Raw genomic sequence first — 57671 nt, forward strand, 5'->3', positions numbered from 1 at the left:
CCAATACCGGAATATTTATAGGAGTTTCTGCCTCTGACTATTTGATACGCCTTCGCCATGAAACCGATTTAGCGGGACAAATGCATACCACTACAGGCTCCGTACATTCCATGATGGTGAACAGGATTTCCTATTTACTGGATATCAATGGACCAAGTGAACCGGTAGATACGGCCTGTTCAAGTTCATTAATTGCCATCCACAGGGCTGTTGAAAATATCAGAAACGGTATGTGTAATATGGCCATTGCAGGAGGAGTGAATGCACTACTTTCTCCAGAGTTGACTCTTTCTTTCAGCCAATCAGGAATGTTGAGCAAAGACGGAAGATGTAAAACGTTTGACCAGAGTGCCAATGGATACGTAAGAGGAGAAGGAGTAGGAATTATTGTCCTTAAATCATTGAAACAGGCCATTGCAGATGGTGATCCTATTCATGCGGTAATCAGAAGTACCGCAGAAAACCATGGGGGAAGAGCGAACACCTTAACTTCACCTAATCCGATTGCACAAAGAGATCTTTTGCTTCATGCCTATCGCAGTGCCGGAATCGATCCGCGTGATGTGAGTTATATTGAAGCTCACGGCACCGGAACACCTCTTGGAGATCCGATAGAAGCAGAAGGACTGAAACTTGCATTTAAAGATTTATATAAAGATAAAGGACTTCAACAGCCTACAGAACCGCATTGCAGTATCGGAAGTGTAAAAACCAATATCGGACACCTGGAATCTGCAGCAGGTATTGCAAGTACTATTAAAGTACTACTGTGTATGAAACACAATACATTGCCAGGAAATCCACACTTAAAAAATCCTAATGAATACCTGAAATTAAACGGAAGTATCTTCCAGTTGCGAACAGAGACAGGTCCCTGGATCACATCCGATAACCGTCCTAAAATTGCGGGAATCAGCAGTTTCGGATTCGGAGGCGCCAATTCACATATTATCATTGAAGAATACCGACCTGATCAGACAACTCCTTATCAGGAAGACGGCCAGTCCATTATTATACTTTCTGCAAAAACTAAAGACAATCTGAAACAGCAGGTGAGTAACCTTTTAGATTTTGTTCAAAAAAATCCTGAAGCGAATCTTTTTGATATCGCCTATACCCTGCAAACGGGCAGGGATGAGATGGAAGAAAGACTGGCCTTGGTCGTAACCAATAAAATCGAATTGATGAGCAGACTGACAGATTATCTTTCAGGAAATTCAGAACATGGATTTACGGGAAATATAAAACAGGATAAAACGGGTTCGGGAAATGCCTATATCAGTATTGCCATTGACAATAAAGACCTCAATTCATTGGCAGGCTTATGGGTTAAAGGAGCATCTGTAGATTGGAACCTGCTATATATCAACGGACGTCCTTCGAAAATCAATTTACCTGTTTATCCGTTTACCAAAAACAGATACTGGATCCCTGTCAGTTCATTTCTGCTAAAAACAATGGCAAATACCAGAATTCATCCATTACTGCATATGAATGAATCGGATTTAAATGAACAAAAGTATACCAGTATTTTTACAGGTGAGGAAGTTTTCCTGAGCGATCATAAAGTAAGAAAGGAAAAGATATTGCCGGGAGTTGCTTATCTCGAACTGGCAAGAATTGCCGGAACATTGAGTACAGGCCAAAAGGTAACACAACTTAGAAATATCAGTTGGGTCAATCCGATTTCCATCGTGGATGACTATGCAAAGATTTCAACCGCGATTTATAGGGATGGTGATCAGCTTTGCTATGAGGTTTATAACGATGAAGAAGTGGTACATGGTAATGGTCAGATATCGACCGATAAGCTTATCCAGCCGGAAAAAATGGACATCAATGCTTTGAAGGCTAAAGCCGATAAGGTATTGGATGGGAAAGGAATGTACAATGAATTTTTGGCTGCAGGACTTGATCTCGGTGCTGCCTACCAGGGAGTTCAAAAGATGTATGCAGATGACCATGGTTGTTTAGCTAAAATTAATCTGACCAACCTAGAAGGCTTTATGTATACTCCTGGAATCCTTGACAGTATGCTCCATACCATTTATGGTTTCCAGCAACTCGCTGACGAAACGTATTCATTGGCACTTCCTTATTTTATGGGAGAGATGAGCTGCTACCAGACATTAGAAGGACAATCATTGTGGGCATATGCACGAAAAAATGACCAAACCAAATCAGAAGATAAGCTGGCAGCATACGATATTGATCTGATCAATGATCATGGTGTCGTTCTAGTAAGTTTCAGAAACTTTGTAGCCCTTCCGTTAGATGGTTTTAAACCCACAAAGTTAGTTAAAAAAGATACTGATACATTTATCTATCAGCCGGTTTGGGAAGAAATGGTTGCAAAAGACTCCTCCAAAGTACTTGAAACTGAGAAACAGTTCATTTGGCTTGCAGAAGGTACAGATTCATTGGCAGAAACATTAAAAGAAAGATTGGGAATTCCGGTACAGACCATTGCAATCGATCAGCCAATCGAATATTTTACTACAATACTTGAACAGCTTAAAAGCTACTTGACGAAAAATGCTTCAATGCATATCACAGTGGTTTACCCAAATCATCAGTATCCACAGGCAGGATTTATTACCGGGTTGTTAAAAACGGCAGTTCAGGAAAATCCTGGAGTTACCGGACAGACCATCGGTGTAGACAGCTTCGATCCTGATTTTCTGGCAGAATTACTGAAAAATGAAGTAAGTAAAAATGCTGAAATCCGTTATGATCAGGGTATTTTCAAAACAAAACAGTTCAGACCGGTAGTAAAAGATATTCTAGCGGTAGATCAAATGGCGATCCGTGAAAATGGAGTATACCTCATTACAGGTGGTGCCGGTGGTCTCGGACAGATTTTCGCGAAGCATATAAGCAAAACTAAAAATGTGAAAATTATCCTGACAGGTAGAAGAACTGCAGATCAGGAGATAGAAAAACTACTGTCTGAAATTCCGGGAACAGTATATTATTCATGTGATATTACAGATTATCAGGACACAGAGCGATTGCTTACAACCATCAAAGAAACCTATCAGGGATTGAATGGAATTATCCATAGTGCCGGAACGTTGAGAGATAGTTTTATTCTGAATAAAACCCAGGAACACTTGCAACAGGTGCTTCATCCTAAAATTACAGGAGCGAGGGTATTAGATGAAGTAACAAAAGACGAACCCCTTGATTTTATGATGTTCTTTTCATCCGTTGCAGCGGTGACAGGGAATGCAGGACAATCAGATTATGCGTCGGCCAACACCTATCTGGATCATTATGTGGAATACCGAAATGAAGCGGCTGCCAAAGGACAGAGGTCAGGAAAAACAATCAGTCTGAACTGGCCATTATGGAAATCCGGTGGAATGCAGGTAAGTGCAGCAGGAGAAAAATACCTTGAAAGTCAGTTTGGGATGATCCCAATGGCAACAGAAACTGGTCTTGAGATGTTCGATCTTATTCTGAAAGCTCAATCAGGACAATATGCGGTGTATTTTGGTAAAGAAGAAGGAATTTCCAGAACGACAGGTAATGCAGTTGCAAATACCACTCAAAAAAAATGTTTCAGTACTTAAAAGTACAAATGAAAACGTAGGTGGTTCAAAAACGGCAAAAGATAAGATCGTTAGAGAAGTGAGTGAAATTGTAGCAAAACTGCTTAAAATGGAGGTTTCGACGGTTGACCAGGAGACAGAATTTGGTGAATATGGTTTTGATTCCCTTTTAATGACCCAATTTACCAGTGCATTGAATAATTTCTATGATCTTAAATTAATGCCTACGGTATTTTATAACTATCCGGCTATTGGAATATTTTCAGAATTCCTGATCAAAGAATATCCAAACCTTGCAATAGAAAGTAAAAATGATTCAAGGGCTGTAACTCCAGCTCAGGATTCAACTCGATTTGATCAATTTTCCGGGCGTAAAAACAGAAAACATTCTTCACAATACAACAGCTCACCGGTAAAGGCAGCTCAAAAGCCAGCTGAAGAGGGAATTGCTATTATAGGGATCAGCGGACGTTTTCCAGGATCACCTGACATCAATACTTTCTGGGAGAGAATTAAAAATAATGAAGACCTGATCACAGAAATCCCTGAAGACCGATGGAGCTGGCAGGAATATTACGGAGATCCTCAAAAAGAAAGCCGCAAAACCAAAGCAAAATGGGGTGGATTTATCAGCGATATCGACAAATTTGATCCTTTATTTTTCAATATTTCGCCTAAAGAAGCTGCTTTAATGGATCCTCAGCAAAGAATTACCCTTGAAGCTGTATACCACGCTTTGGAAGATGCAGGAATAGCCACTTCCGCATTAAGAGGAACCAATACCGGAACCTTTATCGGAGTATCTGCGGTAGATTATTCCATGTTATTGAATAACGGAACCGATCTTACAAGTCTGGCACAGTTTTCCACAGGTGCCGCTCATTCGATATTGGTAAACAGAATTTCTTATCTATTGGATATTCATGGACCAAGTGAGCCGGTGGATACTGCGTGTTCAAGTGCATTAATTGCCATTCATCGAGGCGTAGAACACATCAGAAACGGACATTGCGATATGGCCATTGCAGGTGGAGTCAACGCCATACTGTCTCCGGAACTGACGCTTTCCTTCAGCAGTGCAGGGATGTTGAGCGAAGATGGAAGATGTAAAACTTTTGATCAGCGTGCCAATGGTTATGTCCGTGGAGAAGGAGTGGGAATTGTGATCCTCAAGTCTTTAAGCAAGGCTGTAGATGATGGTGATCATATCTACGGAGTGATCCGTGGAACGGCTGAAAACCATGGTGGAAGAGCTAATACGTTAACCTCTCCGAATCCCAATGCACAAAGAGATCTATTGGTAAAAGCATACCGAAATTCAGATATAGATCCACGTGATATCAGCTACATAGAAGCACATGGGACAGGAACAGCGCTGGGTGATCCTATAGAAATTGAAGGGCTTAAGCTTACATTCAATACATTATATGAGGATAAAGGACTTCAGCAAACGCAAAAAGCCTATTGCAGCATTGGTAGTGTAAAAACAAATGCCGGACATCTTGAGTCTGCAGCCGGAATGGCCGGATTAGCAAAAGTATTGATGGCCATGAAGCATAAAGTTTTACCTGGTAATCCGCACTTGCAAAATCCAAATGCCTATTTACAAATGGAAGATACCCCATTTCGTTTACAGAAAGAAACTACAGAATGGACGAGCGAAGGAAATAAGCCACGAATTGCCGGGATCAGCAGTTTCGGATTTGGAGGAGCCAATGCACATATCATTATTGAAGAATATCAGCCATCAAAAATGGCTCATAAAATAGAAGGCACTGCTATTATTCCATTATCAGCGAAAACGAAGGAGCAACTTCAACAACAGATCGTCAATCTTAAGAACTATCTGGAGCTGAATCCTCAGCTTGATATACATGATGTCGCTTATACTTTGCAAAATGGGCGTGAAAAGATGAAGGAAAAAGCGGTATTTATAGCAGCTAATACCAAAGATCTTATCAACCTTCTTTCTGAAAAAAGAGATCTGAATGTTCCTGTTTGCAAACCGGAAGAAAATAATAGAGCTTTAATTTCAACGGCAGAAAACTGGTTAAGCGGAGTATTAAAAGATTGGTCTGCTTGTTATCCGGGGCAGAAACCAGCTAAAATAAGTTTACCAGTGTATCCGTTTGCACGCAACCGTTATTGGATTCCGGAAGGAAAAAAGACAGTAGCCGTTTCTGCAAAAGAGCCAGATCAGGAACTATTTGAATATTCTTCAGAAAACATAACAATAGAAGAAAGAGCTGAACCTGCTGATGTAAAGACTAAAACAGCTCAGGATAACAGCTGGCTGATGGCAAAATTAATTCAGATCGCAGCAGCAACGATTGTGTTGCCTGAGGAAGATTTTGATACGACCACTCAGTTTAAAGACTATGGTTTTGATTCCATTATGGGTGTTGAACTGGTAAACAATATCAATTCCGAACTGAATATCACCATCAAGGCAACTGATTTATACAGTTATCCTAACATTAATGTAATGACGGATTATGTATTAAAAAATTTCTCTGAAGAATTGAAGGCTCCTGTTGAGGTTCATCAGTATGCTGTTGCGGATAAAATCATATTGACCGAAAAGAAAAGTCAGACAGTTGAAAATAAAACTTCAACGCATTCTGATTTCGCCGCTGAAATTGCGATTATAGGAATCAGTGGACAATTCGGAACAGCCAATGACCTGAATGAATACTGGAAAGTATTGGCTGAAGGGCAGTGTCTTATCAAAGAGATAAAGGATGAGAAATGGAGGAGAGATGATAACAATGTGGAAGGACAGAAAAGATGGGCAAGCTGTTTGGAAAATCCGGACTATTTTGATCCTTTATTCTTTAAACTTTCAGGGTCTGAAGCAGAAATGATGGATCCTATGCAGCGGTTATTCCTTGAACATAGCTGGAAAGCGATTGAAGATGCAGGAATTGACCCAGACTCTCTTTCATCTCTGAAATGCGGTGTATATGCAGGAGCAGGACACAGTGATTATATTGCTGGAACTGAAGGAACATTACCTTCGGCGCTTTGGGGAAATTCAAGTGCGATATTGGCCTCAAGAATTTCTTATTTCCTTAATTTAAAAGGACCTGCAATAGCCGTCAATACAGCTTGTTCAAGCTCTTTGGTTGCAATGGATCTTGGATTTAACAGTCTTCAAAGAGGCGATACAGATCTTGTTTTGGCGGGTGGTATCAATATTATCAATTCTGCCCATTCACATGATATGGCGGTAAGAGCGGGTATGCTGTCTGCAGATGGACGATGCTACACCTTTGATAGTAGAGCTAATGGCTTTGTGATGGGAGAAGGTGTTGGTGTTGTTGTTTTGAAAAGGCTGGCAGATGCAGAACGGGATAACGACCGTATTTATGGAGTGATCAAAGGAAGTCTGACCAACCAGGACGGAACAACCAATGGTATTACCGCTCCAAGTGTAGTATCTCAGGAAGAACTGGAGAAAGAAGTATATGACAGGTTTAATATCAATCCTGAAACCATCACCTACGTGGAAGCTCACGGAACAGGTACGGGATTAGGAGATCCGATAGAATTTGAAGCTTTAAATGCATCATTCAGAGCGTACACCAATCAACAGAATTTCTGCAGTCTGGGAAGCGTGAAAACAAATATAGGTCATGCTTTAGAAGCTGCCGGAGTGGCTAGTGTTTTAAAAGTACTTCTGGCAATGAAACATAAACAATTGCCGCCTAGCATTAATTATGAGAAGCCTAATGCGTTAATCAATTTTAAAGGGAGTCCATTTAAAATACAGGATACACTAACCGATTGGAATACACCGGCTAATACAAAAAGAAGAGCGGCCATCAGCAGCTTTGGTTTTAGTGGAACCAATGCGCACATGGTTATTGAAGAATACATCCCTCAGGAAAAGAAAGAGATTAAGCATAGCGGAGATGTATTGATTTTATTGTCAGCTAAAAGCAGAGAACAATTGATTGTACAGGCTGAACAGCTTGTTAAACATATTAAAAATGAACCGTTGATCAGCTTATATGATATTGCTTACACCTTGCAGGTCGGAAGATCAGCAATGGAAGAAAGATTGGCTATTCCAGCAAAAACAATTGAGGATCTGGTTGATCGACTTACTGATTTTACAATCGGAAAAGAAGGGCATTATTTTACTGGAAATATCAGACATTATAAAAAAGAAGTCAGCCGATCTTCCGAAGCATCTGCGATTCAAAATGCTTTAGCCAATAAATTCTGGACAGCTGTAGGAGAATATTGGGTAAAAGGATTTCCTGTAAAATGGAATGTATTATATCAGGAAACGAAGTGTAATAAAGTGAGTCTACCTCATTATCCTTTTGCAAGAGAAAGATATTGGCTGAAATCTGAACAGAAAATAGTTACAAGTTCTGCTATTGCACATCCATTATTGCATCAGAATAATTCCAGTCTAAAGAATTGTCTGTTTAGCAGTCTGCTGAATGGAAGTGAATCTTTTTTAAGAGATCATAAGGTCTTTGGAGAACAGGTTCTGCCTGGAGTCGCTTATCTTGAAATGGCCCGTGTAGCAGGTGAGATGGGTGCTGAGGTTTCAATAGCTCAATTAAGAGAAGTGAACTGGTTACAACCTGTAAAGGTTAATACTGAACCAGTACAACTTCATATTAATATTGAAACTTTAAATAATGAATGGACTTATAAAATCTATTCAGGTCCGGATGAGAAACAGTTGCATGGACAAGGAATAATGGGATCGGTTTCCAACGTAGTTCCTCAGATCAAAAACATCAATAAGTTACGAAATAGCTTTATTTCAAAAATGGATAAAGCAGCCTATTATGAATTGTTCAGATCTATTGGATTGGACTATGGAACAACCTTCCAGGGAGTTCAGGAGGTTTGGTATAATGAGGAGTCTGCATTATCAAGAATTGAGCTAACTCCCGAAGCTGGATTTACTTTATCCCCTGGAATGATGGATGGCGCATTACAAACCTGCATGGCGATCAGTCTTTCTGATCAAAGCCAGCAATTGATGTTGCCATTCAGTGTAAGGGAGATCAATATCTATAAGCCTTTATCACAAGAAATCTGGTGTTATGTGAGAAAAAACAGTTCAGGTAAACAATCCAGCAGTTATGAGATTGAAATGCTGAATCAGCAGGGTGAGGTTCTGATCAGTTTCACTGAGTTAGTGGTTTTAACATTAGAAAACAACAACAGTACATCTTCGGTGGCTCATGAGTATAAACGTCAGAATACGGAAACTTCAGAGAATGGCATTGGATTACATCTGTATGCTAATAAATGGCAGGAAGCAGGTGTAGAGGAATTCAATTCAAAAAGAACAAACTCATCAATTGCTCCTTTGGTATTTCTGGCGGGTGGTTCTGCAGTATTAGCCGAGAAGCTAGAAGAGAGCCTGGAATGTGAAGTAAAGATCATTCATGAAAATGCTCCGGAAGAAACTTTTATTCAGATTCTTGAAGAAATACAGCAAAGAAAACCTGTAGGGCAAATGATTCAATTGGTATATCCTGCCGGAGAAGAAATGGACTATAGTTTTCTTTCAGGATTATTGAAAACAGCAGTACAGGAAAGCTTAGTGTCCGCAGGAAAACTAATTGAAGTAGACAATCTGTCGATTAACGGATTGAATGAATTAGTGAGGATTTTACAAATTGAACAGGAAAATACCGATGCTGAAGTTCGATATCACCTTGGAAGAAGAGAAGTAAAAAAAACTGAAAGTTTTAAACATAAACGACAATCAAGAGGTAAAAACAGCCGCTAAAGAAAATGGTGTTTATCTGATCACTGGAGGTGCAGGCGGATTGGGATTATTATTTGCAGATTACTTCAATCAGACTGCAGGCACAAAAGTAATATTGGTCGGCAGAAGTGAGCTTAATGCTTCACAAAAAGGTAGATTAAGAAAATTGTCCAGCACCGCTTACGAACAATGCGATATTACTGATCTTGGAAGCGTAACGGCTTTAATGAAAAAAATCAAAAATGAATATGGCCGTATTGATGGTATTATTCATAGTGCTGGGGTAACCAGAGATAGCCTGATGATTCACAAGACAGCAGCTGAGGTTAGGGATGTTTTCTCTGCTAAAGTAAAAGGAGCTAAAAACATTGATCTGGCAACCAAAAATGAAAATCTTGATTTCACGGTTTATTTTTCATCATTAGCGGGAATATTCGGGAATACAGGACAGTCGGATTACGCATCAGCTAATTTGTGGCTGGATCATTTTGCTTCACATCGCGAAATGGAACGGCTTCGTGGAAAAAGAACAGTAAAGACAGTAAGCATCAACTGGCCATTATGGAAAGAGGGCGGAATGCAGATCAGCACAGAACACGAGAAATATATGGCGCATCATTTTGGTTTATGGCCAATGCTGACTGCTGATGGACTTCGTGCTTTTGACACTTTATTGAACAGCAATTTCAATCAGGGAATTGTCATCTATGGAGATCCTGAAAAACTGGGAATAGAAAAAGGAAGTTCACTACTTCAAAAAGAAGTGGCAAAAGAAACTCCGGTTTCCCAGGCTGATGACCATTTATATGAAGCATCTATAGAATATATTGGGACATTGATAGCCGGAACCTTAAAGATCCCTGTGGCTAAATTACAGAAGGATATTCCTTTTGAAGAATTTGGTATCGATTCTACGATAGTCGTAAGATTGACGAACCTATTGGAAGAAAAACTCGGTAAGGTTTCAAGAACCGTATTTTTTGAATGTCAGACCTTGGGTGAATTGGTTTCTCATTTCCTGAAAACCCATCGCAATGAACTTATGAAACTAACAGGATCAGCAACAACCGTTGATCATAAGAAAGTAGCCTTTACAGATCAGGTAAAAAATATACAATCTACAGCATCTGATAAGGCAGTAGATCAACGAACAGAAACTCCTGAAAAAGAACTTCCTGAATCATTAATACTATCTGAAGAGATTGCCATTATCGGATTGAGTGGAAAATATCCTGATGCTAAGAATCTGGATGAGTTTTGGGAGAATCTTAAATCAGGAAAAGACAGCATCAGAGAAATCCCTGAAGACCGTTGGAAGATCAGCGATTTTTATGATCCTGTAAAAGGTAAAGAAGGCAAAACCTATAGCAAGTGGGGTGGATTTATGAAAGATATTGATCTTTTTGACCCTTTATTCTTTAATATTTCTCCAAGGGAAGCAGAAATCATGGATCCTCAGGAAAGACTTTTCTTACAAACGGTATGGGAAACCATGGAAGATGCGGGATATACAAAAACCAAACTTCAGGGGAAAGTAAATGAAACAAGTGGTATGTCAGGACAGGTTGGAGTATATGTAGGAGTAATGTACGAAGAATACCAGTTATTCGGAGCAGAAGAAACAGCAAAAGGAAATCCGACAGCTTTACTGGGCAACCCAAGCGGTATTGCCAACCGGGTATCTTACTTTTTCAATTTCCACGGACCTAGTATGGCGGTAGATACGATGTGTTCTTCTTCTTTAACGGCAATCCATATGGCTTGTAAAGATTTACAGTCAGGAGAAATAGAAATGGCTGTTGCAGGAGGAGTCAATTTAAGTTTGCACCAAAACAAATTTTTAATTTTAAGTGAAGGTGGATTCGCCTCCAGCAAAGGCCGATGCGAGAGTTTCGGAGAAGGTGGAGAAGGCTATGTACCGGGTGAAGGAGTTGGAGCTGTGTTACTAAAACCTTTAAGCCGTGCTGTTGCTGACGGTGATCGTATTTACGGAGTGATTAAAGGAACAGCTGTCAACCATGGCGGCAAAACCAATGGTTACACCGTCCCGAATCCAAAAGCTCAGACTGCGGTTATTAAAGCGGCCATGAAAAAAGCAGGAATTCAGCCGGAAGATTTCAGCTATATAGAAGCACACGGAACAGGAACAAGTTTAGGAGATCCTATAGAATTGACCGGATTAAAGAATGCATTCGAATCTGATGCTAAACAATTTTGCAGCGTAGGTTCCGTAAAATCGAACATTGGGCATTGTGAATCAGCAGCAGGAATATCAGGATTAACAAAGGTATTGCTTCAAATGAAGCATCGTCAATTGGTTCCTTCTCTGCATTCTGAAGTACTCAACCCGAACATCGATTTTGAAAACAGTCCATTCAGAGTACAACAGTCTCTGGAAGAATGGTCAACACAAGATAATAAGGCACGGATCGCTGGAATCAGTAGTTTCGGTGCAGGAGGAAGTAATGCCCATATCATTATTCAGGAATATGTTAGCCCGCAGCCTGAGAATCGAAACGTTTTCGGACCAGCAATTATTGTATTGTCAGCTAAAAATACAAACAGACTTCGGGAGAAGGTTTCAGATCTGAAGGATTTTGTTGAAAAGAATACAGAAATCAATCTTTATGACCTTGCTTATACCTTACAGACAGGACGAGACGCACTGGAAGAGCGTTTAGCATTTTTAGCAGAAAGCAAAGCTGATCTGATCTTACAACTGAACAATTATCTGAACCATAATCTTGAAGAATTGCTTACAGGAAATGTCCGTAAGGATGATTCAGGGTTCATGCTGGAAGGAAAAGCTGGAAAAGCTTATCTGGAAAGTGCTCTCCAGGAAAGGGAAAGTGAGTCCCTAATGAAATTATGGATCAAAGGAGCGGTTATCGATTGGGATCTGTTATATCAGGATGATAAACCATCCATCATCGGTTTGCCATCTTATCCTTTTGCAAAGGAAAGCTACTGGTTTGCCAAAAAGGAGGAAGATCCTGTAAAACATACGATTCAGGTACAGCCTATAAAACAAGTTCGGGATGAACAAAAACTACATCCTCTTTTACATGCTTATAAAAATTAATTGACCAATTATGACTAAACAACACCAATTCAACAGTATATATAACGGAAAAGAATTTTTTTTTAACGGACCATAAAGTGCTTGGAACAAAGGTACTGCCTGGGGTCACTTATCTTGAGATGGCCCGCGCAGCAGGAGAATATGTTGCCGGAAAGGACGTTACTCAACTCAGGGACATTAGTTGGCTACAACCCGTTAAGATAAGTGACGCACCCGTTCAGCTTTATATGAACGTCGTGGAGCAGGGAGATGGATTAACCTATGAAATCTTTAGCGGTGAAGCCGATACTCAATTGCACACCAAAGGTATTTTAGGGACAGCTGACCAGCAGTTTCCGGAAATAAGAGATATCAACCATCTTCGTGATCTTTTTAAAGATTCCGGAAGCCATAAAGAAGGTGCAGATTATTATAAAATAATGAATTCCATTGGGCTTGAATATGGGAAAACCTTTCAGGGGATCCAGGAAATTTTTTACAATGGAAAATCAGCTTTATCAAGAATAGCTTTATCAGCGGCAGAAGGCTTTGTATGGACTCCTGGAATGATGGATAGTGCGCTGCAAACCTGTATGGGAATTAGCCTTGCGGATCAGAATCAACAATTGATGCTGCCCTTCAGTGTCCGAGAAATGAATATTTACCAGGCGCTTCCGGAAGAGATCTGGTGTTATGTCACCAAAAACAGATCCGGTAAACTGGCTAATAGCTATGATATTGAATTATTGAGCAATTTCGGAGAACTGGTAATTCGTTTTTCTGAATTTGTTGTAGTACCTATGGAAAAGAATGCTAAAACAAATGATAGCGTTAATGTAATTCCAGAGCTCCACATATACAATTATAATTGGAAAGCGGAAGCTTTAGATGTGGTCAATGCAGGATTATCAAAAACTGAAACAGGTGATGCTCCATTGGTAGTATTGGCAGGTGGATCTGCTGTATTGGCTGAGAAATTAAGCGAAAGATTGGAATGTGAAGTAAAAACAATTAACGAAGGAATACCAGAGTCTGTTTTTATACAGGTTTTAGAAGAAATACAAAATAAAAAGTCTGCTCAACTGAAGATTCATTTTGTTTATCCTATTGCAGACGAGCTTGAATATGGTTTCATTTCAGCGATGTTAAAAACAGCGGTGCAGGAAAATCAAATTTTACAGGGAAAAACAATCGGTGTAGAAGGTATTTCGATCAATGAACTGGATGAATTGACAGAGATTTTACAGGAAGAACAAAGAAACCATGAACCGGAAGTACGTTATCAATCCGGGCAAAGAAAAGTTAGAAGCTTAACAGAAATTTCTGATAAAAATCCGGGATTAAAAACAGAGATCAAAGAAAATGGAGTGTACCTGATCACAGGTGGAGCTGGCGGATTGGGATTGATCTTCGCAGATTATTTGAATACAATACCGGGAACACAATTAATCCTGACAGGCAGAAGCGAATTAAACCTTACGCAACAGGAAAAAATTAAAGGATTTAGAAATGCACAGTACGAGCGTTGTGATGTTACGGATTTAAAGTCTGTTACAGATTTAATTAAAAAGATAAAAAATACCTATGGTCATCTGGATGGAGTGATTCACAGTGCAGGAACTACCCGGGATAGCTTAATTATCAAAAAAACTACATCAGAAATTCATGATGTCTTCTCTGCTAAAATTACCGGAGCTCAGCATATAGATCAAGCAACAAAAGATGAGCAACTTGATTTTATGATGTTTTGTTCATCATTAGCAGGTGTATTTGGAAATACAGGACAGGCAGATTACGCCGCTGCTAATGCCTGGTTGGATTATTTTGCCAACCACAGAGAGAAAGAATGTAACCAAGGAAAAAGAACAGGCAAAACGTTAAGCATCAACTGGCCTTTATGGAAAGAAGGCGGAATGCAGATCGATGCAGACCAGGAAAAATATATGGCCAGCCATTTTGGATTATGGTCAATGCCTACTTCTGATGGGATTTCCGCTTTTGAAACTTTGTTGAACAACATTTCATCGCAAGGCGTTGTGGTATATGGAGAAGAAGATAAGTTGAACTCATGGATGAATGGGGCTTCAACTTCTAAGACCAGCCAAAAGAAAATGGACGGAAATGATAAAGCATTGTATGCCGCGTCCATGATCTATTTAGGAGATGTAATGACGAAAGAACTCAGAATGAAGAATCATAGGCTGGAACCGGATACATCTTTTGAACAGTATGGAATCGATTCTATCATGATCACAAAACTGACCAATCGTCTGGAAAGCATCTTCAACAATATCCCATGGACCTTATTTTTTGAATGCCAAACATTAGCTGAAGTCACCGAGTTTTTCGTTGATGCTTACCCTGAAAAACTGATCGAGCTTACTGGTGTAAAAACAGTATTGTCAGAAGAAACTACTGTTATTTCCAAATCTATCAATGAGGGCGTTAAAAGCGATATAAGATCTGCTTTTCACGTTGTGGAAAAATCTACAAGCAGAAATTCATCGGTTGTTAATGAGCCTATTGCCATTATCGGACTTTCAGGGAAATATCCTCAGGCTAAAAATCTTTCAGAATTTTGGGATAACCTGAAATCAGGAAAAGACAGTATTACAGAAATCCCTGCCAACCGATGGGATCTTACAGATTTTTATGACGAAGAAAAAGGAAAAGCAGGAAAAAGCTATAGCAAATGGGGCGGATTTATTGATGAAATAGATCATTTTGACCCATTGTTTTTTAATATTTCTGTTCGTGAAGCAGAATTAATGGATCCACAGGCACGTCTTTTTCTTCAAACAGCCTGGGAAACATTTGAAGATGCAGGATATCCTAAAAAGAAACTGGAAGGAGGAAGAGATAAAGATGCTACCCAGCCTCAAGTAGGGGTGTATGTAGGGGTGATGTATGAAGAATATCCTTTATTTGGAGCTGAAGAAAATGCGAAAGGTAATTTCGTAAATCCTGGCGGAAGCATCAGCAGCATTGCCAACCGGGTATCTTACTTTTTCAATCTGAATGGGCCAAGTATGGCAGTAGATACCATGTGTTCTTCTTCTTTAACAGCAATACATCTTGCTTGCGAAAGCATCCAGAATGGTAATTGTACAATGGCTTTAGCCGGAGGAGTAAATATCAGTGTACATCCGAATAAATATCTGATGCTGAGCCAAGGGATGTTTGTCTCCAGTAAAGGCAGATGTGAAAGCTTTGGAGAAGGAGGAGAAGGTTATGTTCCAGGTGAAGGAGTGGGTGCTGTATTGCTAAAATCTTACAGTCAGGCATTAGCAGATGGAGATCGTATTTATGGTTTAATTAAAGGGACGGCTCTTAATCACGGAGGTAAAACCAACGGATATACTGTACCGAATCCAAAAGCACAGGCTTCCGTCATCAAAGCTGCCATGAAAAAGGCGGGTGTAAAGGCTGAAGATTTCAGCTATATCGAGGCGCACGGTACCGGAACAAGTCTTGGAGATCCTATTGAAATAGCAGGATTAAATAAAGCTTTTGAATCTAAAAACAAACAATTCTGCAGCATTGGCTCCGTAAAATCTAATATTGGGCATTGCGAATCAGCAGCAGGAATATCGGGATTAACCAAGGTTCTGTTACAAATGCAGCACCGCCAACTGGTACCTTCTCTGCACTCTACGATACTAAATCCTAACATAAAATTTGAAAATACACCATTTAAAGTTCAACAAGAACTTGAAGAATGGCCTGTTGTAAATAATAAACCAAGGCTTGCCGGAATCAGTGGATTTGGTGCAGGAGGAAGCAACGCACATCTGATCATAGAGGAATATGTAGGTGAAAATGTTGCTTACAGACAGCAAATGCCATTGGTAATTGTATTATCAGCCAAAGATGAAGACAGGCTTCAGGTTATCGTCAAGAACCTCAAAAAGCATATTGAAAACGATTCCGAAATCAATCTTGATGATCTTGCTTACACCCTTCAAACGGGAAGAGAAACAATGGAAGAAAGACTGGCTTTTATTGCAGAAGATAGAGAAGACTTGCTTTCTCAGCTGTCTTGTTATCTGGAAAAGAATACACAGAATTTATACATCGGGAATATCCACAATGATCAACTGGGAATTTCTCTGGAAGGAAAGTCTGGGATGGCTTATCTGGAAAGCATCATTAGAGAAAAAGAGAGTCATTCTTTAGCTCAGTTATGGGTGAAAGGTGTCAATATTGACTGGAATCTGATTTACAATGATGCCAAGCCGTCTGTTATTAGTTTACCATCTTATCCTTTCGCGAATGAACGTTACTGGTTTCCAAAAGGAGACGGAGAATTAGTATTAAAAGCAGGTTCAAAACTTCACCCTTTATTGCATACTAATACTTCTAACCTTAAAGAACAGCAGTTTACCAGCATTTTTACAGGGAAAGAATTGTTTTTAACGGATCATCTGGTACATGATGTTAAGACATTACCGGGAGTTGCTTATCTGGAGTTGGCAAGAGAAGCAGGCGAGCAATCTTTACAGGCAAAAATTACAAAATTAAAAGAGGTTAGCTGGTTACATCCAATTCAGATCAACGATAAGGTGCAAACTGTTTTTACCAGTGTGTTTACTTCAGAGAATGAAATAGAATTTGAAGTCTATACCCAGGACGATGCCGAACAGGTACATTGCAGAGGGATTTTATCTACTGATGAATTGTTCATTCCTGAACAGAAAAATATAAAAACAATCAAAGCAGGATTAGCCCATACAATAAGTCGAAGTGACTGTTATACTTTATTCCAGGAATCTGGATTAGACTATGGTAAAAGTTTCCGTGGCATCCGGGAGATGTATTATGATGAAGACGAAGTTTTATCAAGAGTTTCCTTACCAAAGGATCGAGCTTTGGTTTTAACTCCGGGAGTTCTGGACAGTGCATTACAATCATGCATAGGAATGCAGCTGGCAAAAAGCACCAAAGAGATTTTATTGCCATTTAGCGTAGTTGAAATAGAGTTGTATCAGGATTTAACAGATGAATTGTGGTGTCACATTAAGAAAAATAAAGCAGGGAAGAGAATTAGCAGCTATGACATTGATCTTTTGAATAATCAAGGACAGGTTGTTCTTCGTTTCAAAGAATTGGTATTGTTACCTGTGAATGGTTTTGTAGCCAATGATAGTGTTAATGATACCGAAATGGCTCCGAAAGGACTTAGCTTATTAGCTGATCATTGGAAGTATCAGCCAGAACCTGTACAATCTCTTAGAGATACAATGCCGATCATCATATTGGCAGGAGGATCCGGGACCATGGCCGATGATCTTTACAATCATTTCTCATTAACGGTTACGGCCATTAATACAGTAAAAGAGGAAGATTTCTTTATGGATATGCTTTCTCTGGCAAAAACAGTAATGCCTCATAAAAAGGCAACTCATATTGTCGTTGCTTGTAGTCAGGATCAGTATTATCAGTATGGTTTTATTACTGGTTTACTAAAAACGTTAACCCAGGAAAATCCTAGAATTACGGGAAAACTGATCAGCATAGAAGATCAGGCATTTCAAAATCTTGAAGAATTGGGTGGTATTTTGATGAATGAAAAACAGAATCCAGACCATGAAGTGCGTTATTCAGCAGGAAAGCGCGAGGTAAGATCAATGGAAAATAGGTTGATTGATTCTTACACAGCTCCCGTTCACATCAAGTCAGACGGAGTATATCTGATTACTGGCGGGGCTGGTGGATTAGGGTTGATCTTTGCAGAATATCTTAATAAAACAGAAGGGGTAACAATAATTTTAACTGGCAGAAGTCCACAGTTGAACCCTTCTCAACAAAAAGCTGTTGATCAATTAGATAATGCATTGTATTATCCTTGTGACATCAGTGATGAGTCAGCAGCCAATGATCTTATTCAACATATTATTGAAAAACATACGAAGCTTGATGGTATTATTCATAGCGCAGGAGTGATCCGTGACAGTATGATCCTTCAGAAAACAAAAAAGGAAGTAAAAGAAGTTTTTGCCGCTAAAATAAAAGGAACCAGAAATCTGGATATCGCAACGAAAGATCTTCCTTTAGAATTTATGATCACTTGTTCTTCCGTAGCGGGTGTCAATGGAAACGCCGGACAGTCGGATTATGCTTCAGCAAATACCTGGATGGATAATTATGCCCATTACAGGGAAAGCGAACGTATGAATGGCAGATGTTATGGAAAGACCTTAAGCATTAACTGGCCACTCTGGAAAGAAGGCGGAATGCAAATCAGTGCTGAAGCTGAAATCTATATGATGCAACACTTTGGTTTGGCACCGATGCCAACTGATGTGGGTATTAAGGCATTTGAAAGCTTAATGAATAGTGGAATTACCCAGGGAATGGTACTGTTTGGAGATACTAAAGAGGAGAAGGTTTTGGTGGAGAAACCAGAAGAAATATCCTATTCACCAACAGAAACTTCTGTCAATAATGATAGTCTTTACAATGCGTCCATAATCTATCTGCGTGGCCTTCTGGCAAAAGAGTTGAGAATGCCTGAAGAAAAATTAAAGGCTGAAGTTCCTTTTGAGCAGTACGGAATTGATTCCGTATTGGTGATCAGGCTTTCTAATTGCCTGCAGGACGTATTTGGTAAGTTACCCCGTACCTTATTCTTTGAATACCTGACCCTGAAAGAGCTTTGTGGCTACTTTATGGAAGCTCATCGTTCATTACTTTTAGAATTAACAGGATTGGCTGTAGTTAAAGCTTCGGCACCTTTGACAAAAGAAGTTATAAAAACTGAGAGACCTGTTGATGTTCAAAACAGACGCCAGCGTTTTTCAATGGTACAACAACAATCTGGGAATAAAAACATCAACGAAGATATTGCCATTATCGGTATCAGCGGACGTTATCCGGATGCCAATAACCTGGAAGAATTCTGGGAGAATCTTAAAATCGGAAAAGACTGTATCACACAGGTTCCGGCGGACCGTTGGAATGCAGATGAAATGTATCATGAAGAAAAAGGTCGCCCTGGAAAAAGCTACAGCAAATGGGGTGGGTTTATGAATGACATTGATAAGTTTGATCCCTTATTTTTCAGTATCTCACCAAGAGAAGCAGAATTGATGGATCCTCAGGAACGTCTTTTCCTGCAGACCGTATGGGAAACGATAGAAGATGCGGGATACACCCGTGACAGTATACGTTCAGAAGATGCCGAAACCGGAATTGCTAAGAAAATCGGAGTCTATGCCGGAGTAATGTATGAAGAATACCAGTTATTTGGTGCTGAGGAAAGAATGAAAGGGAATTTTGTAACGCCGGCCGGTATAGCAAGCAGTATTGCCAACAGAATTTCATACTTCTTTAATTTCAATGGTCCGAGTATGGCCGTTGATACGATGTGCTCTTCTTCCTTAACGGCTATTCATTTAGCATGTAATGATCTGATTGTTGGAAATACCGATGTGGCTGTTGCCGGAGGAGTAAACATTAGCGTACATCCAAATAAATATCTGATGCTGAGCCAGGGACGTTTTGTGTCTGGTGCAGGCCGTTGTGAAAGCTTTGGTATGGGTGGAGATGGATATGTACCTGGAGAAGGTGTTGGAGCGGTATTATTAAAGCGTGTAAGCGAAGCGATTAAAGATGGTGACCATATTTATGGTTTAATTAAAGGAACCGCATTAAATCACGGCGGTAAAACGAATGGATATACCGTTCCAAATCCAAAAGCTCAGGCTGCAGTAATTAAAGCTGCGATCGAGAAAAGTGGAGTTAAGGCAAGTGATTTAAGCTATGTAGAAGCCCATGGGACAGGAACTAGTCTTGGAGATCCGATCGAAATAGCAGGACTGAACAGAGCATTTGAAACTACAGAAAAACAGTTTTGCAGCATCGGTTCTGTCAAATCCAATATCGGACATTGTGAATCGGCAGCAGGAATTTCAGGATTAACCAAAGTGATCTTACAGCTTAAGCATCAGCAGTTGGTTCCTTCATTACATTCCGCTGTTCTAAATCCGGATATTGATTTTGAAAACAGTCCTTTTAAAGTACAGCAGGAGCTTGAAGCATGGCCAACAAATGAAGGGAAACCTCGTATCGCCGGGATCAGTGGATTTGGCGCAGGAGGAAGCAATGCTCATATCATCATTGAAGAATATGCAGCTTTACCAGCCAGGAAATTGGACTATAAAATGCCTGTGATCATTGCATTGTCTGCAAAACATGCCAGCAGAATTGCCATCCAGGTGGAGAATCTGAAAAATTTCTTAGAAAAAAACAGTCAGGCAGATTTATATGATGTTGCCTATACCTTACAGGTAGGTAGAGAGGAAATGGAGGAAAGGCTGGCATTCATTGCGACTGATAAAGAAGATCTGATGGTTCAGTTAAGCGATTATCTGGATCAAAAAACAATGAATCCAATCAGAGGAAATATTCGTAAAAAAGATGAAAACTACATCCAGCACACAAAAGATTTGCTTTCTATAGCAATGGCTTGGGTGAATGGAGTGGATACAGACTGGAGTTCTCTTTATCCTAAAGGATTTCCTTCAAGAATCAGTTTGCCGGCTTATCCATTTATAAAAGATCGATATTGGATTCCTATCGTTAACGACGGAATTGTACAATATGGTCAGAATAATCTGCACCCATTATTGCACAGCAATGATTCTGATCTGAATGAGCAGAAATTTATCAGCACCTATACGGGAAAAGAAGATTTCTTGACACAATGTGAGATCACCAATTATAAAGAACTGCCATCTTCCGCTTTGTTAGAGCTGGCAAGAGAAGCCGGGGAAAGAAGTTTACGTCAGCGTATTACCCAATTGAAGAATGTGTCATGGGTTGATCCGATCAGAGTAAACGGAGTTCCTGCCAATGTTCAGATTAACCTCTTTAATGCAGGAAATGAAATCGGGTATGAGATCTACACAAAACATAAAGAAAATAAACCACAGCTTAATGGTCAGGGCTTACTGAATACGGAATTTCAACAGCCCCATGATCAAAAGAATATTGAAGATTTAATACAATACTATCAGTATTCTCTTGAAAAAGAGGCACTTTACAGCTTGTTTGCAAAAGCAGGTAAGACTTATGCAGCTGACTTTCAGGGAGTGGAAATATTGTATTTCGATAAACTTGATGCATTGGCAAAAATCGTATTACCGGTTACTGATGAATTTATTCTTTCTCCGGGAGTATTGGATAATATCGTACAAACCAGTACGGGTTGGCTGTTAAGTCAGGGAGAACAATCTCTTTATCAGCCTTCAGATGCTGCTGAAATAACCATTTTTGGAACATTACCTTCAGTGATCTGGTGCCATGCAACATTTGAGAAAAAGCAAAGTGGAACTTTCTGTTTCCAAATGGATATTATGGATGAAGAGGGAACTGTTTTACTGCATTTCAGGGATTTGGTATTGTCACCTCAGGTTACCTTTCAAAGCACTTCGGGTAAAGCTTCATCCATTGCTCACAAACCTATGTGGGACAGGATAATTACCCAGCCGGAAGCTTCAGTTTTAATTGAAGGAAAACAGATCCTTGTTACCGGAGGTTCAGTTCCGGTATTTGGTGAAGAACTTGGAAAATGGCTAATGAATCAAGGTGCGGAGGTGACCACTACAGAAACTTTAGATGCAATTCCTGATGATGTAGCAGGTGTTTATCTTTTACAGGGATTAACTGAAATAGGTGATGATGCATTAATGGATGATCATTCTGCAAGAGAATTGGCCGTATTTACTAGCATAAAACAATTATTAGATGCAGGAATCAAAGACTTGAAACTTACCGTATTCACTTCTAATACACAGAAAGTTTTGCCGGATAGTAAGGTAACTTCTGCAGGAAGTGGTATGATAGGAATGACAGGAGCCTTGATAAAAGAACAGCCTCAATGGTCAGTTAACCGGATTGATCTGGATGTATCTGCATTGAAAAATCCTGCGGAAATTAATTGGACAGATCTATTTACAATCAGTCTTGATAATAAAGAAAATGCAGTTACTGCTTTGAGAAACGGGCATTATTACAGACAGCATTTGTATCCTATTGTATTACCTGAAGTAAATGCTTCAACGTTTAGAAACGGGGGAACTTATGTATTGCTAGGGGGTGCAGGAGGATTAGGAAAAGCAACTACAGAATACCTGGCAAAGAACTATCAGGCGAAGATCATCTGGTTGGGAAGAAGAGTCGCTGATGAAGCAATTATGATGGCTCAGGAAGAAATTGCCAAACTGGGACAAAAACCTGATTATTACTCATGTGATGCTACTGACCCAAAACAGGTTGAAAGAGCTTATAAATTAATTAAAGAAAATCACAGCGAGATTCACGGTCTGTTTCACTCAGCGATTGTATTGCATGATATGCTTTTGAAAAATATGACTGAAGATGATTTTAAAAAAGCGTTCATGCCTAAATCTCTGTCCAGTCAGAATTTGGTACAGACATTCAAAAACGAACCCCTTGATTTTATCTGTTTCTATTCCTCAGCACAATCTTTGGTACATGCTCCTGGACAAGCTAATTATGCTTCAGGATGTTCGTTTAAAGATAGTTATGCGCTTAATGTGAACCATCTGTTGAATATCCCTGTTAGGATCATCAATTGGGGATATTGGGGCGAGATCGGTATTGTAGCAGCCGATGGTTATAAAGAAAAAATGAAGAAGGCAGGTATTGAAAGCATAGAGACGGAAGAGGGAATGCACTTGCTTGAAACCGTGTTAAACAACAATGAACAACAGATCGTTGCTTTGAAACTCTCTGCTGCAACGGCTGCTGCTATGCCTACCATGCATCATGAGAAGGAGATTTCACAAGTCAAATCCAGTTCCGTATTACAAATGGAAGAAGCGGATGCTCTTATTTATCCAAAAGCAGATGAGCAGGATCAGATATTTGAAATGCTTTGCTGTAAAGGAATCTTGAAAGTATTACTTCAACTTGGACTGGAAGAAAAGCAGACTACGGGTCAAACAATCAGTAGTTTAAGATCTCAACTTTCCATTAGTGATAAATACGAACAGTTATTTTTTGTTTTGATTCATTTATTGGAGACAAAAGGATATGTAACCGTAAAAGACACTCAGATTTTTGTGGCTGAAGAAACAAAAGACGCTCTTAATGATTTTGATTTCGAACAGCAGATGAGTGAGCTTGTGATGAAGGGACAGGAATACCGTCCTCATGGAACACTGCTTAAGATTTGTCTGGAGTCCTTCATAGAAATCATAACAGGAAAGATACAGGCTACTTCAGTGATGTTTCCTGGAGGAAGCATGGACTATGTAAGCGGTATTTATAAAGGAAATGCGCAATCCGATTACTTTAACGATTTGTTGACAGGGATCATCAAAAATAGTGTTGCTGCCAGTATTCCTTATTTGAAACCGGGTGAAAAGATCAGAATATTAGAAGTAGGAGCAGGAACAGGAGGAACAAGCCAATTTGTTTTTAGAGCATTGGAACCTTATAAAGACCATCTTTTCTACTTATACACGGACCTTTCACACAGTTTCCTTCATTATGCAGAGCAACAGTTTAAAACAATGGCACCGTATCTGGAAACAGCTATTTTGAATATAGAATCGGATCCTTCCGATCAGCAGATAGAACTAGGCAGTTATGATATCGTGATTGGTGCTAACGTAGTGCATGCCACTAAAAACATGGCCGTAACCCTGAATAATATCAAAGCTTTATTAAAACAGGATGGCCTACTGATCATGAATGAAATAGCACGCACAGAAATATTTACCACATTAACTTTCGGATTATTAGACGGATGGTGGCTGTATGAAGACCGCGGAATACGATTAAACGGAAGTCCTGGACTATCATCAGAAAGCTGGCAAAATGTGTTGAAAGAAACGGGTTATCTTCAAGCAATAAGCTATCCTCAGGGAGAAGTCCTTTCACAACAGATCATTTGTGCTACCAGCGATGGAAAGATCATTTCCGAAATAAAACAACCAGAAAAAAAAACATGAAATCAAAATGGTGGCTCCTGTTATACAACAGACTACAGCAGCACCAAAACAGAAAATGCCTGTTATGAAAAAAACAATAGATAATAATAGCCTGATCCAACAGCTGACCAAAATAGCTGCCGATTTAATCAAACTTCCACCAGGTGATTTTGATATAGAATGCCAGTTTATGGATTATGGTTTTGATTCCATCCTGAGTATGGAACTCATCAAAAATATCAATGAAAAACTGAAGGTGGATCTGAAATCTACAGATATTTTCAGCTATGGAACCATCCAGCAGCTTGCTGAGCATTTAATGCAGAACTTTAGCGAAGCATTACAAGTTGAAGTGGCTGTTGAAACTTCAGTTCAAGCTTCAGTTCGTGAAGTGGAAACACCTTTGAAAACAAGATTTACTGCCCCTGTTAAAGCTCAGGAACCAGTATATCGCCATGAAAATGATATCGCCATCATTGGGATGAGCGGACAGTTTGGAGCTGCCAACGATCTGGATGCATTTTGGGAAGTTTTGAAAAATGGAAAAAGTCTGATCGGTGATGTACCTGCAGACAGATGGCAGGGATATACTCACAATGAAGGACCAAAATGGACAGGCAGTTTTTTACGGGATATTGATAAATTCGACCCTGTTTTCTTTAAGATTTCAGGAAATGAGGCCGAAATGATGGATCCGCAACAGCGTTTGTTCCTGGAGCATTGCTGGAAAGCCATTGAAGATGCAGCGATTAATCCGAAAAGTTTAAAAGGCAGCAAGTGTGGAGTATATGCAGGAGTGGCTCCAAGTGATTACAATATCCGGGAATGTGAGGAAGCTTCAGTAATGTGGGGGAATTCCAGTGCTGTATTAGCAGCAAGAATATCTTATTTCTTAGATCTGAAGGGACCTGCAATTTCTGTGGATACAGCGTGCTCAAGTTCTCTTTTGGCGATGGATATGGGGTGCAGCAGCTTACAAAAAGGAGAAACCGACCTGATTATTGCGGGAGGAATCAATATCATGACAACGCCTGGTTTTTATTCTCTGGCCAGCAGAGCCGGAATGATGTCTTCCACAGGACAATGCCATACTTTTGATAAAAAAGCGGATGGATTTGTTCCGGGTGAAGGGGTAGGAGTTGTGATCATGAAACGTCTTGCGGACGCAGAACGAGATGGAGACAGAATTTATGGAGTGATCAAAGCCAGCTTAACCAATCAGGATGGAGCTTCAAATGGAATTACAGCACCAAGTGTTCTGGCACAACAGGAACTTGAAAAGGAAGTCTATAAAAAGTTCAATATCAATCCTGAGACCATCAGCTATGTAGAAGCACATGGTACAGGAACCAGTCTGGGAGATCCTATTGAGTTGGATGCCTTGACGAATGCTTTCAGAAAGTATACAGAAAAAACACAGTATTGCAGAATCGGAAGCGTTAAAACCAATATTGGTCATACATTAGTTGCTGCAGGAGTAGCAGGTGTTCTGAAGATCATGCTTTCTTTAAAACATAAACAATTGGTACCCACCTTGAATTTTGAAGAATGCAATCCTTTAATTGATCTTGTCAATAGCCCTTTCCAGGTAGGAAGTGAATTAACTGATTGGAAAACAGAAAATCAGGCACCAAGAAGAGCAGCCATCAGCAGTTTTGGTTTTAGTGGAACGAACGTACATATGGTTATTGAAGAGTATCCGGAAAATAAAGTGTCATCAATTTCTACCGAACCGGCATTGATCATTATTTCTGCAAAAAATGCAGAAAGACTTAAAAATCAGGTTAGTAAATTGCTGTCTTGGTTAGAAAGAAATCCACGAACTAATATTCAGGATATAGCTTATACCCTGCAAGTCGGAAGAGAACCGATGGAAGAACGTCTTGCTCTACTTGCTGCAGACCAGGCCGATCTGATGCTTCAGTTGGATGGATTCCTGAAAGGGAATACTGAAAACCTGATGATGGGAAACATCAAAAAGGATAAAGCAGACTTTTTACTGGAAGGCGGAGCTGGTAAGGCATATATTGACTATGCTATTGCCCATGGTGAGATCAAATCGTTAGCAGTGTTATGGACAAAAGGAATAACTATCAACTGGGATTTATTGTACCAGGAACAACGTCCGAATAAAATCAGTCTTCCTACATATGCTTTTGCCCGTCAGAGTTACTGGATTCCGGAGGTTAAATCTACTGTCAACCGTCAGCAAACAAGTTATCTGCATCCACTGATCCATCGTAATACCTCAACAGTTAAATCTTTCCAGTTCTCCAGTACTTTTACAGGAAACGAAGAATTTTTAAGTGATCATAAAATACAGAATGAGATCATATTACCGGGTGTAGCTTACCTTGAAATGGCAAGAATTTCAGGAACCCAGCTTTTATCAGAAAAGATAACCGTTCTTAAAAATATCGCATGGATGAGTCCTGTACGCGTCAATGGAAAGGCAGAAGAGGTGCATATTCGTTTGAAAAGCATTAATGAAGAACTTAGTTATGATATCTATTCATTGAATGGACAAGAGCAGCTTCATAGCCAGGGTCGTATTTCAACGCAATCTTTGCCAGTGAAGAGTTCATTTGATCTTACATCTATTCAAAACAGAATGTCAGAGAGTGTGGACCGAGCAACATGTTATGATATTTTCAGACAGATGGGACTTCAATACGGAGATAGTTTCATGGGAATTGAGCATATGTATTTCTCATCCACAGAAGCATTGTCGAAGATTACATTACCAAAATTACAAGGATTCAGTGTTTCTCCGGGTCTTTTGGATAGTGCATTGCAAACCTGTATGGGAATGGGCTTTATCGATAAAAAACCGGTTACTCAGCTTCCATTTAGTGTTAAAGAAGTTGTATTCTATGAAGAACTGCCTCTTAATATCTGGAGTTATGCCAGAAAAAGCAAAGCCAATCAGGGAAATGGAGCTGTAATTATCTATGATGTAGATATTCTGGATGATCATGGAAAAGTATTGATGAGTTTCCATGATTTTGTTACCCTTCCGGTAGATGGAACTGAGAAAACAGAATGGTCGGATGCTGCAACAGATGCCTGCATATTTACGATGAATTGGGAAGAATGTGCTGCAGAAAGCTTTGCCGGACATGATAACGAAGCGATTCCAATGGTCTTGTTGGTAGACAGCCCGGCACAACTTGCGGAAAATCTTAAAACAGAATTGGGAATTGAAACCACAACGATCGATGGGGCAGTTGCCGAAGATTACCTGATTGATGTGATGTCTGTAATTAAAAAAAGAGCATTAGAGAAAAATACGTCCCATTTATTAATCGTTTGCTGTATTGCAGATTACCTGGATTACGGCTTTATATCGGGACTGCTCAAAACAGCAAGTCTTGAAAATCCGGGAATCACAGGGAAGATCATCAGTGTGGATCGACTTTCTGTAAAAGATGCACCGGAACTGACCTCAATTTTACAGACAGAACTAGGTACTGCCGATGCAGAGATCCGTTATGAGTCCGGGCTTAGAAAAGTGAAAAAAATTAACGAAATTAATATTTCGGATAATGACGGATTAAAAATTAAAGAAGACGGAGTGTATCTGATCATAGGGGGAGCAGGAGGAATAGGCAGATTATTCGCTACCCACATCAACAAAATACCAAAAACGAAAGTAATCTTAACAGGTAGAGGTCAGCTAGATGAAGAAAAAGAAGCTTTCATTGCGGGTCTTGCTCATGGAGATTACTTCAGTTGTGATGTGAATAATAAAGAAGAGGTTGTGAGTTTACTGGATCAGATTAAAGAAAAATACCACCGAATAGATGGAATCATCCACAGTGCAGGGGTAACTCAGGACAGTTTGATTGTCAATAAAATTCCTGATGAAGTTGAAAAAGTTTTTGCTGCTAAAGTAAATGGCGTTAAGAACATTGACGAAGCGACCAAAGATGAAGCTCTTGATTTTATGGTGCTGTTTTCCGGATTAGCCGCCATCACAGGAAATGCAGGCCAGGCAGATTATGCAGCCGCTAATGTCTATCTGGATAATTATGCCGTGTACAGGGAATCTGAGCGCAATAAAGGGAAACGACAAGGGAAAACGATCAGCATTAATTGGCCATTCTGGAAAGAAGGTGGAATGGTAATGGACGAGACCAGTCAGGAATATTTAGACAAACAATATGGATTGTCTCCTTTACCTAAGTCGGTTGGAATTAACATTTTTGATCAGTTATTAGGAAGCCGTTACACCCAGGGAATCGTAACCTATGGAAAAGTTGATAAAATACGATCTCAATTACTGAACAGATTAGTAGTAAAACAGAAACAGGTACAAGCGCATGCTATGCCTAAAAGTGCTGAATTACAGGATAAGGTCGCATCAAAATTATTGGAGATCACGGCTCAGCTGTTGAAATTATCCGAAAGCGATATTGAAAGGGATGAAAAACTGAGTGATTACGGATTTGACTCCATTTTACTGATCAAGTATTCTAATGAACTCAATGATTTCTATGATACGGACCTGACTCCTGCTGTTTTCTATAATTATCCAACGATAAATGATCTGGCTGATTTCCTTCTCGAAGAATATCAGGAGAAAATAACAGCCGTTCATCAGCCTGAAGCATTATCGGATAGTACCATCACTGATGTAGAAGAAATTCAGGAGGAAGAATCACCAAGATATCCGCTTTCAGAAGGTCAGAAAGGACTTTGGTTTATACAGCAACTGGAACCTGAAAATACAAATTATAATGTTCCTGTATCGTTTATTATTCCGGGAACCATCGATTATAATGTCATGAAAAAAGCATTTCAGCTAACGCTTGATGAATATCCGGTTCTTAAGTCCCGTTTTCTTACTGATGAAACCGGAGAGATTTATAATCAAATTCAAAATGTATCAGAAGTTGAAGTGGATGATCAAGAGCTTGCTGAAGGTCAGAACATCAATGAAGTTTCATGGAATCTGGTAAGAAAACCATTCAATCTGGAGACAGAATTACCGGTAAGATTATATGTCAGAAGAGACCTTGCAGCCCATAATAATTATATTCTATTGGTATTTCATCATATCATTTTTGATGGAATGTCAAGCTCTGTGTTTATAGCTTCTCTTTTTGAAAAATGCCAAAAACTTTTAAACGGAGAAAAAATAGTGGCTAAAGAACCTGATTTTGCCTATTTCAGTTATGTAGAATGGGAAAAGAATTTCATTCTAAGTAAGAAAGGAGAGAAAAGTCTGGCGTATTGGAAAAAGAACTTATCTGGAACACTACCCATAATTAATTTGCCTTATGATTTGTACAAGCAGAACAGTACCAAAACAACTACGATTGGTATTGAAAGAATAAAGCTTGGTGAGGAGAAAGTAGATCAGCTCAAAGAATTAGGTAAAAAGCTGAAAGTCAATCTTTCTGTCTTATTCTCAGGGATCTATGCAATGCTACTTCATAAGTTGACCACAGAGGAAGACCTATTGATCTTGATGCCGACTGCAGGACGTCCTAAAAAGGAGTATGAAAACAGTATTGGTTATTATGTCAATATGATGATATTGCGTAACAGAGTGTCTGTAAACCAGACTTTTGCAGAGTTGGTGAAAAATATTCAAAAAGGAATGATCAATGGAATGTCTCATGCAGCTTATCCTTTGCCTAAATTATTATCAGATCTGAATTTAGACCGTTCCGGTAATAGAGAAACACCATTCAAAGTATCATTCATTTATCAGAACATCTTTGATGAAATATTAACGGGAGGTGGTTCAGGTATTGAAATTTATGATGAAGTATATCAGGAAACGGCTCACGTGTATTCTTTGGAAATACAGGATCTGAGAAAAGAAATCATTGTAAGCCTGAAATATGATCAGGATGTATTCAGTCCGGGGCTGATACAACAACATATGGGATATTTCATGGAGCTAATGAATGGTGTTCTGGAAAATACAGCAAGACAGATAAAAACGTATGAAGTTCTATCTAAAGAAGAAATCAATTACTTCCTTTACGAAAGAAATGACACAGCGGTTGAATATCCGAAACATAAAACATTATCTGATCTTTTCGAAGAACAGGTTCTTAAAACTCCCGATCAAATTGCAGTAGTACACGATGGAAGACGAATTACGTATGCTGAATTAAATGAAATGGCGAATCGTTTAGCGGGGGCACTTGTAAAATCAGGCCTTCCTGCTAATGCTCCTGTAGCGATGGTTTCTCATAAAAGTGTAGAGCAGGTTTGGGGCGTATTGGGAATTCTGAAAGCTGGTGGACATTATATTCCTGTTAAAGGCAGCCTGCCTGAAAACAGGATGAATGAATTGATTAAACAGACGGAATCCACTATCGTTTTGGTACAACCGGATTATATGGATAAGGTAAGCTGCTCTGAGGAAGTGAAAATAATCCTTCTGGAAGAAAGCACTTTTGCCGAAGAATCATCGGATCATGAAACCGTAAAAGTTCCGGATACAGAATTGGCTTATATTATTTTTACTTCAGGATCTACCGGAAAACCGAAAGGGGTAATGATCGATCATCGTGGGGCTGTCAATACCTTGTATGATATGAATGCAAGATTTGGTATAACTTCAGACGATAAGGTATTTGGAATATCCGATCTCAACTTTGACCTTTCTGTTTACGATATTTTTGGAACATTTGCCTGTGGAGCAACATTGATCCTACCTTTGGAAACAGAAGGATTGAATCCCGATATCTGGCTTCGTTATGTGAAAGAAGAACAGGTGACCGTTTGGAATTCAGTACCTCAGATCGTGAATTTGTTGATAGAAAGACAGGAAGATACTTCTGAAATGCATCTTTCCAGCTTAAGAATGTACTGGATGAGTGGAGACTGGATTCCTTTGGATGTACCGGGCAGAATAAAAAAGATCAATCCGGACAGTGCTGTGATCAGCCTTGGTGGAGCAACAGAAGGTTCTATATGGTCTATTCATTATCCGATCGGTGAGATCGATCCGTCATGGAAGAGTATTCCTTATGGGTATCCTTTGGGCAATCAGGAAATGTATGTTTTAGATACCAACCTTTCTCCTTGTCCTGTGAATGTACCCGGAGATATTTATATCGGCGGAATTGGGGTAGCTAAAGGCTATCACCAGGATCCAGAAAAAACAGCTGCCAGTTTTATTGAACATCCCGGAATGCAGAAACAATTATATCGTACCGGAGACATTGGCTGTCAGCATCCTGACGGATTTATTGTATTCCTTGGAAGACAGGACGGACAGGTTAAGATCAATGGATTCAGAGTTGAGTTAGGAGAGGTGGAAACTATTTTGCAGTTATCGCCGCTCGTAAAACAAGGCTTGGTTCTAACAGTAGAAGATGATAACAGAAATAAAAGACTGGTCGCGTATGTCGTAGCGAATGATGTTTTTGACAAAGAAGAAATGCAAAAGCATTTAAGAGCTCATCTGCCTGAATATATGGTTCCTTCCATATTCATTGAAATAGATAAAATTCCGTTGTCTTCTAACGGTAAGGTTGATCGGAAAGCTTTGCCAAGCGTTGATCCAAATGATATTAATCAAAGTGAGTTTACAGCACCATCGGATGAAGCAGAACATAAGCTGGCGGAGATATGGATCAGGCTATTAAAATTAAATAGGGTAGGTATTCATGATGATTTTTTCGATGTGGGTGGAAACTCATTAACGATGATTCAGTTGGCCCATAAGATCAATACTGCATTTGATAAAGACATTCAGCTGATCCACATCATGAAGAATCCAACGATTGCAGGAATTAAAATACTGATCAATGGTAATGAAGAGTCCTGTGAAGAATCTGTTTTAACATTAAGAGAAGGAAATATGGAAGAAGTAACTTTTGTTATTCCAGGTGCGCTTGGGTCAACAGAAGGTTACTTTACCCTGGCAGGTAATTTACCTGGGGAAGGAGCTGTTTATGGACTGCAGATGAAGGGGATCACAGCGGATGAAGCTCCTAATACAAGTATTGAAACAATGGCATCTTATAACCTGGAACAGATTAAACAGACGGGAGTCATTGGAGGTATCAATTTATTGGCACACAGTTATGGTGGTATTGTAATCTATGAGATGATCAGACAGGCGAAGGAATTGGCCATCGAAATCGACAAGGTTATTTTCCTGGATTGCTTCACAGATCCGCTTTCTTCTTTCAATTCCTTAGAGGAAGCTCAAAAATTGGGAACTTATTTCAGATCACTGATCCAATTCAGTCAGCCATGGTTGAGTGACGATGCCGTAGAAGAGCTTGTGAAACAACTGCCGCAAGAGGATTATATGCCATTTATCTGTGATACAGTCCATACACTTCCAGCTAAAACAGTAGCCAGAATGTGGGAGGTATTCCGGGCCTCTATTTCAGCGGTTTACAAGATGGAAGAAAAGCTGGATCAAACTTTAATTTTCGTAGAGGCAGATAATACGAAACTTTCAGGCGAAGATTGGGGAGATCAGGGAGCTGCTGCAGGCTGGGATCAATATTTCAGCGATGTGCAGATCATCCCTACAGAGGCCAATCACTTTACCATTGTGAATACACCATATTGTACAGAATGGTTAACTAAAATAAATACCGAAGAAAATATAAAACAGACACTTTAATAATCACAATAAACACACAATAAGACATATGAAACACCCATGCCAAAAATTATTTTAACACACAAGAAAATGATTATGGGTGTTCCATATGACCATAAAAACAATAAATATTAGCATATGAAAGCAGTAATGTTTCCGGGGCAGGGATCCCAATACAAAGGAATGGGAAAAGATCTGTTCAATCAGTTCAGAAAAGAAACAATTTTAGCATCAGAAATATTAGGGTACGACCTTGAAGAATTATGCATCAAAGATCCTGAACGTCAGTTGGGGAAAACACAATTCACACAACCTGCATTATATACGGTAAATGCATTTACACATTATGCCAACTCATCAGGAAGTAAACCCGATTTTTTCATTGGGCACAGTCTGGGGGAATATAATGCCCTGTTAGCAGCAGAAGCATTCAGCTTTGAAACCGGATTAAAGCTGGTCCATAAAAGAGGAGCTTTGATGGCTGCGGCATCCGGAGGTGGAATGGCAGCGGTATTGGGACTTAAAGTGGATGCCGTACAAAAACTTTTAGCAGAAGGAGGATACAGCGATATAGATATCGCCAATATCAATACTCCGACTCAGATTGTAATAGCGGGACCTCAGGATTCCATTGACAGGATCGTGCAGGAATTTGAAGAACGCAAGATTAAAATATTTCCTCTTTTTGTAAGCGCTCCTTTCCATTCAAGATATATGAAACCTGCGGCTACAGAATTTAAAGATTATCTTCAAAACTTTAGTTTTTCAGCCTTAAAGACTCCTGTGATTGCAAATGTTACAGCAAAACCTTATCCTGATGGACAGATCATTGAGCTTTTGGCTCAGCAGATTGAAAGCTCTGTACAGTGGACAGATACCATCCGGACTTTAATGGGGAAGGGAGTTACCGAATATGAAGAAACCGGAAGTGTGATCCTGACTAAAATGGTTAATGAAATTACAGAAAACTGTACGCCATTGATCCATGAAGAGGAAATTGTAATCGAAACAGCAAAACCTCATGTTAACGGATCAGTGAATGGTAAGGTAAATGGGGAAGCTTCAAAAAGAGAATGCCTTTCCACCCGCTTGGGAAGCCATGAATTCCGTAAAGATTATGGTCTTAAATACGCATACGTTGCAGGATCTATGTACCGAGGAATTGCTTCACCTCAATTAGTAGTACGCTTGGGAAAAAACGGATTCATGGGATTTTTGGGAACAGGAGGAATGCCATTGGCAGAAATAGAAAAGAATATTATTAAAATTCAGGAAGAACTGACCCATGGAGAACCGTATGGCGTTAACTTCCTTCATAATTTAAATGATCCGGCTTCTGAAATGAAAGCTATCGAGCTTTTACTTCTTTATGGAGTAACGAATATTGAAGCTTCGGCCTATATGCAGATGATGCCTGCTTTGGTGTATTACAGATTAAAAGGTTTACAGAAAGGACCAAACGGTGAAGTAATATGTAAGCATAACATTATTGCCAAAGTTTCCAGACCAGAGGTTGCAGAAGTGTTTATGCGTCCCGCCCCTGAAAAAATTGTGAGACATCTTCTGGAAGAAGAGTTGATCACTCCCGAACAGGCAGCACTTTCCAAAAAGGTACCGATGAGTTATGATATTTGTGTGGAGGCAGATTCAGGTGGGCATACCGATCGTGGAATTGCTATGGTTTTGTTACCGTCTATCCAACGTTTAAGAGCAGATATTATGGCGGAATATGCTTATGATAAAGGAATACGAGTTGGATTGGCAGGAGGAATAGGTACCCCTCAGGCAGCAACATGTGCGTACATCATGGGAGCCGACTTTATAGTAACAGGCTCTGTGAATCAATGTACGGTAGAAGCAGGAACCAGCGATGCTGTAAAAGACCTTTTACAGGACATCAATGTACAGGATACCGATTATGCGCCGGCAGGAGATATGTTTGAAATTGGTGCTAAAGTACAAGTGCTTAGAAGGGGAGTGTTGTTTGCTGCAAGGGCAAATAAACTATACGCATTATACAATCAGTACAACAGTTTAGACGAGATCCCTGAAAAGACCTTAACACAATTGGAAAAAACGTATTTTGAAAAAAACATTAGTGAAATATGGAACGAAGTACGCGAATATTGTAGAAATGTGGGAGCTGAGGCAGAGATTACCAAAGCGGAACAGAATCCTAAAAATAAAATGGCTTTGGTCTTCCGTTGGTATTTTGGGTATACCAATAGACTGGCTTTTGAAGGAAATATTGAGAATAAAGCCAATTTCCAGATCCATACAGGTTCTGCACTTGGAGCATTTAATCAGTGGGTCAAAGGTACTCCGATGGAAAGCTGGAAAAAACGCCATGTTGACGAGATTGGAGTCAATATTATGGTAGGAGCAGCAAAATTATTAGAAAACACAGCATTAATGGTAAATAATTAGATGACAGAAAACGAGTGTAAAAAACATATTGTATTCTTATTTTCCGGACAAGGAAGCCATTATCGCGGGATGGGACGGGAATTGTACGAACAGCACCCGAAATTTAAAAGCTGTCTTGAAAGACTGGATCAAATGGTACAAAAGCAGCTTAACTACTCATTGATTGATGAACTGTATACCAACACAGAAGAATCGTTCGATGAGTTGTTGATCACCCATCCTGCAATTGTTGCTGTTGAGATTGCTTTGTATGAAGTTCTATTGGAAATGGGAATTAAACCGGATTTTATATCGGGTAACAGTTTGGGTGAATTTGCGGCAGGTGTTGCTAATGGAGTATGGGATGCTGCCAATGCTGTTGAAGCTGCAATAGAACAGGCTAAATCCATCTGCCGTGCTGATATTGAAGGCGGTATGATGGTAGTTTTTGCCGAAGAAATAAAATTGAGAAGTCTCTATAAACAACATCAGCTATTTCTTGCATCAGATAATTTTAAAGGACATTTTACTTTATCAGGTAAAACGTCTCACTTAGAAGTATTTGAAAGCAAATTGTCTGAAGAAGGAATAAGTACTTTTCGGCTTCCTGTCAATGTTCCTTTTCATTCTCCATTAATGAAAGCTGCAAAAGCAGATTTCGATCAGTACAGCAGTTCAGCTAGTGCTTTTAAAGCTCCATCCAAAGGATTTATATCGGGTTTTGAAGCGATAGAAATCAATGAGCTGACAGCTGATTATTTCTGGCAGGCGATAAGTCAGTACTCTAATTTTACAAAAATAATTGATCTTCTGGAAGCCAAAGGTCCCTGTCTGTATATAGACATGGGACCTTCGGGAACCAGTGCTGCATTTGTTAAATACAATCTGCAACCCGGAACTTCTTCTGAGGTACTAACCATTATGAGTCCTTACAGAAGAGAAATTGAGCAGCTGGAAAAATTACAGCAAAAAATAAAAGATACAGTAGTATGAACACCCATGTCAAAAATTCTTTGACACCCTGGGAATTGATGATGGGCATTCCATCTGATCTTAAAAAAATAAATATAAACAGATGAAAGTAGAAGTTTTCCTCGTATCTGGTCAAGGTATTAAAAATCAATGTTACCTCATTCACGATAACCATTCCGGAATATTGATCGATCCGGCATGGGACTATGAGTTGATCAGCAGTTTTTTGAAAGACAACCATATTACATTGAGAGGGGTTTTATTGACTCACTCTCATTACGATCATACAGATCTGGCCTCCATTTTTGCAGTATATTATGGGGTACCGGTATATATGTCAGCCATTGAAATCAGACAATATGAATTTACATGCCCTAATCTCATCGCTATCCAGCATTTGCAGGATGTCATGGTAGGTCAGTTTAGTGTAACGGCCTTACTGACTCCGGGACATACGAAAGGAAGTGTTTGCTATCTCATTGATAAGCATTGTTTTACAGGAGATACTATTTTTATTGAAGGAGTGGGCATCTGTGACAATAGTGGAATCAATTCCCTTTATGATTCCGTACAGTTTATAAAACAATATTTACCCCAGCAGGCCTTAATCTGGCCGGGACATTCGTTTGGTGAACAGCCGGGAAAAGAACTAAGTTTTCTACTGCAGAACAACATCTATTTCCTTTTGAACAGAAGAGATGCTTTTACAGATTTCAGGATGCGGAAGAATCAGCCAGACCCTTTTTCTTTCAAATAATAATGCTAATTTTATGCGTTTATTGACGATGAACTTATTGCTATGAATGTATCCATACAAAATAATAGTGCAGTTGAAAAATTAGCTTTACAGAGAGCAGATGGTTTGTATCCTGCTGCTATTGCAGTAACACAGCACTCGCTGGCTCAATTGAAAGAAATACGACATTCTTTTTTGCATCAGGAAGAACTGGACTTTTTTGGTACATTAAAGTTACCTAAAGTTCAGCACAGTTATTTACTCGGTAGATACGCTGCCAAAACGGCATTAAGTGCATTTATGAATGAGGTTGTTTTACCAGATACAAAAATAGTTTCCGGAATATTCCAGCAACCGGTTCTTCATTTATCCGGAGCGGGAAATATCCAATTAAGTATTTCTCATACTACAGAAATGGGGATAGCTGTGGTATTTCCGGAAGGACATCCGATGGGGGTAGACGTAGAAGCTGTTAGTGCAGAGCAATCAGATACCATTAAAGGAGTTATTACTCCTCATGAGAAAGATAAGCTTTTGGATATTGATGTTGATGAAAACAAAAGTCTTACTGTTTTATGGACGATTAAAGAAGCCCTGTCCAAAGTCCTGAAAACCGGTCTTATGACTCCTTTTCATTTATATGAAATTGAGGATATTGAGCATAAAGGAAATGTTATCGTTTGCAGCTTTATCAATTTTCCTCAATATCAATCCATATCCTGGGTGTCAAAAGGACATGCATGGTCCATTGTATTACCTAAAAAAAGTAGTTTGGATACAGCAGTGATTTCACGATTGTGTTTGTAGAACAGTTATTTTTTCTTTGACTTTTTCTTTTTCTTTTTGTACCAAAGATAAGTAGCCTGTTGAGATGAGCTATCCGGTTGCCCGGTCTGGTTTTCGGAAATACTCTGGCCTTTACTGTTAATGATCCTCTTTTTGGTATGGTCATTCAGCTCCATATCGATAATGGTATTAATCTCCTGCATGATTTTTTTTATCCTTTATAGGAAAGGCAACTTCTATTCTGCGGTTGAGATTTCTGCTAAGCATATCTGCCGAAGAAAGGTAAATTTTTTCTGCTCCATCATTGTGAAATCGATAGATACGGGAGTGTTCAAGATAACGGTCTACAATCCTGTAAATCTTGATGTTTTCCGTATAACCGTTAATTCCCGGCAGCAAAGTGCAGATCCCCCTCACAATAAGGGTAATTTCAACTTTTGCATTATTGGCTTCAATTAATTTACTGATGATTTCCTTGTCATTAAGACCGTTGATCTTCATGAATACTGCTCCTTTCTTGCCATTCTCAACATTTTGTATTTCAATATCGATATGCTGTAGGATATTTTCTTTAAGATTAAATCCTGCAACCCATAAATTAGAAATAGGGTAATTTTTTTCTTTGGTTTTAAAAAACCTGAATACCTGCTTCAGATCATCCGTATATTCTTTTTGAGAGGTGAAAAAGCCAAAATCGGTGTATGTTTCTGCTGTATTTTCATTGAAATTTCCTGTTGATAGGTAAGCATAATTCTTTGTCTTTCCTGCATTTTTTAAGGTTAATAGAGCCACCTTGGCATGTACCTTAAGATTAGGCATACTGTAAATGATCCTGATTCCGGCCCTTTGCATCTCGTTGGCCCAGAAAAGGTTATTATTCTCATCGAATCTGGCTTTTACCTCAACAAAAACAGTTACTTTTTTTCCATTTTTTGCAGCGCTGATCAGAGCATTAGCAATGAGGGACTGTGAAGATATGCGGTACAGGGTTACTTTTATTTCCGTTACATCTTTATGAATAGCAGCCTCGTTAAAAAACTGTAGGACATAATGATAAGATTGATATGGGAAATGGAGCAGCTGGTTTTCTTCACCAATGACTTCAAATATTGATTTCTTGGTTTCAAACGGAAAATATTTCAGCGGTGGGAAATTTTCGTTCTGAAGATCCGGAAAATTGGGATTAGGAAACTTAAACAGATCAAAAAAATTATGATGAGTGCCACCTTCAATCATTTCGTAGTCCTTCAGATGGAATGCATTTTTACATAGCTTTCTCATTACTTCGGGCATATTAAAATCATACAGGAATCTTGTAGATGAACCCGATTTTCTTTCCTGCAGTTTCTTTTTGATCTTGGAAACCAGATTTCCGCTAGCTTCGTCCTCAATCAGGTAATTTTCATCCCGGTTAAGTTTAATAGCAAATGCTGTAGAGGTTTTCTGGTCAGGGAATATATAATGCAGACATTTTTTAATTATTGTGTCTATGGATATGATGTAATTTTTTCCTTTTACAGGGCTCAGTAATTTATACCGGTTCAGCTTATCAGCTGGTATATTGATGTAACAATAGGTGATTTCGCCATTTGTATTTTTTAGCCGGATCAATAAGTAAAGCTGCCTGTTATTTAAAAAATACTCCTGATTTTCGTCTTCTGACAAATAAACAATTTGGATATAAGAAAGGATGGTTGTTTTAAAGTAACTGTCGATCTCCTCTGTATGCAGGGGGAGCAACGACTGGTTTTCGTAATAGATGATCTTATTTTCCTGAAGTTCCGGGATAATCTGCTTTTTCCATATCGAACCGAATGTATTCTGCTGGCGGTTAATTTCCTTATTAACCTTCTCAAACAAATTGCTTTTTTCAGGAATAGAATGCAGATCGCTGATCTTTACCCTATAAAATTCATCAAGATTAGAAGAATGAATGGCAAGAAATTTTATTCTTTCATACAGAGGATTGGTTTTATCAGCCGCTTCCTGTAAAACACAATCATTAAAAGATAACCAGGACAATTCGGATGGAAATATATATTTTTTAGGCATTTTATAATTGTTGAAGTCAAATATAGATAAGGATGGATTCAAATTTTAGTTTAGAAAATCCTCTTTCAAAATTTCATTAAGCGATATTGAATGTGAAATTAATACAATTTTTAATATCAAAACCATAATTCATGGTTAGTTTGCGAAATATTAATACTGGAAATTAGATAAAACCTGGTTATTGTGATAAAGCAAAATATAGGTGATCTTAAATATTACTTCCTGATCAAAATAGATATGAAATGAGGCTGAACACGTACAAATACAGGGATAAGCAATAGAGAAAAAGCGTAATCGTTAGCGCTTGATTATTAAATAATCTATTGAATCTATATTTTAAATTAAAAAATAATAGCTAAATTCACTTTTTAACAAAAAGAAGATGAAGCTTAATCATATCAATTTAGTTGTTGCCAATGTTGAAAAGACAACAAAATTCTTTCAGACCTATTTCGGTTTTAAATGTGTAGATGTAAAAGGAGATTATATCGTTAGTGTATTAAAGGGAGAAGGTAATTTTACACTGGTATTGATGAAAAACCGAGAAGGAACTCCTGCTTACCCCGAAGCCTTTCACATAGGATTTATGCTGGACACCATAGAACAGGTTAATGATATATACCAACGTTTAAAAACGGGAGGTATTGTAGGAGAACAGGAACCTCGCAAAATAAGGGATAGCTTTGGTTTTTATTTCAGCTATGAAAACCTGATGATAGAGGTAGGGCATTATTATGAATAGTTTTTAGTTTGATTAAGGTAGAGGTTTTTAAGATTTTGATTTTGTGAATCTTATACGAATGTTTTAGATGATAGGTTGAATGGAATCCGGAAAAACTAAAAATTTAAAATAGAAAACAATAGTAAAAACAAACACATTCAGATGAAAAAAGCGTTTATGTATTTTTTGCTGGTCATTTTTATGACGTCGTGCAGGAGTACTTCTGTGGAAACAAATTTAACAAATGACATCAATAAATTGATAGATGGCAAAAAAATGGACATAGGAGTTTCTGTCAGAAATAATGAAGGAAATGAATTAGTTAAGATTAATAATGATAAGAAATACAGGCTATACAGTGTATCAAAATACTTTTTAGGTCTTTATATTTTACATCTTGTAGATCAGGGAAAGATGAATCTGAATCAACAGGTTGTATTTTCTAAAGAAGATTTAAGACCAGATACCTATAGCCCTCTGAGAGATAGTATTCCCCAGGGAACAACAATGTCTCTTAAACAGTCCGTCTTTTTTATGCTTAAACGTAGTGATAATAATATATTCGATAAGCTTGCGAATCATGTTCCCGGAAGCTTTGACGGCCTCAATACTTTTATCCATGAAATTCACATGGGAAATCCGGGAGATTTCAGTATTATGTATGATTATACCAGTCCTTTAAAAGACTTTGAATCAAATAGGATTACCCCTGGTTTTGCTACAAAAATCCTTTATCAGGTTGAAAAGAAGAAAATATTATCTCACGAAAGTTTTGATCTGCTAAAAAACGGAATGGAACATTCGGTAACAAATACCAGAATACAGGGATTGATACAAAATAAAACAAAATCATTTCATAAATCAGGAACATCAGGCAGGGACAATGGTGTGCTCCGGGCATGTAATGATATTGGAATTGTAAATCTTCAAGATGGTAAATCTTTCAGTATTGCCGTATTTATATCCGACTCCCATGAAGACAATAAGACCAATGATGATGTAATAGCAAAAATAACGGACTTAGTGTATAGTAAGTTGAACAAATAAATGCTCATGTACTTTATGTGTCTGATTTGTATGTTTATGGACGGACTTTAACACTGTACTTTTCTTAAATTATTTCCCGTAAAAATAACGGCCATATATTGTCTTTGAATTGTTCACGGAAAATGCCAAAATGCCCGATAGTATCAGTATTAAAATCTTTTGGAACCAGATGAATTCTGGTCAGATCTGCCCTTTCATATTTTTTACTGAGCCAGTCAACGGCTTTTCTGGGGGCAAAATGATCATCTTCAATGCTAACAGAAATTAAAGGGGTTGTGATGTTTTTGAAAAATAGATCCTGCTTCGGAATATGATCAAAAAGATAATTAGGCGACAAACACCATTTTCCCCATTGTTTGGCAACATTCTTAGGTAAATTTTCCATACCGCTGATTCTTTTGGAGGGAAGATAATTAAAAAAGTTGATCACTAGAGGAAACATCGCTTTCCAATAAGTCCATAACTTATATTTTTGAAACCCTTTCCAGAATTTCCAGTATCTGCTCTGGGCTGCGACAAGAATAATTTTACCAGCCTCTGTGGAAGATGATGATAACCCGATGAGCTGCCCTCCGATACTGTGCCCCAATAAAATGATATTCTGGTCCGGATAATTCTTTTTAGTGTATTCCGTTACAGCATGCAAATCGGTTTTTCCCCAGTCTGAAGCACCATTATTCAGTTTTTGAATAGGCTTTTTAAGAGATTCTCCTATACCAAGGTAGTCAAAAGTAATGACTGAAACTCCATGATCAGAAAGGAATTGTGCAAACTTTTTATAATAAGATTGTTTTACTCCGGTAGCTGATGATATGATCAGAATATTTTTACTGTCAGGAATTTCGTAAATATGGGCAGAAACACGATACCCTTCATTGGTTTTGATTTCTACTGTTTTCATCATATTTGGTTATGTAGTTTGAATAAATAATGATTTCTCATTATTAAGAGGTTTTTGATAAAATAGTGAATAAAAATTTTTAATAAATGTAAGCCATAATTTTTTTAATAAGAGAAGAATTGCCTTGATTTTAAATGTTATACATAATTTTTATTGAAAGTAATCTCCGAAAATACTATTTTTAAAATCTGTCTCATTTCAAATAACTATTTCAAACAACGAGTAACGAATATGCACGAACTATTACCTTTCATGTTAGCCTTGATTATAGCAATTGTATTGATCGAAATGTTGGCTGAAAAACTGAGAATTGCATATCCCATACTTCTTGTTGTTGCCGGACTGCTGATCAGTTTTATTCCCGGGCTGCCAGGCATACAGATTGATCCGGACCTTATATTCTTTATTTTCCTGCCGCCTATTCTCTTTGAAGCTGCATGGAGTATTTCATTTAAAGAAATGAAAAAGTGGTGGCGGATCATTGGAAGTTTTGCCTTTCTGGTTGTATTTTTTTCCGCGCTCACAGTTGCATTGATATCTAATTATTTTATTCCGGGTTTTACCCTTGCATTAGGTTTTCTGTTAGGAGGAATTGTATCGCCTCCCGACGCGGTTAGTACGGGAGCAATTATGAAGTTTGTGAGAATTCCAAAATCCACCTCCGCAGTTCTGGAAGGTGAAAGCTTACTGAACGATGCCTCATCGCTTATTATTGTCCGCTTTGCTTTAGTAGCTATAGGAACGGGACAATTTATTTTCCAGACGGCGATTACGGATTTCTTCTGGATGGTTATAGGAGGAATAGGAATCGGACTTTTAGGAGGCTGGCTCTTTATCCAGGCTCATAAAAGACTGCCTACGGATGCACCTTCAGATATTGTGTTTACACTGGTGGAATCCTATCTGCTGTATTGGGTGGCTGAACAGGCACATAGTTCAGGTGTGCTGGCCGTAGTCGCCGGTGGATTGTTTTTATCCACCCGGAGGCTTACTTTTCTCAGTAGTGCCAGCAGGATCAAAGGGCTCAGTTTTTGGGAAGCGCTGATCTTTATTTTAAATGGTATCGTATTTATGATCATCGGATTAGCTCTTCCGGAAATTGTGAAGGGGCTTAGGGCAGATGGGATTCCTTTAAGAACAGCAATTTTTTATGGAGCCCTTGTTACGGTAATTTTAATTGCTACCCGGATGATCTCTTCTTATGCCGCACTGATTGCAACTGTTATGTTCAGGCCCAGTGTTGCTCCCGGAAGAGGTTTAAGCCGCCGGAGAATACTTGGCTTACCGCTGTTATTAGGTTGGACAGGAATGCGGGGTGTGGTGTCATTAGCCGCTGCTTTATCTATTCCGTTGACCTTACCGACCGGAGAAGCTTTTCCACATAGAAATCTGATATTGTTCGTCACCTTTACAGTGATACTTTTTACACTTCTTATCCAGGGGCTTACTCTTCCTCTTATCATTGAACGCTCAAAATTGTTTGATTACGGCAGGGAATTACCGGAGGATGAAGCAAAAATGAAAGTAAAAAACCATCTTGTGGTAGAAACAATACGTTTGTTAAAAGAAAAACAAAAAATGGGGGAGTATGAAGATCCTCATTTACAAAAGATGATCGACCAGTGGGAATATAAAATAAGCCAGCCGGAACATTTGAGAATGACCGAACGGACCAAACAGAATTACCTTGAATTGCTGGAAAATCAGCGTAAATTCTTATCGGGACTTAACAAAGATCCTGAATTGCATGAAGAATACATCAATTGGCAAATATATCAGATCGATCTGGAAGAAGAGAGAATCAGACTTTTATAAATCAATAAAACGGGCTTTAGCCCGTTTATTTTTATTAATCAGTATAAAATGCATGCATCCTTTTCACCTTGCCCTCATCATTAAAGAACATCACCTCAATTGCTTTTTTGTTCATAATAGATTGGTAATACAATGCAACGGAATTGATACCGTAAGTGACATCATACAGCTCAAAATGCAAATCGGGTACCTTCTCAAGAGCACGTCCCCAATATTCTCTAACAGCTTCTTTTCCTTTAAGGGTATCTTCACCTGATGTGAATGTTTTGATCATCGGAGTAGTGATCTCTATATCATCTGCATAATGGCTCAGGATGTCTTCCAAATTATGAGAATTCCAGGAATTGATCCAAAGGTTGGCAAAATTTTTAATGTCCATAGAATATTTAGTTTTTTAGAGTCAATAGATTAACGGGCAGAAGTAGGAAGTTTAACAAAGCTGATGTCGTCCAGAATAACTACGCCTTCCGGAGTTTTATCAAAGATCAATGAGATCGATTTCAGCCTATCCAGATCCAGTTCCGGATACTTTTTTCTGACGGTATCAAGGTCAAAATAAAAATAGTCTGGAATAGATTCTGCATCAGGATTATCATTGAAAAAACTGAATTTGGTTAAGTTCTTTTTCAGTTGAGGTTGTAAAGGTGCACAGTCACTCAAAAGGAAATGTGCTTTTTTTCCGTTTTGATCAGTCAGCTCAATACTGAAATCGATGGCCTTTTTTTTGCAGATCTTTTTTTTACGGACTCCTCCTTTTTAGTTTCTTTTTTTCCTTTCCGGGCTGCTACCGAAGATTCATCGCTCTCTGCAAGATTAAATGCCAATGCTTTGCCCTTTAAATCCTGGCGGAGGCTGTCAGGGAAAGTAAAAGTATATTTTCCTGGTTTATTACCGGTTTCACTGTGATTCCAGCCGATATAAGCAGCTCTTGAAATTTGACTGTTCCAGATCAGCTTCTGCTGGGCTTCCCGCCATAAGCTAAGGTTTTCACCCGTGATCTGTACACCTTTTAAAGTGGCAGTAGATAGGTTGAGATCTTCTTCATAACGGGCAACAAATGTCGTTTCACTATCTTCAAACTGATTGAAATAAACATGGTTCGGAAGCCATTTTCGTCCATACCGGTAATCTGTAAAAAGAGGTTTGTAGACGTTTTCTCCTTTCAGGTTAACATCTAAAAAAGCGGATATGTATACTTTTGCGATCTGTTGTTGTTCCTTTTCAGGCATCAGGTTTTTCATATTGAACTGATTGATATACGGACTGCTGGAATCATAGCTTCCCCATGAAGTATTGAACTGTCCGTGGTTTGCCTGATGAACATACAATCCAGCTTTGAATCCCTTATAATCCGGTGAATACTGAATCCGTTTATATGTGGCAAGTCCGCCGTAAGACTGCATGTCCATATCATGAACTCCCTGGATGACAAAATAATTGATGTCTTCCAGGGGTGCTAAAATAGATGCCGGCTGATACTGTCCGTCCACCGGTGCAATAGCTATGTAAGCTTTTATATTAAAATTAAAATCGAATCTTTCATTGGCATTATCAGGAAAATAAGGCAGCTTATTGAACAGCGCAGCGTGTGACATGGCTTCCCCGCCTCTGGAATGTCCTATAAGCGCAATCTGATCCATATTGATCCTGTTAAAAAACGGATTACGAGGATCCTGACTCCATTTTCTCCAAAGCTGCAGATGTTTAAGCATCAGCCAGCCTCTTGCTCCGTTTTCGTCTTTGAATCCTTTTTGGTCGATATCCGTAAAACTTGTATTCAGGAAATTTTCATCAACGGATGCTACGATATACCCTTTGCTTGCCAGAAGCTTACCCAGATAATCATATCCTTTTTCAGACCAGTCCTGGGCCAGATGATTGCCATGAACGATCAATACCAAAGGAGCCTTTCCATTGAGATTTTCAGGATACCAAACCATTGCATTCAGGGGAAGTTGCGTTTTATCAAATCCAAAATAGCGTGTACGGAGTTTACCGGACATTCCATCCCATGAGTTAAGAAGTAGGGAGCCGTCTACAGAAGCTGTTTTAATATTTACATCCCGGCCATAGATCGTACGGTGTTTGTCTTTTCCCGATCCGTAAGTAAGGAAAGCTACTTTGTATTTTCCCGGAAGGGAAGGGTCAGGAGCATTGATCGGGAGGGGAAGTTTCCCGGACATTTTATAATTTTTAACTGCTGAAGGAGTATTCCCCGAATCCAAATAAATATAACCGCCAATCACGATTCCAAGAATTCCAATAAAAAGTGAAGTTGCGGTAAGTATTTTCTGACGCAATGACCAGCTTGTTTTAGATTTGGATCTCCAATAGAACAAAGCTCCAAAGGTAAGAGAAGGAAAAAGAACAAGAAATACAATCAATACCCAGCGAAATGTAGATGTAATTAAAATAAGATAGAAGAAAAAAAACAGGGTAAAACCGATTGCATGTCTGAAATTAGAAGGTGTTCTGCCTATTAAGCCGGCCAACCAGCCTATTAATCCGCCAATAAGGTAACTTACCAGAAGTGAAATCAGCAGAAATAAAATGAAATTTCCCCATCCTATGGCAGGAAGGAATTTATCCGCGGATACCAGAATGAAAAAAATACAGGAACTCAAAAGAATGCCATACCCGCTTGCTTTTAATGTCTGACGGCTTGGAGCAATCGAGTTTTCTAAACGTTGAAACCAACCTGTTATTTTTTTCCATAGTGAAGTTTTTTCTTTCATAATATATTGCTTGGTGTTTGTTTTTATAAAATGGAAGTCTACTATAGAAGCTACACATCAACTGCTGAAAAAGGAGGGTGGAAGTACCTGGGATCAGCATATTCAAATTCGAAATTCAGTTCAGCGATCAGTCTGGCTGAAGAGATTTTCTTTCCTTCCGGTTTTGCGGTATCTGTGTTCAATATGTTTTTCTGAATACTGATGACTTCTGATTTGGTAGGATGAAGTGGGGCAACCACATTATAGATTCTGGAAGAACATTGCTTTTCAATCATTTTCTCAATAACCGAACAAATGTCGTTGTAGTGAATATGATTGACAAAAAAATTGAGATTTGAGACATTATATTTGCTTAGAAAACGATCATCTCCCATGAGACCAGCTAATCTTAAAATATTAGTTTGGGGATATCTGGTTCTGATCATTCTTTCTCCGGAAATCTGATCAGGAGATACATCTTCCTCGGTAAATTCTTTATTGTGATCAGGATATACCCCTGTTGTACTCATAAGAAAAATCTGTCCGTCATAATCTTCTATAAATGAAAAAAGGTTCTGGATCCTGTTGTATAAAGAACTTGCACAGCAGCTTTTTCCCGAAATAGGAATAGTAATGATCAGGACATCCAGCTCATTGATAATCTGCCATTGATCCATTTTTTCGGTCAGCAGATAATCGGGAAAATTGACAAGGTAAGGATGAAATCCCTGTTTTTCCAAGTGCTTAGCCTTGTCCGGACTTGTTATTGTTGTATAGATCTCAAAGGTTTCGGACAATTTTGTTGCAATCCTTGATCCCAGCCAGCCACAACCGATTATTCCTGCTTTTTTCATATTAACTTTTTTTTTATCTTCTTCCTAATTATAATGATGTGAATTCGAACTTGTGTACTATTATTTTTTTTAAGTAGGTGAAATTAATCAATTTATTTAGTATATACCTGCTGTCAGGTAGAAAAAAATACGCTCCAGCAGGTATTGGAGGGGCCTCTTTATGCAGGTAAATTTGCTTTTATAATTGATGAAAGGAAGGGTAAGAGCTTGTAACCATATTTTCACTGGATCTGGAATTCATTTCATGGATTTAACAGTATATATTTTAACACCAAACAATAATAAAATGAAAAAATTAATCTGTACTTTTTTATTTTTAACAGGGTTGGGCATTGCGGCACAACCCACAGTGACGAGAGCGGCACTTGATAAAATTAACATTACCACTGATGTTTATCATGCCAATGTTTCGGCATCTTTGAATCCGGGACCTTCCGGAGCCGGACAAACCTGGGATTTCTCATCTTATGTAGGCACACCCGTAATCAGTACTAAACTATATCCGTGTCCGGGGCATGCTAATTGTTCTAAATTTCCAACGGCCAACAGAATAAGCGAATTGGTAGGAGGAAGTACTTACGATTATCTTCTCAATAGTGATACGGAAGCCACAACTATTGGTAATTACAGTACACCGGGAGATGTAATGATGACCTATACTGATCCCTTGATCAATTACAAATTTCCTGTTAATTACCTTCAGGAATTTACAGATACTTATCAGATCAATATTCCTGGTACGGTAGAGAACGGACAGGAAAACTTTAAAGTAGACGGATATGGCACTGTGATAACACCTAACGGAACTTTTCAGAATGCTTTGAGGATTAAGAGAGTAAGAACGGCAACCCAAACCAGCGGCGGAGTATCTCAGGACTATCATAATGAATCGTATCAATGGGTCACTGAATCCAACGGACCAGTTCTGGTAATTGCATTTAATACATTTACAACTAACGGACAAACCACGACCCAGCCTTCATTGGCATATTTTTCACCGTCGTCTACATTATCTACGATAGATATGGATAACAAAAAAGATGAGATTGTGATTTATCCTAACCCGACATCAAAATTCATCACAATAAAATCTAAAGATGACATTAAAAATATCAGTATTATCAGCCTAGATGGTAAAGTTGTTCAGAAAACACAGAATTCCGGAATGATCGATGTTTCAGAGCTGCCTAATGGAATATATGTGGTTCAGGGAGAATTAAAAAGTGGGAAAATTATTTCGAAAAAAATCAGTAAACAGTAATTTTTTTCATTTTTTATGATGGAAAGGTACTATCCGCTTTGGATAGTACTTTTTATTTTATGTGGAGATCATTTCCTTTTGTCAAAGTCCGTTTTCTTTTGCAAATTTTAAAAGTTCAACCACATTACGGACCTCACATTTGTTCAATAAATTTCTCCGGTGAGTTTGTACTGTAAGATAGCTTAAGAAAAGGATATCCGAGATCTCCTGTGTCGATTTACCTTCCGATACCAGCTTTAGAATTTCTTTCTCCCTTTGGGTTAACCTGGGAACCGATTTAAGATCATAAATACTGGTCTTTTCAACAATTGCTTCAATTTCGGAGCTAAAAGCCATTTCTCCGGATACAGCCTTATTAATGCAGGATTTGAATTCTTCGAGTGACGCATTTTTTAGCAAATATCCATGTGCTCCGTTTTTGATCATTTGTAAAATAATGCTTCTTTCGGATTGGCTGCTCATTGCCAATACGATGATTTTAGGATGGTTTTTTTTTTATTTTCAGGCATAGATCGATGCCATTGATGTCCGGAAGAAATACATCCAGCAGAACAACATCTGCTTTACCAAGATGCTCATAATTGAGGAGGGCTTCACCGGTATTGAAGCTCCGGACAATTTCCACATCATCTGATTTCGAAAAAAGCATTTGCAGTCCCTCAGCGATAATAGGATGGTCATCAACAATAATTGTTTTGTAGGGTTTTGTCATGATGGGTGCAGTTAAATGGATAATTCAATATTAAAAGTAGTAGGATGATTTGCAGAAGATTGGATGTCTATTTTTCCATTAAAAAGTTCCACTCTGCTTTTGAGATTTTTCAATCCCTGTCCTGTAAAGTTCTTGATTTGACTGGTATCGAAACCTTTACCATTATCTTCTACCGTAATGAAAAAACGGGATTGATTCTGGCTGCAGTCCACCAGGATTTCTGTACAGGATGAATGTTTCAAAGCATTGTTCAGTAATTCCTGAATAATTCTGTAAATCATAATCTGAATATTTTCCGGAATATCAGACCGGATCTGATTGGCCTGGAAATAAATACGGATGTCATCGGTTTCCAACATATGGCAGAGGTCATTTAATGCATGTTCCAGACCTAATTTGAGAAGCGTTTCCGGAATAAGGTTAAAAGAAATCTGCCGTAATTCAGTAATTGAATTGTTCAGGATTCCGTTCATATTTTCAATTTCATCCTTCGATGCAGGTCCCGAAGAACTACTTATCTTTAAAAATCTGGTTCTAAGGGAAGATAGCATACTTCCCACGCCGTCATGGAGGTCCCGGGCTATTCTCTTACGTTCATCTTCTTCTCCTCTGATCACCGCCTGCATGACTTCTATTTCCTTCTGATTTTTTAAGCTTTCCAGGTTTTGTACATAATTAAGGGACTGTTGGGTGGCTATTTTCTTCTGATTTTTTGAATTGATCCAAAGGAAGATAACAAGTAATAACAGAATAACCGAAACCGCAACCAGCAAACCATAGTAAAGTTTATTGTTCTGTGCAACCAAACGATCACGTTCGCGTTGAGCTTCAAGCTGGCTGATCTTCTTCTCATTTTCCGCCCGGTTAAACTTGGCTTCAAGAGCTGCTATTTTTCCCTGATACTCACTCAGGTTGAGGCTGTCATTGATTGTATTGTATCTGGACAGGTATTTATAAGCATTTTTGGTATCCCCCAGACTTTCAAAGGTCTGCGCCAGTTCCTTGGTATAGTTTCTCTGGTCAAGGGCAAAATGGGTCGTGCTTCCTATAAGATCCAGCAGCAGGTTTTTAGCATCTTCAAGCCGGTTCAGAGCTTTCAGGGGTTCATATTTGGAAAACTTCAGTCGATTGGTTAAAAGGATATCCTGATGGAGGGTACTGTTTACAATCCCTTTATCATAACTTTTTAAAGCATTATTAAACTGTCCGAGTCTGTAAAAATAAAAGCCCTCAGCTGTATAATAGCTGCCGTTGAGATTAGAATCCGGATATTTTCTAATAATATTGTATGCGATATCAAGAGATTTTTTAGCCTCCGCCAACATATGAAGGCGGCTTTTGTTTTCAGCATCTATAATATAGATGTCGGCCTTTGTTTCCTGGTAAGTATATGAAGATCTGGAGGCCTGTTCAATATATTCCTTAGCGGTTTTCAGGTAGCTGTCTGCCTTAATCCTTTCATCATAGTTCATGAAAATGGTTGCAACGGATTTGTAAAGAATACTCAGAGTTTCCAGATCGTTTCCTTTTTTACCCGTAGGGATGGCTTCATTGATGAGAATTTTCATCCCTTCCAGCTCATTGTTCTGTAAAACTTTGATAAGAGATATGTTTTTCAGGATAAAAGCCTGTAATGAATATGAGTCCTTGGTTTTATATTTCCTGAGCTCAGTAAGAGCAAGGTTGAGCTGCTTACCATAATTGTCAAAATCTCCCTTGCTTACTAATCCTGCCGCATTATAATAAATAGCCGCAGCTTTTAAGAAAGGATATTTGGGTGCTATCTTATTGGCAGTAAGGAGATATCTGTCAGATAGCTCGTTCTTTTTACTCCTTCTGAACAGATCGGCCAGCTTAAAACTGTTTATTCCTCGTATGCTGTCTGACTTGGTTGTCTGTATAACATGAGTAAGGCTGTCGATATATGAGCCGTCATCATCAAGGGTGTAAAACCTTTGAGAATAAGAAAAACTGAAAGTGAAAGATACCAGCAACAGGAGTAATTTTCTTTTCATACGTATAAATTGTGATCTTTGGTGCAGCAAAAATAAAATTCTTACTTATACAAATATACATTTATCACCATTTAAATGGTAGATACTTAAGTGCAGTTCGTGGATTTTTATCTGGTTAAACAACTCAAGCCTTCATGAGACATCTTTTCAAAACATTATTGATTCTGCAATGAGTGAGTTTTATTAATATAATATGCTACTAAGAGATTTGGAACCCAGCATAGCCAGGCAACAATAAGGTAGGATATATCCGGTGTCCCTATAGCTATTTTTAATAAAGGCATCCACAGTCTTAGTGTTACTGCTGCAAAAGTACAGGCATAGCTATAAGTCATCAGTTTCTGATGCTGTAAAACATCTCCTCCTTTTATCTTTAAAAATGCGGCAACGGTTGTAGAAAACCAAATCATTCCCAGGCTTATAAAACCTAATGAAGAAATAATTCCTCCATTAGCAAAGAAGCCAATATATATACCCGATACTGAGCTGATAATTACTGAGAATATATATGTTTTACCTATTATTCTGTGTAAAACTTTATGCTTATTCCTAAATGTTGCCCCAAACTGTCTCCATCCAATAAAAAGAGAGATACCCCCGAAGATTATATGGCTAAAGAAAAGAGCTCTCCAGACTGTATCATGAACAACTTCAGGAAGCTTGGTTTGTAAAAAAGTATGTTTGTGATCAACAAAAAGATAAATTAAAGGATATAGTCCGATTAATAATGCAAAAATAACCAGGATAACGAACAAAAATATTTTCATAGTAAAAGAGCTTGAGTTAAATGGCTTAACAATAGGGTGTTAAATGTTGTTTTTTTAGCAAAAGTGCGGATTGTTAAAAAAATAAATGCCCCAGAATGTAAGGTGGAACTAATTTCATACACATAAAATAACTGATTGAGCGGATTGTTTTGTGGAAGTCGAATAATTATTTTCTTTCTAACCTCTAACCTCTAACCTCCAATCTCAAGATTCTGCTCCTTTAAAAAGTCTCTCGGGGAACAATTCATATATTTTTTAAAATTGCGGTTAAAAGCAGTTTTGGAATTAAACCCACATTCAAATGCCAGTGAAAGAATAGTGAATTTTTGATTTTCCGGAAGGATAGCGATTCTTTTAAATTCTTCAATCCTTTGTATATTGATGTAATCGTAGAAGTTTTTGTCTTCAATGGTATTGATAACCTGAGAAAGAGTATTGGGATGTACTTCGATACTGCCGGCCAGTGTAGCCAGGTTTAATTCGGGATCTTTGAAAAGTTGTTCAGATTGCATTTTGGAAGTCAGCCTGGTGTAGATTTCCTGGATTGAGGCTTCGTTTAAAATCGATTTCTGATATTTAATCTGTTGATTTTCATTAGGCGGTGTGGTATCATCTTTTTCAGTATCTTTTATTTTTGGCTCTGGTAAATTTAAAATTCCTGCTTTGGTAATTCCGAAATAAGCCGCCAGTAATATAAAAATTACAACTGAGGTAAATGTGATTCTGTCATCTTTAAGGATAACTAAGATCCAGATTACAGCGATTCCAAAAATAAGGTAATATACCCAGTTCAAGTTGATCCTTTCAATGTTAGAATACTGTTTTGCAATACTGTCTTTGTATTTTTTTTAATGATCTGATACTAAGTATGATATATGTAATTCCGGAAATATAAATAAGTATATTGATATTTTCTCTTATGTTTTGATACCTCATTCCGCCATTATGATAAATTAAAATCTTATCTTTTGTCGAAAGTAAATAGAAATCCCACAAAATAAGATACACGACCAAAGGAGGAATGAAATGCAGAATCCTCAGATATCTGCGATTGTTTTGCTGAGTAAGCGTAAGGACATATACATAAAGCATAGGTCCATGTATCAAAGGAAGAGGAATCTCTAATCCCAATAAATAAGGAGTAGTAATATTGTTTTCGGAAAAATTTAAATAAAATAATGTCAAATGAATCCCAATGATAAAGAACCATAATGCCAAAAGGTAATCTGCCATCATTTTCCTTTTCTTACCTAAAATGAGAAAAGAAGAAAAATAAGCAATAAAGATTCCTAATAAATAGAACATGTTACAATACCAAACCGAGTAATGACCAAAAATAAAATATTAAAATCATATTTCTGAGGTATATTTTATTTGACGGACATTTTTCAGGGTTGGGAGTGAATAACCTGCTATTAATAAGAACTTTTTAATATGAATTTTGACTTTTAAATTTTCATAATTTTATTAAAAAGATGGAAAATAGAATAGCTAAATCAAAATTTAAGTGTACATTTAATTATATTGAATGCGCCAAGCAACTACTTTTATGAAGAGTAATGAGGAGGACGGTAATTTGTAGTGCTTACCGAACTATAATGAAAACGTAAAATGAACTCAAACACCAATTCACAAATAAAAAACAATCACAATAAGACCGGAAATTTTTTCCTCGATGTAAAAAAAGGACTGGATAGCAATCCCAAAAGATTATCTTCAAAATATTTTTATGATGAAGTAGGAGACCGGCTTTTCCAGAAGATAATGGCAATGCCTGAATACTATCTTACCCAATGTGAGCTTGATATATTTCAAAATAAAACAGCCGATATCGCTAATCTGATAGGTTTTGACAATACTCCTTTCGATCTGATCGAACTGGGGGCAGGTGATGCTATGAAATCGACCTATCTTCTTAAATATATGATAGATAAGGGGTTGGATTTTACTTATATGCCCATTGATATTTCAGGTAATATTTTATCTGTCCTGGATCAGAAATTAAAAAAGGAGATACCTGATTTAAAAGTTACCCAGCTCGAGGGAGAATATTTTCAAATGCTCAATAAAGCGGCCTCGCTTTCCTCAAGAAGAAAAGTCATTTTGTTTTTGGGAGGGAACATCGGTAATATGGAACTCGAAGAGGCTAATGCATTTTGTATAGGATTGAAAGATCACCTGAATCCCGGAGACAGGATTCTGATAGGGTTTGATCTTAAAAAAAAATCCTCACACCATCTTAAATGCCTATAACGACGCCACCGGTATAACAGCAGCTTTTAACCTTAATCTTCTTACGCGTATCAATAAGGAACTTAATGCTGATTTTAATATTGAGCAATTTCAGCATTATCAGACGTATGATCCTATAAGCGGAGCATGCAGGAGTTATCTTGTGAGTCTGGCCGATCAGGTGGTAAATATAGATCATACGGAGATTATATTTAAGGAAAATGAACTGATAGATATGGAGGTTTCACAGAAATTTTCTGAGGCCGATATAAAAGAATTGGCAAAGAAAACGGGCTTTGAGATTGACGGAGAAATTAAAGACTCGAAGAAATGGTTTATTGACTCCGTCTGGAAGTTTAAATAAATAATAAAAAATCTAAAAAGATGATAGCAAATCCTAAGATTATTGATGCCGTAACGACTTACAGGAATATTCGCAGCCATTCGTTGGCTATTTGTGCTCCTCTTGAGACTGAAGATTTTGTCGTACAGCCTATCGTGGATGTAAGCCCGCCAAAATGGCATTTAGGACATACCACATGGTTTTTTGAAACCTTTATTCTCGTTCCGAATTTTCCGGGGTACACTGTTTTTGATCCTCAATATAATTTTGTATTCAACAGCTATTACGAAACCATAGGAGCAAGAGTAATCCGTACAGACCGGGGTAATTTGAGCCGCCCTTCAGTGGCAGATGTGTATCGCTACAGGGAATATGTGGACCGCCAGATGACTGCTTTTCTTCAGAGTGAATTTATGAACCCTTCCATTGAGCCGCTTTTGGAGCTGGGACTCAATCATGAACAACAACACCAGGAGTTGTTGCTTACGGACATCAAATATATTTTAGGTCACAATCCTCTTTTCCCGGCGTACCGGAAAGATAAGGAAGAAAACAAGGAAATGGTCCGGACGGATGAAATGATCAGATTAGGTGAAGGGGTGTATGAAATTGGTTTTAATGGTAATGGCTTTTGCTTTGATAACGAACTGGGAAGACATAAAGTATACCTCAACAATTTTGAAATAAGTGACCGTCTGGTTACCAATGGCGAATATCTGGAATTTATAAATGACAACGGATATAGGGATTTCAGACATTGGCATGCAGAGGGTTGGGACTGGGTGAAACAAAATGAGGTGAAATCACCGCTATATTGGCATTGGATCGATGAAAAATGGATGTATTATACTTTAGATGGTTTACAGGAAGTAGATCCTGACGAAGCGGTTTGCCACATCAATTTCTATGAAGCTTCAGCCTTTGCAGCATGGAAAGGAATGCGTCTTCCAACCGAAGCGGAGTGGGAGGTTGCTTCCGTACATTTTCAGTGGGGAGAAAGGTGGGAATGGACGGGAAGTGCTTATTTACCATATCCCGGATTTAAAAAAGAAGCGGGTGCCGTTGGCGAGTATAACGGAAAGTTTATGGTCAATCAAATGGTTTTAAGAGGGGCTTCCGAAGCTACACCGAAAGGACACAGCAGAAATACATACAGGAATTTCTTTCATGCAAATCTTCAGTGGCAGTTTACAGGAATAAGATTAGCAAGATAAGTCCTGCCTATGATTAAAGTAGAATCACTCACTAAAAAATTTGATGACCGGATTGCCGTTGATCATATCTCTTTCGAAGCACAGGATAAAGAAATTCTGGTGCTTCTCGGAACAAGCGGTTGTGGAAAAACCACAACCCTGAAAATGATCAATCGCCTGATAGAAGCTGATTCTGGTGATATCTGGATTGACGGACAAAATATTCTTGAAAAAAAAACCGGAAGAGCTCCGAATGCACATTGGCTTTGTTATGCAGCATGCCGGGCTTTTTCCTCATTATAACATACGCCGGAATATTGCTGTGGTTCCCGAGCTGCTCAAATGGGAGAAAAAGAAGATCAGAAGCAGAACGGAAGAACTTATGGAAAAGCTTCACCTGCCGGAAGAACTGCTTTCCCGTTTTCCCCAGGAATTAAGCGGCGGACAGCAGCAACGGGTCGGGATCGCAAGAGCTTTAATAGCAGATACCCCGATATTATTAATGGATGAGCCTTTTGGAGCATTAGATAATATTACTAAAGCGGATATTCATTCTGAATTTAAATCATTAGAGGAACTTAAAAATAAAACCATTATTCTTGTTACACATGATGTACAGGAAGCCTTCGAGCTGGGGCAAAGGATCTGCCTTATGAATGAAGGAAAGATCGTCCAGATCGGGACTCCCAAGGAAATGCTCTATCATCCTGCCGGGGATTTTGTGAAAAATTTCTTTGCAGAAAACAGGCTTTTGCTTGAATATAAAGTTGCCACCCTGGATAATATAAGTCCTTTTCTTGAACAGAACGAAAGTTTCAGAGAAGAATTTGATAGAAAGGAAAATGTGTGGAATATTTTACAGAAACTCAGTGCAGATAAAAGCTATTCGGATCAGTACGAAAAACTGAGCGAGGCATTTAACCTTTACAGAAAAGCACAGGCATAATGACACAGCAGAACCTCTGGCAATTTATTGCCGAACAGCAGGATAAACTTCTTCTCCAGATTATACAGCATCTTGGGCTTACTTTTGTATCATTACTCCTGGCAATAATTGTGGGTGTTCCGTTAGGAATATTCATCGCCAGAAAGAAATTATTTGCCAACCCTGTCCTGGGAACTGCCGGTATACTGCAGACCATTCCGAGTATAGCTTTACTTGGATTTATGATTCCTGCCTTTGGCATCGGGGCTACACCAGCCATTGTAGCATTACTGATATATGCCCTTCTGCCA

Annotated in this window: 30 protein-coding genes and 1 pseudogene (2 of these 31 only partly in view); 18 read left to right on the forward strand and 13 right to left on the reverse strand. The window is 38.6% G+C overall.

The features are described 5' to 3' along the window. From ACJ5H0_RS00690 to ACJ5H0_RS00730, 9 genes are all read left to right on the forward strand, one after another. On the forward strand, nt 1-3575 hold the final stretch of the coding sequence (locus tag ACJ5H0_RS00690) for an SDR family NAD(P)-dependent oxidoreductase (protein ID WP_411246743.1). 13429 nt of this gene lie to the left of the window's left edge; 3575 of the gene's 17004 nt are visible here — the last part of the coding sequence; its start codon lies beyond the left edge, outside the window; the stop codon is at nt 3573-3575. After that, complete coding sequence (locus ACJ5H0_RS00695; RefSeq protein WP_411246744.1) at nt 3532-9321, forward strand: beta-ketoacyl synthase N-terminal-like domain-containing protein; 5790 nt, start codon at nt 3532-3534, stop codon at nt 9319-9321. Before ACJ5H0_RS00690 ends, ACJ5H0_RS00695 begins: the two co-directional genes overlap by 44 nt. A 19-nt stretch (nt 9322-9340) precedes the next feature. Then, entirely contained in the window at nt 9341-12382 is a 3042-nt protein-coding gene (locus tag ACJ5H0_RS00700) for a type I polyketide synthase (protein WP_411248035.1), read from the forward strand. A gap of 41 nt (nt 12383-12423) precedes the next feature. Then, complete coding sequence (locus ACJ5H0_RS00705; protein ID WP_411248037.1) at nt 12424-24342, forward strand: SDR family NAD(P)-dependent oxidoreductase; 11919 nt, start codon at nt 12424-12426, stop codon at nt 24340-24342. A 64-nt stretch (nt 24343-24406) separates the two neighbouring features. Next, nucleotides 24407-32929, forward strand: coding sequence for an amino acid adenylation domain-containing protein (locus tag ACJ5H0_RS00710; RefSeq protein WP_411246745.1), 8523 nt, complete (start codon nt 24407-24409; stop codon nt 32927-32929). 117 nt (nt 32930-33046) lie between these two features. Beyond that, nucleotides 33047-35335 carry an ACP S-malonyltransferase gene (gene fabD, locus ACJ5H0_RS00715; protein ID WP_411246746.1) on the forward strand — a complete coding sequence of 763 codons (2289 nt, stop codon included), beginning with the start codon at nt 33047-33049 and terminating at the stop codon, nt 35333-35335. Continuing rightward, nucleotides 35336-36307, forward strand: coding sequence for an acyltransferase domain-containing protein (locus ACJ5H0_RS00720; protein WP_411246747.1), 972 nt, complete (start codon nt 35336-35338; stop codon nt 36305-36307). An 82-nt stretch (nt 36308-36389) separates the two neighbouring features. Further along, nucleotides 36390-37043, forward strand: a complete 654-nt coding sequence (locus ACJ5H0_RS00725; RefSeq protein ID WP_273647759.1) for an MBL fold metallo-hydrolase — start codon at nt 36390-36392, stop codon at nt 37041-37043. Between the two features lie 42 nt (nt 37044-37085). Further along, a complete protein-coding gene (locus tag ACJ5H0_RS00730; RefSeq protein ID WP_411246748.1) occupies nt 37086-37829 on the forward strand; it encodes a 4'-phosphopantetheinyl transferase family protein in 744 nt (247 codons plus the stop codon). A gap of 5 nt (nt 37830-37834) precedes the next feature. On the opposite strand, the gene ACJ5H0_RS00735 is transcribed toward ACJ5H0_RS00730, so the two are convergent. Continuing rightward, nucleotides 37835-38011 carry a hypothetical protein gene (locus ACJ5H0_RS00735; protein WP_411246749.1) on the reverse strand — a complete coding sequence of 59 codons (177 nt, stop codon included), beginning with the start codon at nt 38009-38011 and terminating at the stop codon, nt 37835-37837. Further along, the gene (gene ppk1, locus ACJ5H0_RS00740) at nt 37998-39860 is read right to left on the reverse strand and encodes a polyphosphate kinase 1 (RefSeq protein WP_411246750.1); all 1863 of its coding nucleotides are present in this window, start codon (nt 39858-39860) and stop codon (nt 37998-38000) included. The genes ACJ5H0_RS00735 and ppk1 overlap by 14 nt, the downstream gene beginning before the upstream one ends. A 382-nt stretch (nt 39861-40242) precedes the next feature. Between ppk1 and ACJ5H0_RS00745 the strand changes: the two genes are divergently transcribed. Together ACJ5H0_RS00745 and ACJ5H0_RS00750 are read left to right on the forward strand one after the other, a co-directional pair. After that, a complete protein-coding gene (locus tag ACJ5H0_RS00745) occupies nt 40243-40602 on the forward strand; it encodes a VOC family protein (RefSeq protein WP_273647762.1) in 360 nt (119 codons plus the stop codon). A gap of 141 nt (nt 40603-40743) precedes the next feature. After that, nucleotides 40744-41628, forward strand: coding sequence for a serine hydrolase (locus ACJ5H0_RS00750; protein WP_411246751.1), 885 nt, complete (start codon nt 40744-40746; stop codon nt 41626-41628). Between the two features lie 64 nt (nt 41629-41692). On the opposite strand, the gene ACJ5H0_RS00755 is transcribed toward ACJ5H0_RS00750, so the two are convergent. Beyond that, the gene (locus ACJ5H0_RS00755; RefSeq protein ID WP_411246752.1) at nt 41693-42532 is read right to left on the reverse strand and encodes an alpha/beta hydrolase family protein; all 840 of its coding nucleotides are present in this window, start codon (nt 42530-42532) and stop codon (nt 41693-41695) included. A 228-nt stretch (nt 42533-42760) separates the two neighbouring features. Between ACJ5H0_RS00755 and ACJ5H0_RS00760 the strand changes: the two genes are divergently transcribed. After that, nucleotides 42761-44344: a Na+/H+ antiporter gene (locus ACJ5H0_RS00760; RefSeq protein WP_172283436.1), complete on the forward strand. Its 1584-nt coding sequence runs from the start codon at nt 42761-42763 to the stop codon at nt 44342-44344. Nucleotides 44345-44378: 34 nt separating this feature from the next. On the opposite strand, the gene ACJ5H0_RS00765 is transcribed toward ACJ5H0_RS00760, so the two are convergent. From ACJ5H0_RS00765 to ACJ5H0_RS00780, 4 genes are read right to left on the reverse strand one after another with little or no spacing between them, the layout of a single operon-like run. Next, nucleotides 44379-44723: a nuclear transport factor 2 family protein gene (locus ACJ5H0_RS00765; RefSeq protein WP_172283434.1), complete on the reverse strand. Its 345-nt coding sequence runs from the start codon at nt 44721-44723 to the stop codon at nt 44379-44381. 29 nt (nt 44724-44752) lie between these two features. Next, nucleotides 44753-45004 carry a hypothetical protein gene (locus tag ACJ5H0_RS00770; RefSeq protein WP_411246753.1) on the reverse strand — a complete coding sequence of 84 codons (252 nt, stop codon included), beginning with the start codon at nt 45002-45004 and terminating at the stop codon, nt 44753-44755. 32 nt (nt 45005-45036) lie between these two features. Continuing rightward, a complete protein-coding gene (locus ACJ5H0_RS00775; RefSeq protein WP_411246754.1) occupies nt 45037-47079 on the reverse strand; it encodes an alpha/beta hydrolase in 2043 nt (680 codons plus the stop codon). A gap of 50 nt (nt 47080-47129) precedes the next feature. Beyond that, the gene (locus ACJ5H0_RS00780; RefSeq protein WP_411246755.1) at nt 47130-47912 is read right to left on the reverse strand and encodes a Rossmann-fold NAD(P)-binding domain-containing protein; all 783 of its coding nucleotides are present in this window, start codon (nt 47910-47912) and stop codon (nt 47130-47132) included. A 286-nt stretch (nt 47913-48198) separates the two neighbouring features. On the opposite strand from ACJ5H0_RS00780, the gene ACJ5H0_RS00785 reads away from it, so the two are divergent. After that, nucleotides 48199-49173: a T9SS type A sorting domain-containing protein gene (locus tag ACJ5H0_RS00785; RefSeq protein WP_411246756.1), complete on the forward strand. Its 975-nt coding sequence runs from the start codon at nt 48199-48201 to the stop codon at nt 49171-49173. Nucleotides 49174-49254: 81 nt separating this feature from the next. Here the strand turns inward: ACJ5H0_RS00785 and ACJ5H0_RS00790 are convergent, their stop codons facing one another. From ACJ5H0_RS00790 to ACJ5H0_RS00815, 6 genes are all read right to left on the reverse strand, one after another. Then, nucleotides 49255-49635 (reverse strand): response regulator transcription factor, encoded by a 381-nt coding sequence (locus tag ACJ5H0_RS00790; protein ID WP_411246757.1) that lies wholly within the window; start codon nt 49633-49635, stop codon nt 49255-49257. A gap of 16 nt (nt 49636-49651) precedes the next feature. After that, nucleotides 49652-49885 (reverse strand): response regulator transcription factor, encoded by a 234-nt coding sequence (locus ACJ5H0_RS00795; protein ID WP_411246758.1) that lies wholly within the window; start codon nt 49883-49885, stop codon nt 49652-49654. Nucleotides 49886-49896: 11 nt separating this feature from the next. Then, nucleotides 49897-51900, reverse strand: a complete 2004-nt coding sequence (locus ACJ5H0_RS00800) for a sensor histidine kinase (protein ID WP_411246759.1) — start codon at nt 51898-51900, stop codon at nt 49897-49899. A gap of 155 nt (nt 51901-52055) precedes the next feature. Further along, nucleotides 52056-52667 carry a DUF2306 domain-containing protein gene (locus ACJ5H0_RS00805; protein ID WP_411246760.1) on the reverse strand — a complete coding sequence of 204 codons (612 nt, stop codon included), beginning with the start codon at nt 52665-52667 and terminating at the stop codon, nt 52056-52058. 191 nt (nt 52668-52858) lie between these two features. Continuing rightward, nucleotides 52859-53461: a helix-turn-helix domain-containing protein gene (locus ACJ5H0_RS00810; protein WP_411246761.1), complete on the reverse strand. Its 603-nt coding sequence runs from the start codon at nt 53459-53461 to the stop codon at nt 52859-52861. A gap of 16 nt (nt 53462-53477) precedes the next feature. Beyond that, complete coding sequence (locus ACJ5H0_RS00815; RefSeq protein WP_411246762.1) at nt 53478-53972, reverse strand: hypothetical protein; 495 nt, start codon at nt 53970-53972, stop codon at nt 53478-53480. 306 nt (nt 53973-54278) lie between these two features. Here ACJ5H0_RS00815 and ACJ5H0_RS00820 point away from each other — a divergent pair, with 306 nt between their 5' ends. From ACJ5H0_RS00820 to ACJ5H0_RS00840, 5 genes and pseudogenes are all read left to right on the forward strand, one after another. Further along, entirely contained in the window at nt 54279-54920 is a 642-nt protein-coding gene (locus tag ACJ5H0_RS00820; protein WP_411246763.1) for an L-histidine N(alpha)-methyltransferase, read from the forward strand. Continuing rightward, the gene (locus ACJ5H0_RS00825; RefSeq protein WP_411246764.1) at nt 54877-55263 is read left to right on the forward strand and encodes an L-histidine N(alpha)-methyltransferase; all 387 of its coding nucleotides are present in this window, start codon (nt 54877-54879) and stop codon (nt 55261-55263) included. The genes ACJ5H0_RS00820 and ACJ5H0_RS00825 overlap by 44 nt, the downstream gene beginning before the upstream one ends. Nucleotides 55264-55283: 20 nt before the next feature. After that, the gene (gene egtB, locus ACJ5H0_RS00830) at nt 55284-56456 is read left to right on the forward strand and encodes an ergothioneine biosynthesis protein EgtB (protein WP_411246765.1); all 1173 of its coding nucleotides are present in this window, start codon (nt 55284-55286) and stop codon (nt 56454-56456) included. Nucleotides 56457-56465: 9 nt separating this feature from the next. Next, nucleotides 56466-57381 (forward strand): annotated as a pseudogene (locus ACJ5H0_RS00835) (ABC transporter ATP-binding protein). Continuing rightward, nucleotides 57381-57671 carry the beginning of an ABC transporter permease/substrate-binding protein gene (locus ACJ5H0_RS00840; protein WP_411246766.1) on the forward strand. It continues 741 nt past the right edge of the window, so only the first 291 of its 1032 coding nucleotides appear in the window; the start codon lies at nt 57381-57383; its stop codon lies off the right edge, out of view. The pseudogene ACJ5H0_RS00835 and the gene ACJ5H0_RS00840 overlap by 1 nt, the downstream one beginning before the upstream one ends.

The organism is Chryseobacterium proteolyticum (assembly GCF_046591535.1).
In the GTDB taxonomy this organism is placed as follows: domain Bacteria; phylum Bacteroidota; class Bacteroidia; order Flavobacteriales; family Weeksellaceae; genus Chryseobacterium; species Chryseobacterium proteolyticum.

Coding starts and splice junctions, on each gene's coding strand:
- ACJ5H0_RS00730 (WP_411246748.1), top strand. CDS start 37,086: ATGAATGTATCCATACAAAATAATAGTGCAGTTGAAAAATTAGCTTTA.
- ACJ5H0_RS00710 (WP_411246745.1), top strand. CDS start 24,407: ATGAAAAAAACAATAGATAATAATAGCCTGATCCAACAGCTGACCAAA.
- ACJ5H0_RS00760 (WP_172283436.1), top strand. CDS start 42,761: ATGCACGAACTATTACCTTTCATGTTAGCCTTGATTATAGCAATTGTA.
- ACJ5H0_RS00735 (WP_411246749.1), bottom strand. CDS start 38,011: ATGCAGGAGATTAATACCATTATCGATATGGAGCTGAATGACCATACC.
- fabD (WP_411246746.1), top strand. CDS start 33,047: ATGAAAGCAGTAATGTTTCCGGGGCAGGGATCCCAATACAAAGGAATG.
- ACJ5H0_RS00745 (WP_273647762.1), top strand. CDS start 40,243: ATGAAGCTTAATCATATCAATTTAGTTGTTGCCAATGTTGAAAAGACA.
- ACJ5H0_RS00750 (WP_411246751.1), top strand. CDS start 40,744: ATGAAAAAAGCGTTTATGTATTTTTTGCTGGTCATTTTTATGACGTCG.
- ACJ5H0_RS00785 (WP_411246756.1), top strand. CDS start 48,199: ATGAAAAAATTAATCTGTACTTTTTTATTTTTAACAGGGTTGGGCATT.
- ACJ5H0_RS00755 (WP_411246752.1), bottom strand. CDS start 42,532: ATGATGAAAACAGTAGAAATCAAAACCAATGAAGGGTATCGTGTTTCT.
- egtB (WP_411246765.1), top strand. CDS start 55,284: ATGATAGCAAATCCTAAGATTATTGATGCCGTAACGACTTACAGGAAT.
- ACJ5H0_RS00695 (WP_411246744.1), top strand. CDS start 3,532: ATGCAGTTGCAAATACCACTCAAAAAAAATGTTTCAGTACTTAAAAGT.
- ACJ5H0_RS00765 (WP_172283434.1), bottom strand. CDS start 44,723: ATGGACATTAAAAATTTTGCCAACCTTTGGATCAATTCCTGGAATTCT.
- ACJ5H0_RS00815 (WP_411246762.1), bottom strand. CDS start 53,972: ATGTTCTATTTATTAGGAATCTTTATTGCTTATTTTTCTTCTTTTCTC.
- ppk1 (WP_411246750.1), bottom strand. CDS start 39,860: ATGCCTAAAAAATATATATTTCCATCCGAATTGTCCTGGTTATCTTTT.
- ACJ5H0_RS00775 (WP_411246754.1), bottom strand. CDS start 47,079: ATGAAAGAAAAAACTTCACTATGGAAAAAAATAACAGGTTGGTTTCAA.
- ACJ5H0_RS00795 (WP_411246758.1), bottom strand. CDS start 49,885: ATGACAAAACCCTACAAAACAATTATTGTTGATGACCATCCTATTATC.
- ACJ5H0_RS00725 (WP_273647759.1), top strand. CDS start 36,390: ATGAAAGTAGAAGTTTTCCTCGTATCTGGTCAAGGTATTAAAAATCAA.
- ACJ5H0_RS00790 (WP_411246757.1), bottom strand. CDS start 49,635: ATGAGCAGCCAATCCGAAAGAAGCATTATTTTACAAATGATCAAAAAC.
- ACJ5H0_RS00780 (WP_411246755.1), bottom strand. CDS start 47,912: ATGAAAAAAGCAGGAATAATCGGTTGTGGCTGGCTGGGATCAAGGATT.
- ACJ5H0_RS00800 (WP_411246759.1), bottom strand. CDS start 51,900: ATGAAAAGAAAATTACTCCTGTTGCTGGTATCTTTCACTTTCAGTTTT.
- ACJ5H0_RS00805 (WP_411246760.1), bottom strand. CDS start 52,667: ATGAAAATATTTTTGTTCGTTATCCTGGTTATTTTTGCATTATTAATC.
- ACJ5H0_RS00720 (WP_411246747.1), top strand. CDS start 35,336: ATGACAGAAAACGAGTGTAAAAAACATATTGTATTCTTATTTTCCGGA.
- ACJ5H0_RS00820 (WP_411246763.1), top strand. CDS start 54,279: ATGAACTCAAACACCAATTCACAAATAAAAAACAATCACAATAAGACC.